The 57,671-nt window shown below is 51.3% G+C and carries 46 protein-coding genes and 1 tRNA gene (2 of these 47 only partly in view); 16 read left to right on the top strand and 31 right to left on the bottom strand.

Annotation, left to right across the window (positions count from 1 at the left end):
- Together ACSBQN_RS01325 and thiI are read right to left on the bottom strand one after the other, a co-directional pair.
- Window positions 1–714, bottom strand: partial view of a DUF7057 domain-containing protein gene (locus ACSBQN_RS01325; RefSeq protein WP_024474581.1) — the beginning only. It extends 1,062 nt beyond the left edge of the window; the window shows 714 of its 1,776 coding nt (coding positions 1–714); it begins with the start codon at window positions 712–714; the stop codon falls past the left edge of the window.
- 173 nt (window positions 715–887) lie between these two features.
- Window positions 888–2,336, bottom strand: coding sequence for a tRNA uracil 4-sulfurtransferase ThiI (thiI, locus tag ACSBQN_RS01320; protein ID WP_024474580.1), 1,449 nt, complete (start codon window positions 2,334–2,336; stop codon window positions 888–890).
- Window positions 2,337–2,548: 212 nt separating this feature from the next.
- On the opposite strand from thiI, the gene xseB reads away from it, so the two are divergent.
- From xseB to dxs, 3 genes are read left to right on the top strand one after another with little or no spacing between them, the layout of a single operon-like run.
- Window positions 2,549–2,803: an exodeoxyribonuclease VII small subunit gene (gene xseB, locus ACSBQN_RS01315; RefSeq protein WP_004236437.1), complete on the top strand. Its 255-nt coding sequence runs from the start codon at window positions 2,549–2,551 to the stop codon at window positions 2,801–2,803.
- A gap of 34 nt (window positions 2,804–2,837) precedes the next feature.
- On the top strand, window positions 2,838–3,761 hold the full coding sequence (gene ispA, locus ACSBQN_RS01310) for a (2E,6E)-farnesyl diphosphate synthase (RefSeq protein WP_004236435.1): 924 nt from the start codon (window positions 2,838–2,840) through the stop codon (window positions 3,759–3,761).
- Window positions 3,762–3,818: 57 nt separating this feature from the next.
- Complete coding sequence (gene dxs, locus ACSBQN_RS01305; protein WP_024474579.1) at window positions 3,819–5,687, top strand: 1-deoxy-D-xylulose-5-phosphate synthase; 1,869 nt, start codon at window positions 3,819–3,821, stop codon at window positions 5,685–5,687.
- A 63-nt stretch (window positions 5,688–5,750) separates the two neighbouring features.
- Here the strand turns inward: dxs and thiL are convergent, their stop codons facing one another.
- The 10 genes from thiL to queA all read right to left on the bottom strand — a co-directional run bounded on the left by thiL (window position 5,751) and on the right by queA (window position 15,144).
- A complete protein-coding gene (gene thiL, locus ACSBQN_RS01300; protein WP_024474578.1) occupies window positions 5,751–6,740 on the bottom strand; it encodes a thiamine-phosphate kinase in 990 nt (329 codons plus the stop codon).
- Between the two features lie 97 nt (window positions 6,741–6,837).
- The gene (nusB, locus tag ACSBQN_RS01295; protein ID WP_004240412.1) at window positions 6,838–7,251 is read right to left on the bottom strand and encodes a transcription antitermination factor NusB; all 414 of its coding nucleotides are present in this window, start codon (window positions 7,249–7,251) and stop codon (window positions 6,838–6,840) included.
- Window positions 7,252–7,277: 26 nt separating this feature from the next.
- A complete protein-coding gene (ribH, locus tag ACSBQN_RS01290; protein ID WP_004236430.1) occupies window positions 7,278–7,748 on the bottom strand; it encodes a 6,7-dimethyl-8-ribityllumazine synthase in 471 nt (156 codons plus the stop codon).
- Window positions 7,749–7,869: 121 nt separating this feature from the next.
- Window positions 7,870–8,979: a bifunctional diaminohydroxyphosphoribosylaminopyrimidine deaminase/5-amino-6-(5-phosphoribosylamino)uracil reductase RibD gene (ribD, locus tag ACSBQN_RS01285; protein WP_036410018.1), complete on the bottom strand. Its 1,110-nt coding sequence runs from the start codon at window positions 8,977–8,979 to the stop codon at window positions 7,870–7,872.
- Window positions 8,980–8,984: 5 nt separating this feature from the next.
- Window positions 8,985–9,434 (bottom strand): transcriptional regulator NrdR, encoded by a 450-nt coding sequence (gene nrdR, locus ACSBQN_RS01280; protein ID WP_004236428.1) that lies wholly within the window; start codon window positions 9,432–9,434, stop codon window positions 8,985–8,987.
- Window positions 9,435–9,545: 111 nt separating this feature from the next.
- Window positions 9,546–10,514, bottom strand: coding sequence for a protein translocase subunit SecF (gene secF, locus ACSBQN_RS01275; RefSeq protein WP_024474576.1), 969 nt, complete (start codon window positions 10,512–10,514; stop codon window positions 9,546–9,548).
- A 10-nt stretch (window positions 10,515–10,524) separates the two neighbouring features.
- Window positions 10,525–12,372, bottom strand: a complete 1,848-nt coding sequence (secD, locus tag ACSBQN_RS01270; protein WP_024474575.1) for a protein translocase subunit SecD — start codon at window positions 12,370–12,372, stop codon at window positions 10,525–10,527.
- Between the two features lie 35 nt (window positions 12,373–12,407).
- On the bottom strand, window positions 12,408–12,743 hold the full coding sequence (gene yajC, locus ACSBQN_RS01265; protein WP_004236424.1) for a preprotein translocase subunit YajC: 336 nt from the start codon (window positions 12,741–12,743) through the stop codon (window positions 12,408–12,410).
- A 101-nt stretch (window positions 12,744–12,844) separates the two neighbouring features.
- Complete coding sequence (gene tgt / locus ACSBQN_RS01260; protein WP_004240418.1) at window positions 12,845–13,969, bottom strand: tRNA guanosine(34) transglycosylase Tgt; 1,125 nt, start codon at window positions 13,967–13,969, stop codon at window positions 12,845–12,847.
- Between the two features lie 98 nt (window positions 13,970–14,067).
- A complete protein-coding gene (gene queA / locus ACSBQN_RS01255; RefSeq protein WP_024474574.1) occupies window positions 14,068–15,144 on the bottom strand; it encodes a tRNA preQ1(34) S-adenosylmethionine ribosyltransferase-isomerase QueA in 1,077 nt (358 codons plus the stop codon).
- A 110-nt stretch (window positions 15,145–15,254) separates the two neighbouring features.
- On the opposite strand from queA, the gene ACSBQN_RS01250 reads away from it, so the two are divergent.
- Entirely contained in the window at window positions 15,255–15,842 is a 588-nt protein-coding gene (locus tag ACSBQN_RS01250) for an ACP phosphodiesterase (RefSeq protein ID WP_024474573.1), read from the top strand.
- Between the two features lie 204 nt (window positions 15,843–16,046).
- On the top strand, window positions 16,047–16,649 hold the full coding sequence (locus ACSBQN_RS01245; RefSeq protein WP_004240420.1) for a peroxiredoxin C: 603 nt from the start codon (window positions 16,047–16,049) through the stop codon (window positions 16,647–16,649).
- A 112-nt stretch (window positions 16,650–16,761) separates the two neighbouring features.
- On the opposite strand, the gene brnQ is transcribed toward ACSBQN_RS01245, so the two are convergent.
- From brnQ to phoB, 3 genes are all read right to left on the bottom strand, one after another.
- The gene (brnQ, locus tag ACSBQN_RS01240) at window positions 16,762–18,093 is read right to left on the bottom strand and encodes a branched-chain amino acid transport system II carrier protein (protein ID WP_015422964.1); all 1,332 of its coding nucleotides are present in this window, start codon (window positions 18,091–18,093) and stop codon (window positions 16,762–16,764) included.
- A gap of 394 nt (window positions 18,094–18,487) precedes the next feature.
- Complete coding sequence (phoR, locus tag ACSBQN_RS01235; RefSeq protein ID WP_049240347.1) at window positions 18,488–19,783, bottom strand: phosphate regulon sensor histidine kinase PhoR; 1,296 nt, start codon at window positions 19,781–19,783, stop codon at window positions 18,488–18,490.
- Between the two features lie 30 nt (window positions 19,784–19,813).
- Complete coding sequence (gene phoB / locus ACSBQN_RS01230; RefSeq protein WP_024474571.1) at window positions 19,814–20,503, bottom strand: phosphate regulon transcriptional regulator PhoB; 690 nt, start codon at window positions 20,501–20,503, stop codon at window positions 19,814–19,816.
- 279 nt (window positions 20,504–20,782) lie between these two features.
- On the opposite strand from phoB, the gene sbcD reads away from it, so the two are divergent.
- The 3 genes from sbcD to ACSBQN_RS01215 all read left to right on the top strand — a co-directional run bounded on the left by sbcD (window position 20,783) and on the right by ACSBQN_RS01215 (window position 26,556).
- Window positions 20,783–22,075, top strand: coding sequence for an exonuclease subunit SbcD (gene sbcD / locus ACSBQN_RS01225; RefSeq protein WP_024474570.1), 1,293 nt, complete (start codon window positions 20,783–20,785; stop codon window positions 22,073–22,075).
- Window positions 22,072–25,758: an AAA family ATPase gene (locus ACSBQN_RS01220; protein ID WP_354633166.1), complete on the top strand. Its 3,687-nt coding sequence runs from the start codon at window positions 22,072–22,074 to the stop codon at window positions 25,756–25,758. The genes sbcD and ACSBQN_RS01220 overlap by 4 nt, the downstream gene beginning before the upstream one ends.
- 195 nt (window positions 25,759–25,953) lie before the next feature.
- Entirely contained in the window at window positions 25,954–26,556 is a 603-nt protein-coding gene (locus tag ACSBQN_RS01215) for a nitroreductase family protein (protein ID WP_024474568.1), read from the top strand.
- A gap of 136 nt (window positions 26,557–26,692) precedes the next feature.
- On the opposite strand, the gene mak is transcribed toward ACSBQN_RS01215, so the two are convergent.
- Window positions 26,693–27,601 (bottom strand): fructokinase, encoded by a 909-nt coding sequence (gene mak, locus ACSBQN_RS01210; RefSeq protein ID WP_036408405.1) that lies wholly within the window; start codon window positions 27,599–27,601, stop codon window positions 26,693–26,695.
- Window positions 27,602–27,780: 179 nt separating this feature from the next.
- Here mak and rdgC point away from each other — a divergent pair, with 179 nt between their 5' ends.
- Window positions 27,781–28,689, top strand: coding sequence for a recombination-associated protein RdgC (gene rdgC, locus ACSBQN_RS01205; protein ID WP_024474566.1), 909 nt, complete (start codon window positions 27,781–27,783; stop codon window positions 28,687–28,689).
- Window positions 28,690–28,739: 50 nt separating this feature from the next.
- On the opposite strand, the gene ACSBQN_RS01200 is transcribed toward rdgC, so the two are convergent.
- Window positions 28,740–29,444, bottom strand: coding sequence for a DAPG hydrolase family protein (locus ACSBQN_RS01200; protein WP_062771872.1), 705 nt, complete (start codon window positions 29,442–29,444; stop codon window positions 28,740–28,742).
- Between the two features lie 87 nt (window positions 29,445–29,531).
- Between ACSBQN_RS01200 and ACSBQN_RS01195 the strand changes: the two genes are divergently transcribed.
- On the top strand, window positions 29,532–30,161 hold the full coding sequence (locus ACSBQN_RS01195) for a TetR/AcrR family transcriptional regulator (RefSeq protein ID WP_024474564.1): 630 nt from the start codon (window positions 29,532–29,534) through the stop codon (window positions 30,159–30,161).
- A gap of 35 nt (window positions 30,162–30,196) precedes the next feature.
- Here the strand turns inward: ACSBQN_RS01195 and yedF are convergent, their stop codons facing one another.
- From yedF to folB, 7 genes are all read right to left on the bottom strand, one after another.
- Window positions 30,197–30,442 carry a sulfurtransferase-like selenium metabolism protein YedF gene (gene yedF, locus ACSBQN_RS01190; protein ID WP_004236405.1) on the bottom strand — a complete coding sequence of 82 codons (246 nt, stop codon included), beginning with the start codon at window positions 30,440–30,442 and terminating at the stop codon, window positions 30,197–30,199.
- 10 nt (window positions 30,443–30,452) lie between these two features.
- A complete protein-coding gene (yedE, locus tag ACSBQN_RS01185; RefSeq protein ID WP_024474563.1) occupies window positions 30,453–31,664 on the bottom strand; it encodes a selenium metabolism membrane protein YedE/FdhT in 1,212 nt (403 codons plus the stop codon).
- 529 nt (window positions 31,665–32,193) lie between these two features.
- Window positions 32,194–33,213, bottom strand: coding sequence for a hydrogenase expression/formation protein HypE (gene hypE / locus ACSBQN_RS01180; RefSeq protein WP_024474562.1), 1,020 nt, complete (start codon window positions 33,211–33,213; stop codon window positions 32,194–32,196).
- 1 nt (window position 33,214) lies between these two features.
- On the bottom strand, window positions 33,215–34,345 hold the full coding sequence (gene hypD, locus ACSBQN_RS01175; RefSeq protein WP_024474561.1) for a hydrogenase formation protein HypD: 1,131 nt from the start codon (window positions 34,343–34,345) through the stop codon (window positions 33,215–33,217).
- Between the two features lie 9 nt (window positions 34,346–34,354).
- Window positions 34,355–35,398, bottom strand: a complete 1,044-nt coding sequence (gene hypB / locus ACSBQN_RS01170) for a hydrogenase nickel incorporation protein HypB (protein WP_024474560.1) — start codon at window positions 35,396–35,398, stop codon at window positions 34,355–34,357.
- A 257-nt stretch (window positions 35,399–35,655) separates the two neighbouring features.
- Entirely contained in the window at window positions 35,656–36,477 is an 822-nt protein-coding gene (gene bacA / locus ACSBQN_RS01165; RefSeq protein WP_024474559.1) for an undecaprenyl-diphosphate phosphatase, read from the bottom strand.
- 144 nt (window positions 36,478–36,621) lie between these two features.
- Window positions 36,622–36,975, bottom strand: a complete 354-nt coding sequence (folB, locus tag ACSBQN_RS01160) for a dihydroneopterin aldolase (protein ID WP_024474558.1) — start codon at window positions 36,973–36,975, stop codon at window positions 36,622–36,624.
- Between the two features lie 108 nt (window positions 36,976–37,083).
- Between folB and plsY the strand changes: the two genes are divergently transcribed.
- Complete coding sequence (gene plsY, locus ACSBQN_RS01155) at window positions 37,084–37,740, top strand: glycerol-3-phosphate 1-O-acyltransferase PlsY (protein ID WP_004240442.1); 657 nt, start codon at window positions 37,084–37,086, stop codon at window positions 37,738–37,740.
- A gap of 36 nt (window positions 37,741–37,776) precedes the next feature.
- Here plsY and tsaD read toward each other — a convergent pair whose 3' ends face one another.
- Window positions 37,777–38,796: a tRNA (adenosine(37)-N6)-threonylcarbamoyltransferase complex transferase subunit TsaD gene (gene tsaD / locus ACSBQN_RS01150; RefSeq protein WP_024474557.1), complete on the bottom strand. Its 1,020-nt coding sequence runs from the start codon at window positions 38,794–38,796 to the stop codon at window positions 37,777–37,779.
- A gap of 449 nt (window positions 38,797–39,245) precedes the next feature.
- Here tsaD and rpsU point away from each other — a divergent pair, with 449 nt between their 5' ends.
- The 5 genes from rpsU (at window position 39,246) to ACSBQN_RS01125 (ending at window position 48,745) form a co-directional block, all read left to right on the top strand.
- Window positions 39,246–39,461 carry a 30S ribosomal protein S21 gene (gene rpsU / locus ACSBQN_RS01145; RefSeq protein ID WP_004240446.1) on the top strand — a complete coding sequence of 72 codons (216 nt, stop codon included), beginning with the start codon at window positions 39,246–39,248 and terminating at the stop codon, window positions 39,459–39,461.
- Between the two features lie 111 nt (window positions 39,462–39,572).
- The gene (gene dnaG, locus ACSBQN_RS01140; RefSeq protein WP_024474555.1) at window positions 39,573–41,309 is read left to right on the top strand and encodes a DNA primase; all 1,737 of its coding nucleotides are present in this window, start codon (window positions 39,573–39,575) and stop codon (window positions 41,307–41,309) included.
- Window positions 41,310–41,445: 136 nt separating this feature from the next.
- Window positions 41,446–43,344, top strand: a complete 1,899-nt coding sequence (rpoD, locus tag ACSBQN_RS01135) for an RNA polymerase sigma factor RpoD (protein WP_228001084.1) — start codon at window positions 41,446–41,448, stop codon at window positions 43,342–43,344.
- 204 nt (window positions 43,345–43,548) lie between these two features.
- Window positions 43,549–43,625 (top strand) — tRNA-Ile (locus ACSBQN_RS01130).
- A 437-nt stretch (window positions 43,626–44,062) separates the two neighbouring features.
- Window positions 44,063–48,745: a tetratricopeptide repeat protein gene (locus tag ACSBQN_RS01125; RefSeq protein WP_434991530.1), complete on the top strand. Its 4,683-nt coding sequence runs from the start codon at window positions 44,063–44,065 to the stop codon at window positions 48,743–48,745.
- A 56-nt stretch (window positions 48,746–48,801) separates the two neighbouring features.
- Here the strand turns inward: ACSBQN_RS01125 and ACSBQN_RS01120 are convergent, their stop codons facing one another.
- The 6 genes from ACSBQN_RS01120 to ACSBQN_RS01095 form a co-directional block, all read right to left on the bottom strand.
- Entirely contained in the window at window positions 48,802–49,677 is an 876-nt protein-coding gene (locus ACSBQN_RS01120) for a DMT family transporter (protein ID WP_354633164.1), read from the bottom strand.
- Window positions 49,670–50,341: a hypothetical protein gene (locus ACSBQN_RS01115; RefSeq protein WP_354633163.1), complete on the bottom strand. Its 672-nt coding sequence runs from the start codon at window positions 50,339–50,341 to the stop codon at window positions 49,670–49,672. Before ACSBQN_RS01115 ends, ACSBQN_RS01120 begins: the two co-directional genes overlap by 8 nt.
- Window positions 50,341–51,444 carry a HesA/MoeB/ThiF family protein gene (locus tag ACSBQN_RS01110; protein WP_354633162.1) on the bottom strand — a complete coding sequence of 368 codons (1,104 nt, stop codon included), beginning with the start codon at window positions 51,442–51,444 and terminating at the stop codon, window positions 50,341–50,343. The genes ACSBQN_RS01115 and ACSBQN_RS01110 overlap by 1 nt, the downstream gene beginning before the upstream one ends.
- Window positions 51,445–51,498: 54 nt before the next feature.
- Window positions 51,499–51,600, bottom strand: coding sequence for a pantocin A family RiPP (locus ACSBQN_RS01105; RefSeq protein WP_152696802.1), 102 nt, complete (start codon window positions 51,598–51,600; stop codon window positions 51,499–51,501).
- A gap of 307 nt (window positions 51,601–51,907) precedes the next feature.
- The gene (pbpC, locus tag ACSBQN_RS01100; protein ID WP_152696801.1) at window positions 51,908–54,268 is read right to left on the bottom strand and encodes a penicillin-binding protein 1C; all 2,361 of its coding nucleotides are present in this window, start codon (window positions 54,266–54,268) and stop codon (window positions 51,908–51,910) included.
- A 23-nt stretch (window positions 54,269–54,291) separates the two neighbouring features.
- Window positions 54,292–57,671 carry the 3' portion of an alpha-2-macroglobulin gene (locus tag ACSBQN_RS01095; protein ID WP_205501146.1) on the bottom strand. Its footprint extends 2,536 nt past the window's final position, so 3,380 of the gene's 5,916 nt are visible here — the last part of the coding sequence; its start codon lies off the right edge, out of view; the stop codon is at window positions 54,292–54,294.

Here is a 57,671-nt window from a genome sequence, read left to right as displayed (position 1 = left end):
CAGCAGGCCTGCAACAAAAATAACAGCAATAATATTGAGCACCGGTAATAAAGCACGGGCGGCACCGGCGGTAATTTTGTACACCGGGAATGTAAGCGTTCCCCGCATAAACACCAGGCTGATGTTCAGCCCGATACAAAACCCAAGCCAGTAAAACAGCTCATTATCCAGTAAGTGGCTGAGATACTCAAAATTGACGATAGAAAAAAGATAGACCGCAATTTTAATAATTCCGATGACTATCAGACCGATTACACAGGCAACAGCTCCCAGCACCGTATTTCTGACATAATGGCTCATCAGAAATGTATAGCCGGGATTATAGCGTCCGGTGGTGAGACAAAACTGCATCCAGGGCAGCAGTAAAAAAAACAGGGAGGTCACTATAACGCTGTTCATAAACTGCGCTGAACTGCTGGTTACTCCCGCATTCAGTAAATACCAGTAATACATCCAGCAAACCAGTAATGCAGCCAAAACCAGGCAAATATAAAAACGGGCTGATTTCAGCCCGGAGATAAGATAACTGCAGACAGAGGGAACGACAATAGCCAGCAATACAGGTAAATAAGCCGCTGGTGCAGACAGGCCGAACATATTACGGATACTGTAATCTGAACTCCCGTACAGAATTCCCCCCTGAAGAACAGCCATAATAATCACAAAAAGATAAGAGTAACGACTAACCGATTCGCGGGGCGTATCGTTTTTCATTGAATGTCCTTTATTAAAATAACGCCTTAATTATAAAAACAATAACATCTGAAAAATGAAATCAACACGCCGAATTCACTATATAACGGTATTTTAAAGGTGAATATGTTGTTAGTGGTAAAATAAAACCCTGCATCCGGAGAGGCAGGGTTCAGAACAGCAGCCGGTATTATTCAGGGACGATATACTTTCACATTGGTATAACCCTGCTCTGCCAGATAAAGTGCCTGAAGACGGCTCATCACCCCGCGATCGCAATAGAGCAGCCAGGTGGTCTCCGCCGGTAAATCACCGAACTGAGTGCTGAGCTTGTAGAACGGCAGTGTGCGCACTTCCGTTCCCTCAATTTTCAGCGGATGCGCTTCCTGTTCATCCGGCGAACGGATATCCAGAACCACATCCGTGGCAGACAGTTCAGACACCATCTCCACTTCAGTAACCTGCTGCTCACTCTGCTGCGCGATCACACGGATATCCATGTTCTGCGCGTTGAGCACCACATCATCCAGAATCGCAAAGTCGAATTTCTCTTCTTCGGCTTCGATTTTCTCTTTCACCGCTTTCACAGTCGGGTTTTTCGAGATCACGCCGCAGAATTCCGGCATGGTACGGGCAAAATCTTCAGTACCGATCTGACGGGCAAGATTGATAATGGTTTCTTTGTCGTGTGAGATCAGCGGACGCAGCACCAGGGTGTCTGTCGCGTTGTCGATCATGCGCAGGTTAGTCAGCGTCTGGCTGGAAACCTGTCCCAGTGCCTCGCCGGTCACAATCGCCTGTACGCCGTAACGTTCCGCGACGCGGGATGCCGCGCGGACCATCATCCGCTTGAGTACCACGCCCATCTGGCCGTCATCCACTTTTTCCAGAATTTCCGCTACCACCGGCTCAAAGTTCACCGCCACAAAGCGGACTTTGTGCGAGCTGCCGAAACGGTTCCACAGGTAATGCGCTACCTGTTTCACACCGATTTCATGTGCCGCACCGCCTAAATTAAAGAAGCAGTAGTGAACACGGCAACCACGGCGCATCAGCATATAGCTGGAGACACCGGAATCGAACCCGCCGGAGATCAGAGACAACACATCTTCCTGAGTCCCGATCGGGAAACCGCCGATCCCTTCCAGACGGCGTACCACAAGGATCAGTTTGTCATCTTCCACTTCCAGATTCACCGTCACATCCGGATGCGTCAGTTTTACCTTCGCGGACGGAATATGCTGATTCAGACCGCCGCCGACATAGCGCTCCAGCTCAATGGAGCTGAACGGATGCTTACCACGGCGCTTGGCACGGACACAAAAGGTTTTGTTTTCCAGTGATGCGGCATACATTTCGAAGGTCTGCTCATAGATATTATGCAGATCGGTAAATGCGCGCTCTTCCACCTGTAAAATATGGTGGATACCGGGAATGCGGGTCAGGCGATCAGCCACACCTTCGCCAAGCTCTTCTTTCTTCACGCGGACTTCAAGATAGTCCCAGTGACGGACAACCGCAACATCTTCGGCCAGATCTTTAAGCACATTGCGGATATTGCTGGTCAGAATTTTAATAAAGCGCAGGCGGACACTCTGGCTTTTGATGGTAATTTCAGGAAATAATTTAATGATAAACTTCATAACGGTTTACTGGCTATCGGCTTGATTTGCAAAGGACGGAGCAGCCGGTGTCAGGCAGCGGCAATCCCCGTTGATGAAATTGAAAGGCGGCAGTATATCACCATATCTCGATCTGCCCCGTAAAAATCGTAAATGAAAGGCACAATTTTCACTGAAAAGTGTAAACTAGGAATTATTTGCGACATAAATGCAACATCACTGAAAAACAGACCATGACCAAAAAAACATCCGCAACGAAAACCGATGCACTGAGCTTTGAAGCATCACTCGATGCCCTTGAAGGGATCGTCACCCGTCTGGAAGCGGGTAACCTGCCGCTGGAAGAAGCCCTGGCCGAGTTTGAACGCGGTATCGCACTGACCCGCACCAGCCAGAAAACCCTGATGGCAGCCGAACAGCGGGTTCAGATCCTGCTGAATGATGATGAAAACGCCCCGCTGAGCGATTTTACACCTGAAAACGACTGACCGCCCGGATCCGGCGGTTCCTGTGTGAACGAGAATGACCATGCCAGAACAAACTCCCGAAACATTCCGCAACCAACTGACACAGGCCAGAGAGCGTGTTGATCACGTTCTTGATGAGATCCTGACCACGCTGCCGTTTGCCGCCACCGACATGGGTAAAGCCATGCATTACGGCGCCCTGCTCGGCGGAAAACGTCTGCGCCCGTTCCTGGTGTACGCCACCGGTGAGATGTTTGGTGTGACGGCTGAAAACCTGGATGCCCCGGCGGCAGCGATTGAGTGTATTCACGCCTATTCCCTGATCCATGACGATTTACCGGCCATGGATGACGACACACTGCGCCGCGGCAAACCGACCTGCCACGTCGCCTTTGGTGAAGCGAATGCTATTCTGGCGGGGGATGCCCTGCAAACCCAGGCATTTGCAATTCTCGCCGCCCGGCCGATGCCGGATGTCCGCCCGCAGGACCGTCTGGCGATGATCGCCGAACTGGCGGATGCCGCCGGTCTTGGCGGAATGTGCGGCGGCCAGGCACTTGATCTGGCAGCAGAAGGAAAAAACATCGGTATTCATGCGCTGGAACAAATACATAACCATAAGACCGGTGCTTTAATCCGTGCTTCCGTCCGTATGGGCGCGATGAGTGCCGGTGAAGCAGGCTATGCCGTATTACCGGCTCTCGACACTTACGCACAGGCTATCGGCCTGGCGTTTCAGGTTCAGGATGACATTCTGGATGTTATCGGTCATACGGATGTGATCGGAAAAAGCCAGGGTAGTGATGCCGCTCACGGGAAGAGCACATATCCGTCACTGCTCGGGCTGAAAGCAGCTCAGGATAAAGCACAGGCGCTTTATCAGGAATCACTGGCTGCGCTTTCACAGCTTGAAGAACATCATTACAACACAGCAACCCTGCGTGAACTTGCTAATTTTGTGATTGAACGTAACAGCTAATCCGTCCGGCACATTCCGGTATTTTCAGAAACTTTAATAAGAATTAGTGAGCATTACATGAGTATTGATATCGCTAAATATCCGACTTTGGCACTCGTTGAGACGCCTGATGATTTGCGTCTGTTACCGAAAGAGAGTTTACCGAAACTCTGCGATGAACTGCGGCAATATCTGTTAAACAGCGTCAGCCGTTCCAGCGGGCATTTCGCCTCCGGTCTGGGCACGATTGAACTGACCGTGGCACTCCATTATGTCTATCAGACTCCGTTTGATAACCTGATCTGGGATGTCGGCCACCAGGCCTATCCGCATAAAATCCTGACCGGGCGCCGCGACCGCATTGACACTATCCGCCATAAAAACGGGCTGCACGCCTTCCCGTGGCGCGAAGAGAGTGAATATGATGTCCTCAGTGTCGGCCACTCCTCCACCTCCATCAGTGCCGGTGTCGGGATGGCGGTTGCCGCTGCCCGTGAGGGACGCAACCGTAAAACTGTCTGTGTGATCGGCGACGGCGCGATCACCGCCGGAATGGCCTTTGAGGCAATGAACCACGGCGGGGATATCAAATCCGACATGCTGGTGATCCTCAATGACAACGAGATGTCTATCTCCGAAAACGTCGGTGCCCTCAATAACCACCTGGCACAGCTGCTTTCCGGCAAGCTCTACACCACACTGCGTGAAGGCGGAAAGAAAGTGTTCTCCGGCCTGCCGCCTATCAAAGATCTGCTGAAGAAAACCGAAGAGCACATCAAAGGCATGGTGGTGCCGAGCACGTTCTTTGAAGAGCTGGGCTTCAATTACATCGGCCCGGTGGACGGACACGATGTGCTTGCGTTAATCCAGACCCTGAAAAATATGCGTGACCTGAAAGGTCCTCAGTTCCTGCATATTATGACGAAAAAAGGGCGCGGTTATGAACCGGCTGAAAAAGATCCGATCAGCTGGCACGCCGTCCCGCAGTTTGATCCGTCAACCGGCACACTGCCGAAAAGTAAATCGTCCAAACCGACCTTCTCAAAAATCTTCGGTGACTGGCTGTGTGAAGAAGCAGAGCACGATCCGAAACTGATGGCGATCACCCCTGCCATGCGCGAAGGTTCCGGTATGGTGCGCTTCTCCAAATCCTTCCCGGATCAGTATTTTGATGTCGCGATTGCTGAACAGCACTCCGTCACCTTTGCCGCCGGGCTGGCTATCGGCGGTTACAAGCCGGTTGTCGCAATTTACTCCAGCTTCCTGCAGCGCGCCTACGATCAGGTGATCCACGATGTCGCGATTCAGAAACTGCCGGTCCTGTTTGCTATCGACCGCGCCGGGATTGTCGGCAACGACGGTCCGACACACCAGGGCGCGTTTGACCTCTCCTTCCTGCGCATCCTGCCGAACATGGTGATCATGACCCCGAGTGATGAAAACGAGTGCCGCCAGATGCTGCACACCGGTTATCACTACGGCAAAGGCCCGGTTGCGGTGCGTTATCCGCGCGGCGGCGGCTGTGGTGCCACACTCCAGCCACTGACTCAGATTGAGATCGGTAAAGGTATTGTGCGCCGTGAAGGGGAAAAAACCGCAATTCTGGTCTTCGGTACCCTGCTGGAGGAAGTCCTGAAAGCGGCAGAGAATCTGAATGCCACTGTGGTGGATATGCGTTTTGTCAAACCGCTGGATGAAGCCCTGATCCTGGAGATGGCAGCGCGCCATGACACACTGGTGACTGTCGAGGAAAACGCCGTTATGGGCGGTGCAGGCAGTGGCGTGAATGAATTCCTGATGGCGCAGCGCAAGCCGGTGCCGGTGCTCAATATCGGTCTGCCGGACAGCTATGTGCCGCAGGGCGACCAGGAAGAGATCCGCAGCGATATGGGCCTGGATGCAGAGCATATTCAGAAATCCATCGAAGCGTATCTGACAAAAGCCTGATTATTCTTCCGGACATAAAAAACCCTGCTGCTGCAGGGTTTTTTATGTCATCAATAATGCCGCTTACTCCGCCGCCGCTTTCACCGCAAAGTGATCAAACCCGCTCAGGGCCGGTTTTACTTCCTCACCTTTGCTGAAATAGCGGATACCGTCACTCTCCGGTTTCATCTGCCCGATACAGCAGAAAGGTGCGCCGGTATGTGCCAGTGCCATTTCCAGTGCGCCACGGTTGATTTCCGGAACGGTAAAGCACAGTTCGTAATCCTCACCGCCCGCCAGTGCACGGGCAAGCGCCTGCTCCGGTGATGAACAGGCTTTCAGTGCCTCAGACATCGGTAAGTTATCCAGCTCAATCCTGGCACCGCAGCGGCTGGCTTTCAGGATATGGCCGAGATCGGAAATCAGACCGTCAGAGATATCTATTGCAGAGGATGCGAGATCGCGCAGTGCCTGTCCCTGCAAAATACGCGGTTGCGGCCGCAGATGGCGTTTCAGCAGATACTCTTTATGCGCAGGATCATCAGGCTGCAGTTCACCCAGCAAGATTGCCAGTCCGGCGGCGCTGTCACCCAGTGTGCCGGTGACGTAGATCCAGTCGCCGTTACGGGCACCAGCACGTTTCATCGCCCGCCCGGCCGGGACCAGACCATGAACCGTCAATGTCAGGCTCATCGGGCCGCGTGTGGTATCGCCGCCGATTAACTGCATGCCGTAATAATTCAGTTGCTCAAAGAAGCTGTCGCTGAACTCGCCCAGCCACGCTTCATCAATGGACGGCAGTGTCAGCGCCAGGGAAACCCAGGCCGGATCCGCGCCGATAGCAGCCAGATCACTTAAATTTACCGCAAGGGATTTCCACGCCAGATCACGGGCAGAAACGGAAGGCAGAAAATGAATACCGGACACCAGGGTATCCGTGCTGACAGCAACCTGCTGTTTTTCCGCTACGGTCATCAGAGCGCAATCATCCCCGATACCCAGTTCAACGTCCCGGCGGTAATAGTGCTGCCGGTCAAAAAAACGCCGGATGAGATCAAATTCACCACAAGCCATAATCAGAAATTCCGCAATCAGATAAAGACAAAAGGCCGGTTAAACCGGCCTCTTTTATATCATGTCATTTATGTCCGTGCATAAAAGTATCAGATGATTACTTTCTGCGGGCATTCGGCGCGGCTTTATCAAGCACGCCATTGACAAATTTGTGGCTCTCTTCCGCGCCGAACACTTTTGCCAGTTCAATCGCTTCGTTGATAACCACTTTGTAAGGGACATCCTCACGGTAGCTTAATTCATACATCGCCAGACGCAGAACTGCTTTTTCCACCTGACCTAACTCCTCCAGCTGGCGGGAGAGGTACGGAGCCATCAGTGCATCAAGGCGCACCGCATTCGTTGCCGCACCGAAGAACAGCTCACGAAAATAGGCGACATCAACGTCTTTGACATCCTGCTCTGACAGAAATTCTGATTCAACATCCGCAATATTATTGCCGGATAACTGCCACGAATAAAGCGCCTGAACGGCACATTCACGAGCACGACGACGAGCTGCAGGTTTCACACATATCCCCTTACTAAAATCCGGATTCAGCCTTTGATGGCTTTAATTACATTAATCATTTCCAGCGCGGTCATTGCGGCTTCCGCCCCTTTGTTACCGGCTTTGGTTCCCGCACGTTCAATGGCCTGTTCAATATTTTCGGTGGTCAGTACCCCGAAAGTAACCGGAATCGAGCTGTTCATCGCAACGGCAGATAACCCGGAGCTGCATTCACCGGACACATATTCAAAATGTGCGGTGCCGCCGCGGATAACAGTACCCAGCGCGATAATAGCGTCATATTTTCCGGTATCGGCCAGCGTTTTCACTGCCAGCGGCAGTTCATAAGCACCCGGCACCCAGACCGTTGTAATGTTCTCAGAGGAGACCTGGCCAATACGCTCAAGCGCATCAACCGCACCGTCTAACAGGCTGTCGTTGATGAAGTTGTTAAAGCGGGCAATTGCGATGGCGATACGCGCACCCGGCGCACTGACAACACCTTTAATGACGTTCATAGCCTTTCCTTCTTACGAGTTTCATACTGCGGGGCGCGGATTTTATCACATTCTTTCCGTCACCGCGCCTGTGTTTTTCAAACTCCGGAATAAAAATTAAATTCCGGCGTAAATTCAGAGGTTAATAAACCGGGATCAGCCGCAGGCGGAGATCCGGCCCGACCATCGTGCAGTCGTCGATCCGCAGCTGCGGCGCATCACGCAGATGCGCAAGCGGCGGCAGTGTAAAGAGATCCTGTGCATCACTGCCCAGAATCTTCGGTGCCAGATAAAGCACGATTTCATCCGCCAGTCCGGCTTTCAGCAGTGCGCCCGCCATATGTGAGCCGCACTCTGTCCAGATATGGTTAATATTGCGTTTGCCGAGCTGCATCATCAGCAGAACCAAATCGACACCACTGCCGTTCTCCGGCAGGATCATTTCCTCAACATCCCCCTGCCAGTTATCCGGCTGAGAAGCGGTCCGCGCCAGCCAGCAACTGCCCGGCAATTGTGTGACGCGGTGCTGAGCGGTCACCCGCTGACGGCTGTCTGTGATAATCCGTACCGGCTGACGGATATCCGCCTCCGGGTAGCTCTGCTGCAGCGATGCCGGGAAATCCGCATGGCGGACAGTCAGGCCCGGATCATCTGCCAGAACCGTGGCACTGGTGGATAAAATCGCCCCGGCCTGTGCCCGGAACTGCTGCACATCCTGCCGCGCGGCTTTTGAGGTGATCCACTGACTTTCACCATTGGCTAATGCGGTTTTTCCGTCGATCGAGGCCGCCATTTTCAGCTGAATATACGGGAAACCGGTGCGCATCCGTTTAAAGAAGCCTTTATTCAGCGCTTCGGCTTCCTGCATCAGTACGCCGTGGCTGACCTCAATACCGGCTTCGCGCAGTTTAAACAGTCCGCGTCCGGCCACCTGCGGATTCGGATCCTGCATGGCGGCCACCACCCGGCTGACGCCGGCATTTATCAGCGCTTCGGCACACGGCGGTGTACGGCCGTGGTGACTGCACGGCTCCAGTGTGACATACGCGGTGGCGCCACGGGCTTTATCACCGGCCATGCGCAGCGCATGCACTTCCGCATGCGGTTCACCGGCACGCTGATGGTAACCTTCACCAACGATTTCGCCGTCACGGACAATCACACAGCCGACATTCGGGTTCGGTGCGGTAGTAAAACGACCCAGCGCCGCCAGTTCAAGGGCGCGGGCCATATAAAATTCATCAGAATGCATCATGTTCAGTCCTGCAGGCGGGCAATTTCCTCGCCGAATTCACGGATATCCTCAAAACTGCGGTAAACCGAGGCAAAGCGGATATACGCGACTTTATCCAGCTTTTTCAGCTCGCTCATCACCAGTTCGCCGACAAACTTAGCAGAGACTTCCCGCTCGCCGGTAGCCCGTAACTGCGATTTGATGTGACTGAGGGAGGTTTCGATATCATCAGAGCTGACGGGGCGTTTTTCCAGCGCCTTCTGCATACCGCGGCGCAGTTTTTCTTCATCAAACGGTTCGCGGCTGTCATCACTTTTGACCACACGCGGCATCACCAGCTCGGCGACCTCAAACGTGGTAAAACGTTCGTGGCATTCCAGGCACTGGCGGCGGCGGCGGACCTGAGAACCATCACCCACCAGGCGTGAGTCGATGACTTTGGTATCAACGGCGGAGCAAAACGGGCAATGCATAAATTATCCTGCGGGTCAATGAACTGTTGCGGTAGTTTACCCTGTTTATACATAAAAAACACCCTGCATGCATGCACATACAGGGTGTTTTATGTTTTTTCGCGGCAGAAATTACGGCAGGATAGATTCCTGGTCCGCGCCTTCTTTTTCCACTTTCTGCACAATCAGGTGCTCACGCTTCATACCCAGTTTCAGGGCCAGCGCGGACGCCACGTAGATTGAGGAAATCGTACCGATAGACACACCAATCAGCATGACCAGCGAGAAGCCTTTCAGCATTGCACCACCGAAGATATAGAGCATCAGAACCACTAACAGGGTGGTTGCCGATGTCATAATGGTACGGCTTAACGTCTGAGTCAGGGAAACGTTCATGATCTCATACGAGGTACCACGGCGGATTTTGCGGAAGTTCTCACGGATACGGTCAGATACCACGATACTGTCGTTCAGTGAGTAACCGATAACCGACATCAGTGATGCCACAATGGTCAGGTCAATCTCAATATGGAACAGCGACAGTACGCCGAGGGTGATGATAACGTCGTGCGCCAGCGCGATAACCGCACCTAACGCCAGACGCCATTCAAAACGCATCGCCACATAGATCAGGATACAGATTAATGCCGCGATCAGCGCCATTGCGCCGGTCTGAGCCAGTTCCGCACCCACACTCGGGCCGACGAACTCGATACGCTTAACCACCGCACTCTCATCAATGTTTTTGTTGATCACATTGATAACGGTTTTACCCAGTTCCTGACCCGCAGTACCTTCTGCCGGCGGCAGACGTACCATGATGTCACGGCTGCTGCCGAAGTTCTGGATCAGCGGATCTTTAAACCCGGCATCCGAAACGGTATCACGGATTTTATCCAGGTCAGCCGGCTGACTGAAGTTAACTTCAATGACGGTACCGCCGGTGAAGTCCAGACCCCAGTTAAACCCTTTCACGCCGATGATTGCCACAGAGGCAATCAGCAGCAGTGCCGAGATGGTAAATGCCACGTTGTCCCAGCGCATAAAGTCATAGACTCTGCGGCCGTGGTTTAATTGTTCAACAGTATAATCCTGTGCCACAACGTGCTCCTTAAATAGACAGCTTATTAATACGTTTACCGCCATACAGCAGGTTCACGATGGCACGTGTACCGATAATCGCTGTAAACATGGAGGTTGCCACACCAATGGCTGTCGTAATCGCAAACCCTTTAATCGAACCGGTACCGACCGCGTAAAGAATGACAGCGGTAATCAGTGTGGTTAAGTTTGCGTCGATAATACTTGAGAAGGCGCCTTTGTACCCTTCATGGATTGCCTGCTGGACAGAACGCCCGTTGCGCAGTTCCTCTTTGATACGTTCGTTTATCAGAACGTTCGCATCAACCGCAACCGCAAGGGTCAGCACGATCCCCGCAATCCCCGGCATGGTCAGCGTAGCGCCCGGTAACAGCGACATCACCCCGACAATCAGGATAAGGTTCGCCAGTAACGCGCTGCTCGCGATCAGACCGAATTTACGGTAGTAGATCACCATGAACAGAATTGAGGCCATCAGCCCCCACAGACACGCTTCCAGGCCCTGCTCGATATTCTGCAGACCCAGAGTCGGCCCGATGGTCCGCTCTTCCACAATCTGGATTGGTGCAATCAGCGCACCGGCACGCAGCAGCAGTGATAACTGACGTGCTTCATTGGCATTATCAATCCCGGTGATACGGAAGTTCGATCCTAAACGGGACTGGATATTGGCAATGTTGATAACTTCTTCGTTTTTCTCAAGGATTGAGCGGCCTGCGGCATCTTTACGCCCGCTGTCTTTATATTCGACAAACAGGGTCGCCATCGGCTTATACAGGTTATCCTTGGTGAAATCGGACATGGTGTTACCACCGGCGCTGTCGAGCGAGATGCTGACCTGCGGCTGACCGTACTCATCACTCTGTGAAGTGGAGTCAGTAATGTGGTCACCGGTCAGAATCACACGCTTGTACAGGGCGACTTTGCGTCCATCACGGGTGTATTTCACTTCGGTGTCACCCGGGATACGGCCTGCTTCGATAGCGGCAGGGTCAACAGCACCGTTGACCAGGCGGAATTCCAGAGTGGCGGTTGCCCCGAGGATTTCTTTCGCCCGTGCGGTGTCCTGAATACCAGGTAATTCCACCACGATGCGGTCCGCACCCTGGCGCTGCACCAGCGGCTCGGCAACACCGAGCTGGTTAACACGGTTACGCAGGATAGTGATGTTCTGCATGACAGCATAGCTGCGCGCTTCACTTAAGCGCTGGTCGCTCATTACAGCGGTCAGAGTATTATCTGAACCGTCTTTGAAGACTAAATCGCGCAGGCGTTTTGATAACAGCGAGCTGGCTTCGGAACGTGATGCATCATCACGGAAGCGGACTTCCACGCCGTAATCCGCTGATTTGCGGACAGACGCAAACGGAATGCTGTTTTCACGCAGCAGCGAGCGGATACCGTCGAGGTTCTGCTCCTGCAGTTTACCCAGCGCGGTTTCCATATCCACTTCCATCAGGAAGTGAACACCACCACGCAGGTCGAGACCCAGTTTCATCGGCTCACCACCCACGGCAGTCAGCCATTTTGGTGTCGCCGGGGCAAGGTTCAGGGCAACAACATATTGCTCACCTAAGCCTTTCACCAGCTCTTCACGGGCACGTAACTGGATATCAGGATTTGAGAAACGGGCAAGTATCACACCGTTTTCCAGTGCGACCGACTTACTCGCGATCTGATCTTTTTCTAAAATGGTCCGGACCTGATCCAGGGTCTGTTCATTGGCGGCGGTTCCCCGCGCGCCAGTGATTTGAACAGCCGGATCCTCTCCATACAGGTTTGGAAGCGCATAAAGCAAACCGATGAGGATCGCAGCGATCAGCATCAGATACTTCCACAAAGGATAACGGTTTAACACGGCAGTCCCTTCGGGAAAATCATACTACAGGAAGATTACAGCGCCTTCAGTGTACCTTTCGGTAAAACTGCTGCGACGAAATCACGTTTGATGGTTACTTCAGTTGTTTCGTTCAGTTCCAGAACGATGTAGCCGGTGTCAGACACTTTAGCCACACGACCGATCAGACCACCGGTAGTTAACACTTCATCACCTTTGGTGATGGAGTCCATTAATTGCTTGTGTGATTTAGCACGTTTCTGTTGCGGGCGCAGGATCATGAAGTAGAAAATCAGCACGAAAACGACCAGCATAACAATCAGAGACATCGGGCTGCCCTGAGAAGCGGCCGCACCAGTTGATGCTACTGCGTCAGAAATGAAAAAACTCATCAAACTATCCTCTTGTTATTCACATAATTATCAGGCAGATAAACCTGCCGGTGATGTATCGCCTATGTTATACACCACCGGGTGATCCCGTTTCGGGGAAATCACTCACTTAACGGCGGAACGGGTTTCCCGATCCGCTGATAAAATTCAGCGGCAAATGCTTCCAGACGGCCTTCTTCAATTGCCTGCCGGATACCCGCCATCAGACGCTGATAGTAGCGCAGATTATGAATGGTATTTAAGCGCGCGCCAAGGATTTCATTACAGCGATCCAAATGATGCAGATACGCACGCGTATAATTGCGGCAGGTATAGCAGTCACATTCCGCATCCAGCGGCGATGTATCTGATTTATACTTCGCATTACGGATTTTTACCACGCCGTCCGTCACAAACAGATGACCGTTACGGGCATTACGGGTCGGCATCACGCAGTCGAACATATCAATACCGCGGCGCACACCTTCCACCAGATCTTCCGGTTTACCCACGCCCATTAAATAGCGCGGTTTATCTTCCGGGATCTGCGGACAGACATGCTCCAGAATCCGGTGCATATCTTCTTTCGGCTCGCCGACAGCCAGACCGCCAACAGCGTACCCATCAAATCCGATTTCCACCAGTCCTTTCACAGACACATCGCGTAAATCTTCGTAAACACTGCCCTGGATGATACCGAACAGCGCATTCGGGTTACCCAGCTCATCGAAACGGTCACGGCTGCGTTTAGCCCAGCGCAGAGACATTTCCATGGATTTCTTCGCGTAGTCCCAGTCCGCCGGATACGGTGTGCACTCGTCAAAAATCATCACGATATCAGACCCGAGATCGTACTGAATTTCCATCGATTTTTCAGGACTTAAGAAGATTTTTTCACCGTTGATCGGGTTACGGAAATGGACACCTTCTTCTTTGATTTTGCGCATTGCGCCCAGGCTGAACACCTGGAAACCGCCGGAGTCAGTCAGAATCGGGCCTTTCCACTGCATAAAGTCATGCAGATCGCCGTGCAGTTTCATAATTTCCTGACCGGGACGCAGCCACAGATGGAACGTGTTGCCTAATAAGATTTGCGCACCGGTCTCTTTCACTTCTTCCGGTGTCATTCCTTTCACTGTGCCATAAGTCCCCACCGGCATAAATGCAGGGGTTTCAACAACGCCACGATCAAAAATTAAGCGACCACGGCGCGCACGGCCGTCTGTCGTCTGCAGTTCATATTTCACAAAACCTCCGGCATCAGAAAAACAGTCTGATGATGTTTAATTAGCGGCAGTCAGTCAGCAGTCGCTGAAATCTGCCGGATCAATAATTCTGTAGTATATCAGTCGTCGTGACCAACTTTTTCAAATTTCGCCTGCGGGTTGCGGGTAATAAACATCGCATCCCCGTAGCTGAAGAAACGGTAACGTTCACGCACCGCCGCTTCATACGCCTGCATGGTGTGCTGATAACCGGCAAAAGCGGAAACCAGCATAATCAGCGTGGATTCCGGCAGATGGAAATTGGTGATCAGCGCATCCACCACCTGATACTCATATCCCGGATAAATAAAGATTTGGGTATCATCAAAAAATGGCGCTATCAGTGCATCCTGTGCCGCTTTCGCCGCACTTTCCAGGGAGCGCACGGATGTTGTGCCGACCGCAACCACTTTATTACCCCGTGCTTTACACGCCAGCACGGCATCAACCACATTCTGCGGCACTTCCGCATATTCGGAGTGCATGATGTGATCTTCGATGTTATCCACGCGCACCGGCTGGAAAGTCCCCGCCCCGACATGCAGGGTGACAAAGGCCATTTCCACGCCCTTTTCGCGCAGTGCCGCCAGCAGCGGCTCATCAAAGTGCAGCCCGGCAGTCGGTGCGGCCACCGCACCGGGGCGGTCATTATACACGGTCTGGTATAACTCGCGATCTGACTCTTCATCAGGGCGGTCAATATAAGGCGGCAGCGGCATATGACCAATCTGATTCAGAATGGTCAGCACATCGCGCTCATCATCAAAACGGATTTCAAACAGCGCATCGTGACGCGCCACCATGGTGGCTTTCACGCTCTCATCTTCGCCCAGCAGCAGCTCCGCACCCTCTTTCGGTGCTTTCGATGCGCGGACATGCGCCAGTACACGGTGCTCATCCAGCATCCGCTCCACCAGCACTTCAATCTTTCCGCCGGAGGCTTTGCGGCCGAACATTCTGGCGGGGATCACGCGGGTATCATTAAATACCAGCAAATCTCCGGGATTGAGTTTATTCAGCACATCGGTGAAGATACCGTGGTTCAGTTCACCACTGATACCATCAAGCGATAACAGACGACACTTGCTCCGCTCCGCCTGCGGGTAGCGGGCAATCAGTTCGTCCGGCAGTTCAAAAGTAAAATCGGCAACACGCATGAGATTCTCGGTTTCATCTCAAAAAGAAAAACAGGCGCAATAGTCTAGTGCCCCGGTAAGCAGGGCGCAAGAAATAACCCGCCGACGGCGGAATAAAAGGCTGCGGTATTATGAATTTTCTCGCACATCTCCACCTTGCCTCACTGGCAAACAGCAGTTTTCTCGGCAATCTGATGGCCGATTTTGTCCGCGGTGCTCCGGAACAACAGTACAGCGCACCGGTCGCGGCGGGGATCCGGCTGCACCGGCGTATTGATACACTGACCGATTCACACCCGCTGGTACGGGAAGCCCGTCAGCTGTTCCGCCCGGAATACCGCCGCTACGCGCCGATCACGCTGGATGTGGTCTGGGATCATTTTCTTTCCCTGCACTGGTCTCAGTTTGAACCGAAAACGTCGCTGACCGATTTCACACAACACGTCCGCACAGTGATTGAGCCACAACTGGCGTTTACACCGGTAAAATTTCAGGAACTGAATGAATTTATGTGGCCGCAGCGCTGGTTAATCCGTTATCAGGAGATCCCCTATATCGGACAGGTGCTGGCGGGAATGGCAAAACGACGTCCGAAACTTGCCGCACTCAGAGAGACAAATCAGGATTTTACCTATAATTATCAGTCTCTTGAAAATATCTTCTTCCGCTTCTATCCGCAGATGATGGACAGCGTGACAACGCCGTTTACAGGTCAGTAACGGTTTTTACGTTCATTCACACAATTAGCACTTGAACTTTACTCAAATAACTCTATCTTATTCGGGTAGCAGATAGAATAATGAACTATTGATAGGTAAAACCTATTATATTAATCGGTATTATGATCTTTAATACCATCCCCGGATTCTTTATTCTGTCTGTTGTGTATTGCCATACTCTATATAATCTTACAGGAGTAAATTATGGTTCTGGTAACCCGTCAAGCCCCCGATTTTACAGCTGCAGCCGTTATGGGTAACGGTGAAATTGTTGATAACTTCAATCTGAAAAAACACCTGAACGGCCGTCCGGCTGTTATCTTCTTCTGGCCGATGGACTTCACTTTCGTCTGCCCTTCTGAGCTGATCGCATTCGATCACCGCTATGAAGAATTCAAAAAACGCGGTGTGGAAGTGATTGGTGTGTCTATGGACTCTGAGTTTGTTCATAACGCATGGCGTAACACTGCTATCGACGATGGCGGTATCGGTCCGGTTCAGTATCCGATGATTGCGGATATCAAACATGACATCATGCGAGCTTACGGTGTTGAATTTCCGGAAGCCGGTGTTGCTCTGCGCGGTTCTTTCCTGGTGGACAAAAACGGTGTTGTTCGTCATCAGGTCGTCAACGACCTGCCGCTGGGCCGTAACGTAGACGAAATGCTGCGTATGGTTGACGCACTGCAATTCCACGAAGAGCACGGCGATGTATGCCCTGCACAGTGGGAAAAAGGTCAGGAAGGTATGAATGCATCTCCGAAAGGCGTTGCTGACTTCCTGAAAAAGAACTCCGGCAAACTGTAAGTTCCGGCAGTTAACAGATACAAAAACCAGCCTGCGGGCTGGTTTTTTTGTGCCTGAATCACGGACAAAAAAATACCCTGTACATGACAGGGTATTTTTATAATCCGGACTATCAGGCGTGTTTGTGATTCACTTCCGGCTCAGCGCCCATCAGGCGATCAACCACGATAGAAACCACCAGCACAGCCAGCGACGGCGCAAGCCATGCCAGGTCATATTTGAAGAACGGCAGTGACTCAATCCATGACGGCATATAAGGGCCGAACATTTTAGTGGCTTTCAGAGCACCCATCGTCCCGAGGATCAGGCTGACCAGCATTGCCGGCGCAACCACCCGTCCCGGTTTTTTCCAGAAACGCAGTGTGAAACTCAGCAGGATCAGCACAATACACGGCGGATAAATGGATACCAGCACCGGAATGGAGAATGCAATCAGCTTGCTCAGCCCCAGGTTGGAGATCACCATGGAGAACGCACCGAGGATCCACACCAGAGTACGGTAAGAAATCGGCAGATAACGGCTGAAGAATTCCGCACAGGCGCAGGTCAGGCCGATCGCCGTTACCATACAGGCAACAAAAATCAGTACCGCCAGGAAGAAGCTGCCGTAGTTACCGAAGGTATACTGGACATACTCATGCAGAATTTCCGCGCCATCAGCAGGGTTCGGGATAATCGACCCGCTGTTTTCCCCTAATTTGAACAGTGCCAGATAAACCAGTGTCAGCAGCACACCGGCAATCAGCCCGGCCCACATGGTATAGCGGGTCAGCAGTGAGGAGTTTTCCACTCCGCGCGAACGGGCGGCATTAACAATGACAATCCCGAAGACCATTGCACCAAGGGTATCCATGGTCAGATAACCATTAATAAACCCGTTGGAGAATGCCATTTCTTTATACTCCGGCGTTGCCATAATAGCATCACCGGCCGGCCACATTACCGCAGCCACCCCGAGGATAGCCAGAGCCAGCATTTTAACCGGTGCCAGCACATGGCCGACGCTGTCCAGCAATTTCCCCGGATACAGGGAAATACCGATCACACAGGCAAAGTAGATCACGCTGTAAATCAGCAGAGAAATATCAGATTCCCCGCCAACCAGCGGCGCAATCCCGATTTTATAAGAAACGGTGGCTGTACGCGGCGTGGCAAACAGCGGCCCGACGGACAGATAGGCCACAACAGCCAGCAGCAGCCCGGCGTATTTACCGACTGGTGTACTGAGTGCCTCAATACCGCCGCCGACTTTTGCCAGTGCGATCACGGTCAGAACCGGTAAACCAACGCCGGTGATCAGGAACCCGGCTGCCGCCGTCCAGACCATTTCGCCGGCCTGAAGGCCGACCATTGGGGGAAATATAATATTTCCCGCCCCGACAAACAGCGCGAAGGTCATAAAACCTAAGGCTAAAATATCTCGTGAAGTTAAACGATGCGCCATATTATTTTTGTCTGTTACTGTTAATTTAATGTGAAATATTCAATAAAAATATCGGAAATAAAAATCCAACTCCCTGATCTGTCACCGACGCTATCTCCTGCTGTTTTAACAATCTGTTAGCACTACGTTATTCATATTAAGTTAATAACTATAGTGATTATATTTAAAAAACAGTGATATTTGCCAATAACTCACTACAAGTAAAACTTTTATAGCGCAGAAAGGCAATAGTCAAAGCAAAAACCAGAACTATATACCGAAGTCTATTTCCAAAGCAGCGATTGCTGTTATGTAAGCTTCAATAAACACTATATGATTTGTTTATATTTTAATCAGGCATTTTAAATCTGCTGAAATTAGCAGCGATTAAATAAAGAAAGCGGCAAAAGCCGCTTTAATGAGAAGATTTAGCGATAAGCCGCGCAGGAATGGTAAAACTGAACTCCGTTCCCTGCCCGGGTTTGCTGGTAATATCCAGATGGGTGTGGTGATGCTGTAAAGCGTGTTTCACTATCGCCAGCCCCAGACCGGAGCCGCCGGTCTGCCGCGAGCGGGATTTATCCACACGGTAAAAACGCTCCGTCAGGCGGGACAGATGTTCCGCCGGAATGCCCGGACCGTTATCTTTCACACTGAACACCGCGTTACCGTTACGCAGCGCCCAGCTGACCTCAATCAGGGTGTTTTCCGGCGTGTGATTCACTGCGTTATACACCAGGTTCGACATGGCGCTGCGCAGTTCTTCCTCATCCCCGAAAATCTTCAGTTTGTCATCCACCGCAAAGCGGATGTCATGGTTGCCCCGGCTGAGCGTCACGGCTTCCTGCTGAAGCATTATCAGCATCCCCGGCACATCCACGACCTGATCCAGCCCGCTTTTAACAGCCACTTCAATTTTTGAGAGCTGCAAAAGCTGTTTAACCATGCCGTCCATACGGCGGGTCTGCTCCTGCATGGTCAGAATCGCTTTTTTATTCATCGGATTATCAAAATCCTGATCCGCGAGCATTTCCAGATAGCCCTGCAAAACCGTCAGCGGCGTGCGCAGTTCATGACTGACATTGGCAAAGAAATCACGCCGCGAGTTTTCAAGACGGCGCTTTTCCGTCACATCGCGGGCAACCATCAGTAATTGCCCTTCTGAATACGGCATGATGCGCAATTCCATCATGCTGCCGTTATTCAGTTCCAGCGTCAGCGGCAGGGTATAATCGCCTGCGGTCAGATAACGGCTGAAATCCGGGTAACGCAGAAGGTTAAAGATATGCTGCCCGTTATCATCCGGCCAGCGAAAACCAAGAAGGTGCTGGGCATGTTTGTTACACCAGAAAATATTGCCGTCTTCTGTCATCATCACCACCGCATCCGGCAGGGATTCTGCCCCGCTGCGAAAGCGTTTGATCAGGGTGGCGAGTTCGCGGCGGCGCTTGCGGTTACGCTGCTGAAGCTGGTAGATACCGTAAAAAATCGGCTCCCAGCTGCTGCGGCCCGGCGGCGGCAGCATACTGCGGTCCAGCCACAGCCAGTCAGACAGTTTCAGTAAGTTATAGCTGTGCCAGACAGCAGCGGCAAACAGGGCACCGGCAAGAAACCAGCCGGTATAGCCGAAAAAAAGTGACAAAAAGAGTGCCGGCAGGCAGAAAACCAGTAATTCCAGTACAATTTTTTTCCACGAAAGACGCTCAAGCACGCGCGATCCTCTTGCGGTTTAACATTATTATCAGTAACGGACAGAGAAGCGGTAACCCGTTCCCCGGACTGTCTGTATCATTTTATCGTGTCCGTCCGCTTCCAGCGCTTTGCGCAGGCGGCGGATATGCACATCCACCGTACGGTCCTCAACATAGACGTTCTCGCCCCAGACATAGTTGAGCAGCTGTTCACGGCTGTAAACCCGCTCCGGATGAGTCATAAAGAAGTGCAGCAGTTTGAATTCGGTCGGCCCCATTTCCAGCGGATTCTCATTACTGGTTACGCGGTGGGATGCCGGGTCGAGTGTCAGGCCGTTCATGGCGATAAGATCATCTGCCACCATCGGGGAGATGCGCCGCAGAATCGCTTTAACACGGGCCACTAACTCTTTCGGTGAGAAGGGTTTGGTCAGATAATCATCCGCGCCGGTTTCCAGACCTTTGACACGGTCTTCCTCTTCACCGCGCGCCGTCAGCATCATCACCGGAATTTCCCGCAGCTGACTGTCCCGTTTCATATGTTTGATAACCTGAATACCGGAACCGCCCGGGATCATCCAGTCCAGCAGGACAAGATCAGGGAAAGGCTCCACCAGCCGGGCAATGGCCGCATCATAATCATCGGCCTCGATAGGCTGATAGCCATTCTGCTCCAGTACAAAACAGACCATTTCACGGATAGGTGCTTCATCTTCAACGACTAAAATTCGTCTTGCCATGGCGTTCCCTGTTTACCGTTAATTTCATTTCATCAGACAGTGCCGCGATTATGCGTCACTTTTGTGACAGATTTATGAATATCAGCCGATACCTCAGCCTGCACCGCAAAGATAATGTCATTAAACTGACATACTACACACAAAATGCGTGTCAGATCGTAATATACTGGATATTCATCCAATATTTATTTTTACCGCCTGATTTCCGTTATACTCTGTTTTCAGTAAACCGCCTAACGCAATGCGCATTCAGTTCGCCCGGCAGGAATAACCGTATATATGAAAATCATTCACACATCAGACTGGCATCTCGGACAATATTTTTACACTAAAAACCGGTTACAGGAACATCTGCAGTTTTCAGACTGGCTGATAAACCTGATAAAAGAACAGCAGGCAGATGCCCTGATTGTCGCCGGAGATGTGTTTGATACCGCCTCCCCGCCGAGTTACGCCCGTGAGTTGTATAACCGTTTTGTTGCACAACTGCAACAGACCGGCTGTCATCTGATTGTGCTTGCCGGTAATCATGATGCCGTTGCCACACTGAATGAATCCCGCGAACTGATGGCCTGCCTGAATGCGGATGTGATTGCCCGGCCGGATCCGGCGCGGGATCTGATCGTGCTTTATAATAAGCAGAATAAGCCCGGCGCGATTGTCTGTGCTGTGCCGTTTCTGCGGCCGCGCGATATTCTGGAAAGTCAGGCCGGACAATCCGAAGCAGAGAAACAACTGGCGCTGCTGACCGCCATACAGACACATTATCAGTCCCTTTATGACAGAGCGGTGGCAAAACGGAGTGAACTGGGCGCGGAAGTTCCGATCATTATGACAGGTCACCTGACAACAGTCGGAGCCAAAACCTCAGAATCTGTCCGTGATATTTATATCGGCACACTGGATGCCTTCCCGGCCGGTGCGTTTCCGCCTGCGGACTACATTGCCCTCGGGCATATTCACCGCGCACAGTCCATCGGTGACAGCGGCACCATCCGTTACAGCGGTTCCCCCGTCCCGCTCAGTTTTGATGAATCCGGCCAGGAAAAAAGTGTTTTTCTGCTCACACTGGATAACAACAGCATTACGGCGATTGATACGGTGCCGGTTCCCTGTTTTCAGCCGATGGTCTGCCTGAAAGGCGATCTGGATGCCATCAGTCAGGCGCTTGAACAGTTTTCGCCCCGTGATGAACATACACAGCCGGTCTGGCTGGACATCGAAATCGCCGGGCGGGATTACCTGCCGGATATTCAGAAACGCATTCAGGCACTGACAGAGCCGCTGGCCGCAGAAGTGATCCTGCTGCGGCGTGAGCGCAGGCAGATAACCGCAGACAACAGCGAAGCCCTGCGTGAAACCCTGAATGAGCTGACTCCGGACGATGTTTTTGCCCGGCGTCTGGCACTCAGTGATACCGAAGAAGAGGATATTCCGCGTCTCACCACCCTTTTCCGCCGCGTTTGTGAGCAAATTCGTGACCGGACAGAGAGTGACAGCAGTGAAACCAGTACCGGTATCAGCAGAAAAAACAATACCCGTACAGACAGCCGGAAAGGAAAAAGTGAATGAAGATCCTGACATTACGGTTTAAAAATATCAATTCACTGCAGGGCGAATGGAAAATTGATTTTACGGCAGAACCCTTTGCCGGAAACGGACTGTTTGCCATCACCGGCCCGACCGGCGCCGGAAAAACCACGTTACTCGATGCCATCTGTCTCGCGCTCTACCATGAAACTCCGCGCGTAAAAACATCCGCATCCCAGAATGATGTGATGACCCGCCATACAGCGGAATGTCTGGCCGAAGTGGAATTTTCCGTCAAAGGAAAAGCATACCGCGCGTTCTGGAGCCAGCGGCGCGCCAGAGATAAAGCCGACGGTAATCTTCAGCCGCCGAAAGCCGAACTGGCTGAGTGCGCCACCGGAAAAATCCTCTCTGACAAACTGACTCAGGTCAGGGAGAGCATTATTGAGATCACAGGCCTGGATTTTGCCCGTTTTACCCGTTCTGTGCTGTTATCACAGGGGAATTTTGCTGCCTTTCTGAATGCCGATGATAATGAACGGGCAGATTTGCTGGAAGAACTGACCGGCACGGAAATTTACCGGCTGATTTCCCGCCAGGTTTATGAAGACTACAAAGCCGCGCAACAGGCGTTGTCTCTGCTGGAAGCGCAGACCGGCGCTATCCGGCTGATGACAGATGATGAACGGCTCGTGTGCCAGGCTGAACTGACCACACTGCAGACAGACGAGCAGGCTCAGCTTATCCGCCAGACACAGTTACAGACCGCACTGCAATGGTGGCAGCACCGCGACACACTGAATACAGAAACAGAACAGCGGCAACAGCAGCATGCCGCTGTTATGCAGCAGATACAGGATGCCCGGCCGCAAATTGACCGCCTTGCCCGCGCCAAACCTGCGGAAAAACTGCGTCCGGCCAGAGAGGCGGAGCAGAACAGTGTCGCCTTAAGTACACAGCTGACCGCCCGCATGCAGGAACTGGCACAAACAACAGAGAGTACCACCCGCTCGCTGCAGCCGCTGAGCAGTCAGTGTGAGGAGCAGCAACAGTTACTCACCGGGCTGAAACAGCAGTATCAGCAACTGGAAACACTGGCAGAGAACGAAATCAGGCCGCTGGATAACCGGCTGCAGTTGCTCAACAGCCAGTCTGATGCACTGAAACAGCAATATCAGGCACAGTTGCAGGAACAACAGGCACTGCAAAACCAGTCAGCACAACTTCAGCAACAACTGGCGCAAACCCGTGACAGTTATGCGCGCAGCACACAATTCAGACAGGAAAATGTGCAGAAAGCACAACTTCCGTCAGCAATTGCTCAGTGGCGGCATGAGCTGCACACCCGGCAGGAATACCGGACTCAGATTTTTGCACTGACAGAACAGCAGCAGGCGGGGGAGGTTCAGCAACAGTCACTGACCGCAGCACACACAGAAATGACAGATAAACTGGCTGTCCGCAATCAGTCTGTTCTGCCGCTGAAAACAGAACTGACCGCCTTACAGACCACATTACAGCAGGCACGGCAGACTAAACCGGATCCGCAGTTAACCACACAACTGCAACAGACCGGTGAAAAGCTCGGATTACTGCAAAAGCTGGCATCTCTGGCACCGGAAATCACCCTGCTGACCCGTAACAGGGAAAATCTTCTGCAACAACAGCATGCCTCTCAGGAAGAAATTAAAACGCTGACAGACTGGATTGCACATCAGGAACCGGTTCTGACCGACCAGCAGACACATCTGCGTGACCTGACAGCCCGTTATCAGCTGGAGCAAACCATTGTCCGGCTGGAGTCGGAGCGTCAGCGTTTACAGGCCGGAGAGCCCTGTCCTTTGTGCGGTAGTACCGATCATCCGTCGGTCACAGACTATCAGCAGGTAGCACCGGATGAAACCGCACAGCGTCTGGAAGCACTGACACACACTATCAGAGAGGCGGAAAAAACACTGGCAGCGAAACAATCTCAGCTGACTTTCACCCGCACACAATACGAAAAACTGAGCAGTACGCTGCAGGAAACCGGAGAGACCCTCGCGGCCCATACCGCACAATGGCAGAAAATCTGTCTTGAGGGTGAATTTGACTCCCTGACAGATTCCCCGGCATCACTGAATGACATCACTCAGCACTATGACGGGATGTATCAGCAGCAACAGCAGGCTCAGGAAGCCCGCCGCGCCCTGGAAACTCAGGTATTAACACTGCAAAACCGGTTACAGACGGAAGAGGCGGAGTGTGAACGGCTGTCACAGGCATTACAGCGCAACAGTCAGGAACAGCAGTTCCTGACACAGCAGCAGAGTGAACGGGCAGCCCGGCTGACACAGCTTCACCAGCAACAACAAACACTGGAAACCTCGCTGACACAAACAGTAACCGCCTTTGGTTACACTATTCCTTCACCGGCAGAAACCACTGAGTGGCTGGCGCAGCGTCAGCAGGAAAGTGATCAGTTCGCCGCAAATGAACAACTGATACAGCAAAATGCACAGCAACTCGCGGAACTGACCACACAGCAGCAAAATCTGGAGGCTCAGCAGGCAAAACTGACCACACAACTGGCAGAACAGTCCGCCGCACTGGCTGCACTGCAACAACAGCACAAAGCCGTCACGGAACAACGCCGGGCGCTGTTCGGTGATAAAAATATCAGCACAGAATTACAGAAACTGCTTCATCAGCAGCAGGAAACGGAAAGCCGCCTGAAAACTCTGACACAGCAGCGCGACAGCCTGCAACAAAACCTCGCCGGACTCCGGGGGGAAGAAAAACGGCTGCAGCAGCAGATTCTGGATGTGCAGGAACAACACAGCCGAAATCAGCAGATTTTTCAGCAGCAACTGGCAGAAAGCCCGTTTACCGGTGAGGCTGATTTCCTCGCCGCCCTGCTCAGTGAAGAGGAACATCAGCAGCTACAGACGCTGGAAACCGCACTTAACCAGGCTCAGCTGAAAGCCGCCACCAGTCTCGGGGATGCCAAAGCCGCGCTGGATCAGCATCTTTCGGCACAACCGGAGCCGTTCCGTGAACAGTCCCGGCAACAGCTGACAGAATTACATACCGCCGCCGCACAGCAACTGCGGGAACTGAGCAGCCGTCAGGGGGAACTGCGCGGACGGCTGACGGCGGATGACAATCTGCGGGTACAGCAGCGTGATTTACTGGATCAGATCACCCGGCATCAGCAGGATGTCACCGACCGCAGCCGCCTCAACATGCTGATAGGCTCTGCCGATGGTGCCAAATTCAGCCGCTTTGCTCAGGGACTGACGCTGGATTATCTGATCCACCTGGCGAACCGGCGGCTGGAGAAACTGCATGGCCGCTATGTGTTGCAGCGCAAAACGGCAGACAGCCTGGAGCTGCAAATCACCGATACCTGGCAGGCAGACACTCAGCGTGATACCAAAACCCTCTCCGGCGGGGAAACGTTCCTGGTCAGTCTGGCGCTCGCACTGGCCTTATCTGATCTCGTCAGTCATAAGACACAGATTGAATCTCTGTTCCTCGATGAAGGCTTCGGCACGCTGGATCAGGAGACTCTCGATATCGCGCTGGATGCACTCGATAACCTGAATGCCACCGGGAAAACTATCGGCGTTATCAGCCATATTGAAGCCATGAAAGAACGTATCGCGGTACAGATCTCTGTCAGAAAAATGAACGGACTCGGGATCAGTAAATTGTCGCCGGAATATCGTGTTACAGCGGCGTGATATTTTCACGCCGTCAGCACACAATGATTAATTCAATGATATTTATTGAAAATTTTTCTGTTGGCCGAATTTTTTGAAACATAAGGTTAAATATTTTCGGTATGTTTTTTGATTCATTGCTTATATGCTGTTCATCATGAACTGAAGAGAGCGCGGAAACCGGTTTTTCCGACAAAAAATTTAACGGAGAGTAACATGTCTAATTCATTTATCGAGTTAATTAAAAAACGCAGAACAATTTACAGCCTTGGTAATAATCTGCCTGTTTCTCAGGATCGTATCGCCGCGCTCATCAAAGAAGCCGTGAAACACAGCCCGACTGCGTTTAACTCACAATCATCCCGCGTCGTGGTACTGTTTGGTGAGAACCACAAAAAACTGTGGAATATCGTGAAAGATACACTGCGCGCCATTGTTCCGGCAGACGCATTTGCCGCGACCGAAGGTAAAATTGATAATGCCTTCCTGTCCGGTGCCGGTACTGTGCTGTTCTTTGAAGACCAGTCCGTTGTCAAAGGCTTACAGGAACAATTCGCACTGTATGCGGATAACTTCCCGATCTGGTCTGAACAGGCCAGCGGTATCGCACAGTTTGCCGTCTGGACTGCACTGTCCGAAGAGAATATCGGCGCATCCCTGCAGCACTACAACCCGGTGATTGATGAGCAGGTCAGCAAAGCCTGGAATATCCCGGCTGACTGGAAACTGCGCGCACAGTTAGTGTTCGGTTCCATTGAACAGGAAGCCGGCGAAAAAGCCTTTATGGATGATGAAAGCCGCTTCAGAATCTTCAACTAATCTTCCGGACTCCGCCGCGTATTAAACGCAACTGTTCCCGGACGCATCAGGCGCTTTACCTGTCATAAAGCGCCGCAATTACCTTCTGTTATCGTGTTAAAATATGCCTTTGCCCGCCCTGTGCGGGCTTTTTTTATCAGGCTTTCGGCCACAACCAGGCCGCACCACGGACACCACTGGAGTCGCCGTGCACCGCTTTGCGGATCGGTGTATCGCACTCACCGCCGAAAACACGGGAGCGCATCAATGCCGGTACTGTCTGATACAGGCGATCGACGTTACTCATCCCGCCGCCCAGCACAATCACATCCGGGTCCAGCATATTCACGACCTGGCCGAGCGCTTTTGCCAGCCGCTGCTCATAATTTACCATCACCTGTTCAGCCGGTAAGTCACCCTGTGACAAACGACGTATGATCTCCGCACCTTTGCAGACCTCACCGGTCAGCGCGGTATAATCAGCCATGAAACCAGTGCCGGAGATAAACAATTCGGTACAGCCCTGTTTGCCGCAATAGCAATCCGCCATTCCTTTAAACAGCCGGTCGGCTTCATCCTGCCACGGCAGCGGGTTATGTCCCCACTCCCCGGCCACACCGTTACCACCGCTGTGAACCTGTCCGTTCAGGGCAATTCCCGCACCGCAGCCGGTACCGATAATCACTGCGAAAACGACCGGAAACCCGGCGCCTGCACCATCAACCGCTTCGGAGACCGCCAGGCAATTGGCATCATTTGCCACCCGCACTTCCCGTTGCAGTAATGCACTGAGATCCGTATCAAACGGCTGACCGTTAAGCCAGACCGAGTTGGCATTTTTTACCCGTCCGGTGACAGGCGACAGTGTTCCCGGGATCCCCACTCCGACAGTGCCGGTCTCTCCGGTGGCGGTTTCCGCATCGTGAACCAGCCCGGCAATCGCCTGTAATGTTTGCTGATAGTCAAAACGCGGCGTATCCGTCCGTTTACGGAATAATTCCTGCCCCTCATTACTGAGTGCGATCACTTCAATTTTGGTGCCGCCCAAATCAATACCGATCCGCATACTGTCCCCTTCTGCTGTGGATTTACGCTCTGTCTTTCATGCTTCTGATAATGCAGGGCAGCGGCCTGACAATCAAGTTTCCGCGCGAAGGCATTAGAGCAACGCGGTAAGATCCGCTATCATAGCGGAATGAAATTCTCACCGCGCAATGACCGCGCATCATAAAACAGGACTGTCCGATGTGGTTTAAAAATATACTCGTTTACCGCCTTAGCTCGCCGTTTCCGCTGTCTGCCGATGAGCTGGAAAAACAGCTGGAACACATGGCATTCACGCCGTGCGGCAGTCAGGATATGATGAAAACCGGCTGGGTTTCGCCGATGGGCTCCCGGGGTGATGCGCTGACTCACGCTGCCGGTAAACAGATCCTTATCTGTGCCAAAAAAGAAGAAAAAATGCTGCCATCGCCGGTGATTAAACAGGAATTACAGGCGAAAATTGAAAAGCTGGAACATGAGCAGCACCGCAAACTGAAGAAAACGGAAAAAGATTCCCTGAAAGATGAAGTGGTTCACGCACTGCTGCCGCGTGCTTTCAGCCGTTTCAGCCAGACCGCCATCTGGATTGATGCGGAACGCGGCCTGATTATCGTCGATGCGGCCAGCGCCAAACGGGCGGAAGATAACCTCGCCCTGCTGCGTAAAACACTCGGCTCTCTGCCGGTGATCCCGCTGACCACCAAAGATCCGATTGAACTGACGCTGACCGAATGGGTGCGCTCCGGTGATTTACCAGCCGGTTTTGCCCTGATGGATGAAGCTGAACTGAAAGCCATTCTGGAAGACGGTGGCGTGATCCGCTGTAAGAAACAGGATCTGGTATCAGACGAAATCGCCACCTGCATTGAAGCCGGAAAATGTGTCACTAAACTGGCACTGGACTGGGAAGAACGTATTCAGTTCCTGATGTCTGATGACGGCTCCTTTAAACGCCTGAAATACAGTGATGATTTAAAAGACAAAAATGAAGATATCGACCGCGAGGATTTTGCTCAGCGGTTTGATGCTGATTTTGTCCTGATGACCGGCGAACTGAGTGCGCTGATCAGCAATACCATTGCCGCCCTCGGCGGTGAAGCGGAACACTGAAAACAAGATCTGCGGGAAGCCCGGTAACAGGCTCCCGCGGATACCCGCTGTTATGCCCACGGCAGCGGCGCTTTTTCATCATTACCGTGCTCGCCGTAATAGAGCGACGGCAGAAAACGGGACAAGTAAGTAAACTCGTTATAGCAGTGCTTCATCAGCCCGAAACCAATCTCATCCGGCAGTTCCGTCAGCGGATCCGCCAGTGACGCTCCGAGTAAAAACCGGCTGCGCAGCACACATCCGAACTCTGTATCATAAGTTATATGCAGCATTTTTCCGTCGATCGGGTAACCCAGCGTATCGGTTTTCACATCATCCCCGAACCCGATATGGGCGCAAACAGCACCGGAAATCTGATGAGTCTGCCGCGCGGCGGCCAGTTTATCCGCATCAAAGAAATCCTGTGCATCGTTGAATTTCAGTGTCGCGCCGACCGGCGGGATCGACCCGAGAGACTCAACCGCGCGGATTGTCGCCCCGATATAATTTTCCCCTTTTTTCCAGACGGAATCCCAGCCGTGATGTGCCACATGATCATGCGGGTGCCACCAGCGGATATGCTGCGTGGTTTCAAAAAACGTGAACCACCACTCCAGCATCCGCCCTTTACAACCGTGCAGGTCGGTTCTGACAGACACCGTCAGCAGCCCTTCTTCGCTGCGTTCCAGGCCCATTTCCATCCACAGTGGTTCAGGAGATAATAACTGGTTAATATCATCCGGTGCCCGGGGTAAATTTTGTTTTTTCGCTGACATGACGTATACTCCATAATTAGGAAACGAAATTCATTTCCTAATTAATATTGTCCCGTAACGGGCATTTGTCAATTGAGGATCGCACGTATGGCTAATAATGAACCAGCCACAGAATCCCGCGGACGTGGCCGTCCGGTTGTTCCGGAAGAAGAACTGATTGCAAAAATCCGCGAGGCATCACTTAGCCTTTTGTTATCACAGGGATATTCCTCGATGACGATGGATGCAGTGGCAAAACAGGCGGGTGTCTCCAAAAAGACGTTGTACCGGTTTGCTGATAACCGGGAAGATCTGGCGGAGCAGATAGTGCGCGGCTGGACGGATTCCTTTGTGCCGCTGTTTATGCAGGATGCAAAGACTAAAGATGAATTTTATCAGCTGCTTGAAAACAACCTGACCATCATGAGCCACAAGGTGCTCAGTGCTGAGGCGGCGGGATTATTTTGTCTGCTGAGCAGTGAGTTTCCCGGCCGGGAGTTATTGCTGATCCGCTATCAGGCCGGCGGTATTGAGCGCGGACGTGCGCTGCTGACAGAATGGTTGTCCCGTCATCAGGGGTTTCTGTCTCTGCCGGATACAGCACAAACCAGTGATTTGCTGTTATCGATGGTAATGGCAGAACCACTGCGCCAGATTGCTCTGAAACTGGCACCACCGGCACCGGATTACCCGGTACAGGCACGGATCCGTGCTGCAGTGGCATTACTGAAACGATGACGGACACCGGCGGATAACCGGTGCCCGGAACCGCATTATTTCTGTATCAGATAGCGGATTGTCGGCCCGTCCTGCTGGATGGATAACACGGTATATCCGTGGTTTTTGGCATCCAGCGGGATATTGTTGATGGATTGCGGGCAGTCACTCACCACTTCCAGGATCTCCCCGGGTTTCAGTGACGGCATGGCTTCAAGGGTCGCCACTGCCGGATACGGGCATGGCTCACCAACCATATCCAGCCGGTAATCCGGCACAATTGCAGTATTTTCGGTATTCATGGTGTGCTCCTCAGTGTGCGGCAGCGGCGACAGCGTCAGCCTGGTTTTTCCGGCGGAAGAAGCGTTTCTCCCACATCAGTAACAGGATAAAGGCAAAGGCGAGTAATCCGTAAGTAACCAGCAGACCACCGGCCGGGCCGAAGGTATCCAGCAGGTTGACTTTGTCGTAGTCAGTCGCCAGCCACGGTGCCACGGAATCCCAGTAATAGGCCAGGATCGTCGCGCCGATAATATTGCCCAGACCGACCCACCAGAAATGCACCTGACCTTCCACGGCACGGTACATCCAGCCGGTTTCACAACCACCTGCCAGCACAATACCGAAGCCGAACAACAACCCGCCAATCACAGCGTTAGGACCGGCCCAGAAGATTTTCGGCTCTGCGCCCAGTTGCACATAGCTGTAGATGCCGATGGCACTGACCGCCATACCAAGGATAATCGCTTTCGCCATCTGGGTACGCCCGGTGATCCAGACATCACGGAATGCGGAGGTAAAGCAGATTTGCGCCCGCTCAATCAGCAGACCAAACCCGATACCAAACAGCATCGCCATGCCGAGTTTCGGGGATTTGAACAGCGTGAACAGAGACCAGGTGACACACAGCAGGAAGATCAGCATACCGAGACGAAAACGGCGTTTCGCCCGCTGCAAATCCTGTGTCAGCGGTGAGGCTTTGCTGACTTTTTGCAGTTTGACCGGAATGCGGAACATCGGCAGCAGTGTGAATTTCGCGCCGAAGTAAGAGCCTGCGGCGGTTGCCAGTGCAAAGAACCAGGCATGCAGAGAGAATTGCGGGATACCGGTAAAGAAGGCCGCCAGGTTACACCCCATTGCAAGACGTGCCCCGAAACCGGCGATAATGCCGCCGATAACGGCCTGCCAGATACGGATTTTGTGTTGCGGAAGGCGGATTTTGACGTTGTTAGCCCATAAGGCAGCGGCGATACAACCGGCAAACATGCCGATAATCATCATGCCGTCGATACGATCCAGGGGCGAGCCCTGCAAACCGATCACCTTAAAATACCCCCAGTTTTCCGGATGAGCGCCGAACAGTTGCAGAATGTGTCCGCCCCAGCGCGTAAACTCTCCGGTGACCGCCCAGAATGTGCCTGTTAATCCGAAGTAGTATGCGGATAAGATGCCGGCGGCGATCACTGCGGGCAACGGCTGCCAGAACCTGACAAGATACGTTGATTTAAATGTAGACCAGTTCATTTTTTTACCAAAAAAATCCCGACAGCGTCGGGAATCGATGTCGGAGTACGTGTGTACCAGTAGGATCTTTATATGTGATCCACCGGAGAATCATACTCCTGTATAAGATAATTCGCTTATTAATATTTTTAAAAATACTGGCATGTCCCCGGCGCTTTATGCTTTCTTTTTTTTACCGGTCAGGTCTTCTGAATACTCACTGTGTGCCGAAAAGAATAAAACATCAAACCATCTTCTTTCAGATTCGGGCAGCGGGATAACCGGCAAAGCGGAAAGACGCTGACACATCCTTGTTCGCTCGGATCGCGCCATCCCTGGCGCTTGACGCTTTCCTTTTTTTGCCGGTTAACCCCTCATGTACTTCAACTCTGTTAAAAACAGAAAACAGAAAAATCAATCTGCTAAATCATCCGGTTTGTGGCAAGGCGGCGAAGTGAGGATATCCCCGGGAGCATACACCAGTATGTGACCGGGGTAGCCGAACGAAGCCAACACAGCCACAGGCCGGAGGATGACGCAGATTCGCAGATCAGCAGATGCGGGGCAGCGGCTCGTTATACGGAAGATCCAGCAGCCTGGTCGCGCCGAAAATCCCCTGCACTTTCACCTGTTTTGCCTCTGTTACCTGCCCGATAGTACAGGCGTCCTGTCCCAGCGGGCTGTTACGGAGGGCCGCCAGCACGGCGTCTTCGGCTTCCGGAGCTGTAACAATCACGACCTTACCTTCATTGGCAAAATTGAGTGCCTCCAGTCCCAGCAGCTCGCACACACCACGTACTGCGGTTTTCAGCGGCAGTTTCTGTTCTTCGATATTCATACCGCACTGCGAAGCATCGGCAAATTCATGCAGGATAGCGGTGACACCGCCGCGGGTGGCATCACGGACAGCTCTGATGCCGTCAATCGCCCGCAAAGGTGCAAGCATCGGCTCAAGAACCGCACAGTCACTGCGCAGATCAGCATCCAGCCCGAGGTTCTCGCGCAGATTGAGGATCGCCGCACCGTGATCACCCAGTGTGCCGCTGACAATAATTTTATCCCCCGGACGGCATTGTGCTGCTGCCCAATTCAGCTGATGCGGGATCACGCCGATTCCGGCGGTATTGATAAACACTTTGTCTGCCGCACCGCGCGGCACCACTTTGGTGTCACCGGTCACAATCTGAATACCATTGGCTTTTGCGGCTTCCGCCATGCTGCTGACCAGCTGAGAGAGAATGTCAAACGACAACCCCTCCTCAAGGATAAATCCGCAGGAGAGGTAGCGCGGGATTGCGCCACCGACAGACAGATCATTCGCTGTGCCGCACACGGCCAGTTTGCCGATATTGCCGCCGGGAAAAATAATCGGATCAATGACATAGCTGTCGGTGCTGAACGCCAGACGATCACCGGCGGCCTGTAATTCCGCCAGTGGTATTCGTGCCTGATCTTCTTTTTCATTCAGATACGGATTGGAAAATGCCTGCAAAAACAGGGAGTCAATCAGTTGCTGCATCCCCTGTCCGCCGTTGCCCTGGGCCAGGGTGATTTCAGTAATAGGTTTCATGTTATTCTCCGCGCCGGTACTGATAATAAGCTGCGCATGCCCCTTCAGAGGAGACCATCAGTGCACCGAGCGCCGTTTCCGGAGTGCATGCGTTGCCGAACAGCGGACAGTCCGCCGGTTTGCAGCGGCCTGTTAATACATCCCCGCAACGCGCCTGCGGGTTATCGGCAACAGACTGCGGCTGTGGCCGGAAGCGGCGTTCAGCATCAAATTCATGGTAAGCCGGTGTCAGCTGAATACCGGAGTCCGCGATATTGCCGAGCCCGCGCCATTCACTGCTGGCTTTCAGTTCAAAGACTTCCGCCAGCGCTTTCTGTGCCAGCAGGTTGCCCTGCTCCGGTACAATGCGGCTGTACTGATTTTCCACCACCATCGGCGCATGTTTGTCCTGCGCCTGTTTTTTCAGCTGGCGGACAACCATCAGAATAGCCGTCAGCAGATCCAGCGGCTCAAAGCCGGTCACCACAAACGGTTTGGAAAATTCATCACACAGCGGCTGATACGGCGTGCAGCCAATCACCATACTGACGTGCCCCGGTGCGATAAAGCCGTCGATAAACACATCTTTTTGTTCCAGGAGTGTGCGCAGGGTCGGGATAATGGTGATGTGCTGACAAAAAACGGTGAAGTTTTTCAGTCCGGTTTTTTTCGCCAGTTGTAAGGTGGCCGCCGTGCCCGGCATGGTGGTTTCAAAACCGAGCCCGAAGAAAACAACCTCTTTATCCGGATTATCACGGGCAATAGTCAGCGCATCCAGCGGGGAATAGACAATGCGGATGTCGCTGCCGTGACGGCGGGCATCCAGCAGTGAGCCGCCGCGTCCGGGTACGCGCATGGCATCCCCGAAAGTGCAGAAAATCACGCCCGGACGGGCCGCGATTTCCAGACAGGCATCAATACGCCCCATCGGCAGCACACAGACCGGGCAACCCGGTCCGTGAACAAATTCCACTGAATCAGGCAGCAGTTTATCCAGCCCGAATTTAAAGATGGCGTGAGTATGGCCGCCGCACACTTCCATAATCTGCAAAGGCTGTTTCAGCGGATGCGGCCACGACACCATCTCTTCCCGGATCTGTGCCAGCAGTTTTTCTGCCAGAGCAGGATCACGGAACTCATCAACAAAACGCATAAAAATCCCTTATTCCGCCGCACCACGCTGCTGATTCACCTTGCTCAGGCGCTCCTGTAACCAGGCAACCCATTCATCCATTCCTTCACCGGTAGTGGCTGACAGAACAATGACATCGATGTCAGGATTCACACGGCGTGCCGCATTCACACAGGCTTCAATATTGACATTCACATACGGCAGCAGGTCGATTTTGTTAATCAGCATCAGGTCTGCGGCAGCAAACATATGCGGATATTTCAGTGGTTTATCTTCCCCTTCTGTCACTGACAGAATGGCCACCTTATGCTGTTCACCCAGATCAAAGCCGGCCGGGCAGACCAGGTTACCGACGTTTTCGATAAATAACAGGCTGTTATCTTTCAGTCCGAGGTGATGCATAGCGTCATGCACCATCTGCGCATCCAGGTGACACCCTTTGCCGGTATTGACCTGAATCGCCGGTACGCCGGTTGCGCGGATCCGTTCAGCATCATTGGTGGTTTGCTGATCGCCTTCAATCACGGCACAAGGGACTTTGTCTTTCAGGTAATTGAGTGTGCGGGTCAGTAATGTGGTTTTGCCGGAGCCGGGACTGGATACCAGGTTCAGCGCCAGAATGCCCTGCTCCTGTAAATGTTCGCGGTTATGGACGGCGATTTGGTTGTTTTTATCCAGCACCCCCATCTCAATCTGTACCATCCGTTTCTGGGTCAGGCCCGGCGCGTGTGTGCCCGCTTCGCCCATCCCGTAATGCATATTGTCTTTATCAATTACCGGTTCAAAGGCCGCTGCGTGGTCATGGTCGTGTTCATGATCATGTGAATGATGATGTTCGTGCTCATGAGAATGGCTGTGCTCATGACTGTGTCCGTGAGCATGCTCTTCACCGGCTTCACGTCCGTCATAATAATAATGATTCACATCGCCGTTATGATGATAGTGGTGGTGATGAATGATGACGGGGCGGGAATGGTTGTCATGTTCATGATGATGGTGATCATGGCCGTGGTGGTCGTGGCTGTGACCTTCAATCTGCACGTTTCCTTCGCTGCAACCGCATGTGCTGCACATAATCCTGACTCCTGCTCGATTTATTGGCTCCGGCGCGGCATTGTGGTCAGACTCGTGACAGGTGCGGAGCATCTGATCACGCTGTGTCGGGCAGTCAACATAAATAAAATATTACACATAAAAGCCGGTAAACCATTACCGGCTTTTATGTATCCGTTATTAATTATATTAGTAGCAAATCTGCGGAGTGCCCGCTTTGACTTTGCGCAGGTCAGATGGATTTTCCCTGCGCAAAGAGTGATGTGTTTACGCGAAACTCAGTGGACAAACACCACGTAAACGGCAGCAGCCACAATAAAGCGGTAGATAGCAAACGGGATAAAGGAGATACGTTTAATCAGTGACAGAAAGGTTTTCATGGCAATCAGCGCCACAATAAACGCCGCCAGGAAACCGACCGCAAACATCGGAATATCCGAGCTGCTCAGGAAATGCCAGCTTTTGTATAAATCCAGTGCTGTCGCGCCCATCATCATCGGTACGGCCAGAATAAAGGAAAACTCTGACGCGGTGTAACGGTTAATCCCCATCAGCATACCACCGGAGATGGTGGCACCCGAGCGGGAGAATCCCGGCCACAGTGCCAGGCACTGGAAACAGCCGATGGCAAACGCCTGACGGTAGCTGATGTCATCAAGACCAGTGGCCTGCACCTTCTTCGGCTTAAAGACTTCCGCCACAATCAGCAGGATACCGCCCGCAACCAGTGCGTACATCACATTCACCGGATTAAACAGAGACTTAATCTGATCCCGCAGCAGCAAACCGAGAACCACCGCCGGTAACATCGCAATAATAATGTGGAGTAAATTCAGTTTTCCCTGAGTCTGTCCTTCATGAGGAACCCGGCCGAAGTGAATGCCGATAAGGGCAAACATCCGCCGCCAGAACAGGAAAACCACTGCCAGAATGGAACCGAGCTGGATAACCACTTCAAACGTTTTTGCTTTATCGCCGGTAAAGCCGATAAGCTCAGCAACAATAATCATATGACCGGTTGATGACACCGGCAGAAATTCGGTTAATCCTTCAACAACCCCGAGAATCAATGCATGCAGTAAACTTGTGATATCGCCCATATAACGCCCTGTATGGCAGATAAAATAAGGCACTCCCGGACGTGGGAATGCCGGATACGGAGAACAGCATATGACGCAAGTGTGACAATTTCATGACACCCTCAGTGCTTTTATGACAGTTCCGCTGACGGCATTATGACAACATCAGGCCGCACTTCGTTCAATCATGACACCCACTTCTTCGGCCTGTGCCACCGCACCCGGTTTGGCCACGCGGATACGAACCCGGGGGGTGGCAAACTCAGTCAGCAGTAATGACGCCACTTCTTCCGCCACACGTTCCACCAGAGCGAACTGTCTTGTCTGCACATAATCCAGAATCGCAGTGCTGACGCTGGCATAATCGAGACAATGTTCCACATCGTCACTCTCAGATGCGCGTTTGTTATCCCAGTGCATTTCGATATCGAGCACTAATTTCTGCGTAATATTCTTTTCCCAGTCGTAAGCACCAATCGTTGTAAAAACAACAAGTTTCTTAATAAAAACAACATCCATCCGCAATTACCCCGTTTTTTTATGCTCATCGGATATCACTTCCCATGAAATATGCGTATTATCCATGGAGGCCAATAACTGTAATTTACCGTCTGTCAGGAGAGAAGCATGAGTGGAATCGCGCTTGGTATGATCATCTTCGCTTATCTGCTGGGATCAATTTCCAGTGCGATCCTGATCTGCCGTCTTGCGGGACTGCCGGATCCGCGGCATCACGGCTCCGGAAACCCGGGGGCAACCAACGTGCTGCGAATCGGCGGCAAACTGGCGGCTGCCGGTGTCCTTATCTGCGACGTTCTCAAGGGTATGCTGCCGGTCTGGCTCGCCTACCTCCTGCAAATACCGTATTTTTACCTCGGCATTATCGCCATTGCCGCCTGTTTAGGCCATATTTATCCGGTATTTTTCCACTTTAAAGGCGGAAAAGGCGTGGCAACGGCATTTGGTTCGATTGCCGCCATCGGCTGGGATCTGACCGGACTGGTCGCCGGAACCTGGCTGCTGACCGTGCTGCTGAGTGGTTACTCATCATTAGGCGCGATTGTCAGTGCGCTGGTGGCACCGTTTTATGTCTGGTGGTTCAAACCGGAGTTTACCTTCCCGGTTGCCATGCTCTCCTGTCTGGTGCTGATCCGCCATCATGACAATATTCAGCGGTTGTGGCGCGGACAGGAAAGCCGCATCTGGCAGAAGCTGAAGAAAAAGCGGGCCAAAACGGATAAAGAGATAATCCAGGAAGCGAAAGAGCAGGAAAAAGAAGATTAAAAAAAGGCGCTGAAGCGCCTTTTTTGTGTCAGGAAATTATTTGCCCAGCGGCGGTAACTCAGCCAGCGGCCAGCGCGGACGGACGGTCACACCTAATTCACTGCGCATACCGCCTTTGAAGCGGATCATCCCGGCCAGCGCAATCATCGCGCCATTATCCGTGCACAGTTCAGGGCGGGCATAGAACGCTTCTCCGCCCAGTTTTTGCAGTGTCTGCGCCATGCGTTCGCGCAGCGTGCGGTTTGCACTCACGCCGCCTGCCATCACCAGCCGTTTAAAGCCGGTCTGCTCCAGCGCGCGTTTGCATTTGATCACCAGCGTATCCACGACCGCATCTTCAAAAGCACGGGCGATATCCGCTTTGGTCTGGTCTGAATCATCATTCTGATGAATGGTATTGGCGGCAAAGGTTTTCAGCCCGGAGAAGCTGAAATCCAGCCCCGGCCGGTCAGTCATCGGACGCGGGAAGGTAAAACGTCCCGGCGTGCCCTGTGCTGCCATGCGTGACAGTGCAGGCCCGCCGGGATAATCCAGACCCAGTAATTTGGCTGTTTTATCAAAGGCTTCCCCGGCTGCATCATCGATAGATTCACCCAGCAGCGTGTATTCACCGATACCGGTTACACTGATTAACTGCGTGTGGCCGCCGGAGACCAGCAGCGCGACAAACGGAAATTCCGGCTGATGTTCTTCCAGCATGGGAGCCAGCAGATGGCCTTCCATATGGTGAACCGGCACCGCCGGGACTCCCCATGAAAACGCCAGTGCACGGCCGACTGTTGCCCCGACCATCAGCGCCCCGACCAGCCCCGGTCCTGCGGTATAGGCCACCGCATCAATATCCTGTGCCGTCAGACCGGCTTCTTTCAGTGCGGCCTGAATCAGCGGCACCGTTTTCCGGATATGGTCACGGGATGCCAGTTCCGGCACCACACCGCCGTAATCCGCGTGGACTTTGATCTGACTGTATAACTGATTAGCCAGCAAACCGGCTTCATCATCATAAATTGCGATTCCGGTTTCATCGCAGGACGTTTCAATGCCTAACACTCGCATGGGACTTAACTCGCTGGAACAAAAACTGACGGGACTGGCGGCGGACAGCAGGAAGCAAATCCGTCTCCGCAAAGAGTGCAGTGTATCACCATAATGGCTTGCTGACAGGTATTAAGGTGAAATACGGGGCTTTTCTGTCGTATTTTTATTCAGCAAAAACCGCTTATTCACAGGATGAACACAGTTATCCACACACTTTTCCCCTGCATAGCGGATTTCTGTTGCTGACAAATCGCCGCATATCCGCTATAATCTGCACCCTCTGTAAAACCCCTGTCGGGTGTGCGGATCCGGTCCCGGCGGTAACACCGGACCAAATCCGGGGTATTTCTCTGTCTGATTATCCACAGCACTTTACAACGTGGGTCACATTGAAGTAAAATTCCGCACCATTTTAAAGACAACTGGCATAACGCCAGTACAGACCTATTTATTGAGGTGAGAGGCACATGCCGGTAATTAAAGTACGTGAAAACGAGCCATTTGACGTTGCACTGCGTCGTTTCAAACGTTCCTGCGAAAAAGCAGGCGTATTAGCTGAAGTACGTCGTCGTGAGTTTTATGAAAAACCAACGACTGTACGTAAACGCGCTAAAGCATCTGCTGTTAAGCGTCACGCTAAGAAACTGGCTCGCGAAAACGCACGTCGCACTCGTCTGTACTAATCGCTGCGGCCGCGCCGCAACTTAGTCAGACCGCAGTAGTTGCAGTTAATGGCCGTGTTTCCGGAAGGAAGCGCGGCTTATTATCGTTATCAGACAGGCGAAAAAGGGGTTATGGCCGGGCGCATTCCACGCACATTTATCAACGACTTATTAGCGAGAACCGATATCATCGATCTGATCGATGTCAGGGTGCCGCTGAAAAAACACGGTAAAAATCACCAGGCGTGTTGTCCTTTCCACAACGAAAAAACTCCCTCTTTTACAGTCAGCAGCGATAAACAGTTTTACCACTGCTTCGGCTGTGGTGCCCACGGCAATGCTATTGATTTTTTAATTAATTATGACCGGCTCGAGTTTGTCGAGGCGATCGAAGAATTAGCAGCAATGCACGGGCTGGATGTTCCTTATGAAACCGGAAGCGGCAGCAGCCAGATAGAAAAACATCAGCGTCAGAACCTGTATCAGCTGATGGAAAAACTGGACAGTTTTTACCGCCACGCATTACAGGCCGATAACGCCGGTCATGCCCGTGAGTACCTGAACCGCCGGGGTCTGAGTCAGGAAATTATCAGCCGGTTTGCAATCGGCTATGCCCCCGCCGGATGGGACAACGTCCTCAAACGCTTTGCCCGCAGTGAGGATGATCGTCAGCAGTTGCTGGATGCCGGCATGTTAGTGGTCAATGATAACGGCCGCTGCTATGACCGCTTCCGGGAACGTGTGATGTTTCCTATCCGTGACCGGCGCGGCCGGGTAATTGCTTTCGGCGGACGTGTTCTTGATGACGCACTGCCGAAATACCTGAACTCACCGGAAACCGATATTTTTCATAAGGGCCGCCAGTTATTCGGGCTGTATGAAGCCCAGCAGAATAACCGCGAACTGTCCCGCATCCTTGTGGTGGAAGGTTATATGGATGTGGTTGCCCTGGCACAGTTCGGTATTGATTATGCGGTGGCCTCACTCGGGACATCGACAACGGCAGAGCACATACAGTTGCTCTATCGGACATCTGATACCATAATTTGTTGTTATGACGGAGACCGCGCCGGACGTGAAGCCGCCTGGCGGGCACTCGAAACTGCTCTTCCCCATCTTAATGACGGGCGGCAGCTTCGTTTTATGTTTTTACCGGACGGCGACGATCCGGATTCACTGGTGCGCCGCGAAGGCCGTGAAGCCTTCGAGCAGCGGCAGAATGAGGCACACAGTCTGTCTCAGTTTCTGTTCGATACCCTGCTGCGCCAGGTGGATATGAGCACCCCGGAGGGGCGCAGCAAGCTGAATGCCCTGGCGATGCCTCTGATAAGCCGCGTGCCGGGTGAAGCGCAACAGGCGTTTTTATTGCAGGATCTGGGCAATTTACTCGGACTACCGGATATTACACAGCTCAAACAGGCGGTCCGCCAGAGTGAGAACAGTCCCGGTTATCAGGCACCGAAACTGAAACCGACCACCATGCGGATCCTGATTGCCCTGCTGGTGCAGAATCCGCAGTTTGCACAATTAGTGCCGCCGCTGGAATCCATTGATACCAGCCGTATTGCCGGTTTTTCATTATTCAGGGAGCTGATTGATACCTGTTTATCACAGCCCGGGCTGACCACCGGTCAGTTACTGGAACACTACCGTGATAATAAATTAGCGCCACAGCTTGAAAAACTGGCCGGATGGAACGATATAGAGATAGATGAGATAGCAGAAAAAACCTTCAAAGATGCCTTAAATCATCTGGTGGTATCTGCTCTCAATGACAGATTTAACTTCCTGATCGCCAAAGAGCGGACAGAAGGTCTGACCCCTGAAGAGCGCAATGAAGTGAGTCTTCTCGTGCGGGTCCGGCAATAAGTATTATTATTAAACTATGATGAATATAACGGCTTAAGTGCCGCAGACAGCAGGAACAGCCCTGCATGCCATGTCACCAAGGTTCATGGCCGAAGAAAAGAAATCCTTGATTGTTATTGTTGCTGGCTAAGTTGTTTTGCCGACCAACACAAACCTAAATACTCAGAAGTGTGGATACCGTCTTATGGAGCAAAACCCGCAGTCACAGCTGAAACTTCTTGTCACCCGTGGTAAGGAGCAAGGCTATCTGACCTATGCTGAAGTCAATGACCATCTGCCTGAAGATATCGTCGATTCTGATCAGATCGAAGATATTATCCAGATGATCAATGACATGGGCATTCAGGTAATGGAAGAAGCACCTGATGCTGATGATCTGATGCTGGCAGAGAATTCAACAGACACCGATGATGATGCAGCCGAAGCTGCAGCACAAGTCCTCTCAAGTGTAGAATCGGAAATTGGCCGGACCACTGACCCTGTACGTATGTATATGCGTGAAATGGGGACGGTAGAACTGTTGACCCGCGAAGGCGAAATTGACATTGCCAAGCGCATCGAAGATGGCATCAATCAGGTTCAGTGTTCCGTTGCTGAATATCCTGAGGCAATCACGTATTTACTCGATCAGTACGACCGCGTTGAAGCAGGCGAAGTCCGTCTTTCTGACCTGATTACCGGCTTTGTTGACCCGAACGCGGAAGAAGATCTGGCACCAACCGCAACCAACATCGGTTCTGAGCTGCCGGCCGAAGAATTAAACAAAGATGACGACGACGAAGACGAAGACGAAGAAGAAGACAGTGACAGCGATGACGATAACAGCATCGATCCTGAACTGGCTCGTCAGAAATTCGAAGCGCTGCGTGTGCAGCATGAAAAAGCGCGTCAGCAGATTAAAATTCACGGCCGCGACCACCCGAATACCAATGCGGAAATTCAGCAGCTCTCTGAAGTTTTCAAAGAGTTCCGTTTAGTTCCGAAGCAGTTTGACCATCTGGTCAACAACATGCGTGAAATGATGGATCGTGTCCGTCAGCAGGAACGCTATATCATGAAACTCTGCGTTGAGCAGAGCAAAATGCCGAAGAAAAACTTCATTACCCTGTTCACCGGCAATGAAACCAGTGATTCCTGGTTTACTGCTGCTGTCGCGATGAACAAACCGTGGTCTGAAAAACTGCAGGATGTCGCGGAAGAAATTGAACGCAGCCTGCAACGTCTGCGTCAGATTGAAGAAGAAACCGGCCTGACCATTGAACAGGTCAAAGATATTAACCGCCGCATGTCTATCGGTGAAGCGAAAGCCCGCCGTGCGAAAAAAGAGATGGTTGAGGCGAACTTACGTCTGGTTATCTCTATCGCGAAAAAATACACCAACCGTGGCCTGCAGTTCCTGGATCTGATTCAGGAAGGTAACATCGGTCTGATGAAAGCGGTTGATAAATTTGAATACCGTCGCGGTTATAAGTTCTCGACCTATGCCACCTGGTGGATCCGTCAGGCGATTACCCGCTCTATCGCGGACCAGGCACGTACTATCCGTATCCCGGTGCATATGATTGAGACTATCAACAAACTCAACCGTATCTCCCGTCAGATGCTTCAGGAGATGGGCCGTGAGCCGTCACCGGAAGAACTGGCAGAGCGGATGCTGATGCCGGAAGATAAGATCCGCAAAGTGCTGAAAATCGCCAAAGAGCCAATCTCAATGGAAACGCCGATTGGTGATGATGAAGATTCGCACTTAGGGGATTTCATCGAGGATACCACCCTCGAGCTGCCGCTGGATTCAGCCACCTCAGAGAGCCTGCGTTCCGCGACTCACGAAGTGCTGGCCGGCCTGACCCCGCGTGAAGCGAAAGTTCTGCGTATGCGTTTCGGTATTGATATGAATACTGACCACACGCTGGAAGAAGTGGGTAAACAGTTTGACGTTACCCGCGAACGTATCCGTCAGATTGAAGCGAAGGCACTGCGCAAACTGCGCCACCCGAGCCGTTCTGAAGTGTTACGCAGCTTCCTGGACGAATAATCCGCTTCAGGGTCAGAGCATTATCAGGCGCCGTTTAACGGCGCCTTTTTTTATGCTTATTCATTACCGGACAAGCAATAATTCATTTACACAATTGATGTTCAGAAATCATTTTTGACAGGCAATATTCCGCTCATAAAACAGTCAGATAGACAAGAAACGCTAGACCCCGCAGGCAACTGGCAGTATAATCTCACCCACTTCGGCCCCTTAGCTCAGTTGGTTAGAGCACGCGACTCATAATCGCTTGGTCACTGGTTCAAGTCCAGTAGGGGCCACCAAATTTTTACTGATTTATCAGTGTATTAAGCCACTCTTTACAGGGTGGCTTTTTTACATCTGGTGCTGAGTGTCGCAAAAGTGTCCCACCAGATTTTTTGATTTGTGTACCAATATCTGGCAGATAATGTAAGTATCTCTGTAAATATTACTATTCCGAATATTTCCCGGAAATGAATGACAAATATTAAATCTTCTTTCACAGATTAATTTCCGCCCTAATTTTGCCTCTTTTTATTATATGAGAATCGTTATTTAAATAACGATTCTCATACCCCAAAAATAGATTTCCCCGGATATCATCAGAAAATAACATAATGTTTTTATTTGCTTTTTTCTGTCCGTTCACATTGAATTACTTCTTCATTCCGTTACACTAAGTCAAATTTTTATTTTCTGTCTTCCTGTTTATTTAAGATTAATCCGTATAAGGACTGATATGACAAAGCAACGTAAACCGGGGCTTGCTCTGCTTATTGCTATTGCACTGTCCGGCGGGGCCTGGCTGACGTATTCTGTGACGTCCGGCAGCACGCCAGCAGATAAAGGCTATGAGCTGTATTTATCCGGGGATACTGACGGGGCATTCCGTTATTTTTCCACAGAAGCGGAAAAGGATCCGCAGGCAGCCTATGCATTGTCTGTGATGTATCTCAATAGCTACGATGCACCGGCCAATGCGTTGCTGGGTTATCAGTGGCTGGAACGGGCCGCGAACGCCGGTAATAAAAGTGCCTTATACAACCTCGGTTATTACCGCTATCACGGTATAACACAGGGTACCGCACAGGATCAGTACGGTATTACCTCCCTGAAAGCCGCGTCACAGGCAGGAGTCCGTGAGGCCCAGGAATTACTGGGCACTATTTATCTTCTCGATAAATACGGCAATATTCCGTCAGATGCAGAACAGGCGCGTAAATATATGACTGCGGCCGCAGATCAGGGATCGTTTTTTGCAAAATTCGCGCTGGGCTATATCGCGTATGAATATGATAAAGATTATAAAAAAGCGGCCGGTATTCTGACACCGTTGCTCAGCGAGCAATTTACCCTGCCTGCTATGCTGCTTTCCGGAATATATGAAAAAGGCGGTCACGGAATAGAAGCCGATCCGGGACAGGCAAAAAAATACCGCTATATGGCATTTTCACAAATCAGCTCACTCAGTGAAGATGATTTGATGCCGAAAGCATTATCCCTTTTCGGCTCAGAAACGGCAGATGAAATAACCGCCCGGCTGGCAAAACTGGAGAAAATGGCGGAGAACGGCAATCAGCATGCCCGTTATGCCCTCTATGATACTTATATGCAGGGAACGGGTGTTATCGCAGATAAAGAAAAAGCCCTCCGCTATTTACTGCCGCTGATTAATCAAAAAGATCCGAAAGCCCTTTATACCTGGTATCTTGATACCAAAACAAACCCTGAATATCTGACAGCCGCAGCTGATGCCGGATATCCCGATGCCCTTTATCTGCTTTATCAAATCCACCGTAATATCCGTTTTGATGATGCCTTCGGCTATGACCGGGAGCGTGCGGAGAAATACCTGAAACAGGCTGCGAATACCGGACATCACGATGCATTAATCGATATTATTGAGGATATTGTCAGCAGCTATCAGTTTCCGGATAACGACACCAACGCACAGGTATCTGCCTATTTAGCCAAATTACTGGAAAAATATCCGGATGACCCGGAGGCGCTGATGCTGGCTTCCGCACGTTACGGTGATCAGGAAGGGAATATTTATGATCCGGTCCGGGCCTTTGAACTGAATAAAAAATCGGCTGAATTATCTCCCCTGCCGGATTCACAGGATCAACTGGCCTATAAATACGCCAGAGGTACCGGTGTTGAGCAGGATATGAAAAAAGCGGTCGGGATCTATAAATCTCTGCTGAGAGATCCCTATTTTCAGGATAAGGCTTACCGGCGTTTAACGGATCTGTATTTTTCCTTTGATACCGGCGGTGAAATTGATAAAAAAGAGATTATCGCGTTCCTGAAAAAAGATATCGAAGAAAATGATAACTACCGCCAGGCGTATTTTTATGCCGATTATCTGTTGCAGGAAGATCCGGTAAAAAACCGTAAACAGGCTATGGAACTGTATCTGAAAGCCGGCGAATACACCCCCAGTGCTGATGTTCACCTGGCAAAATCGCTTATTTCTCTCAATACCGGCAATAATGAACGGGCTTTAAAGCTGGCACTGGAAATAATGAAAAGCGGATATGCCCGTTCTCTGCTGACGGAAAAAGAATGGCATGATGTCACGCAGATTGTATTCTCCGAAGGCAAAAACAACCTCCTTGCCAGACAATTCTGGGTCCTGCTTGCCCTGCGGGATAATAACGCTGAAGCGCAGAAACTGATTGAACCGCTGCTGGGTCAGGCTCCGGTTGTCACGTATTACTATGCGAAGCTGAAACTGGAAGATGCGGAAGATAAACCGGATATGACCGATGAGATCCTGCGTCCGGATATTGAACTGATGATGAAAGCGGCAGCGCTGGGCAACCCGGATGCCGGTGAATACATGGTGAATCGTCTGAAGAGCGCGACCCGCTCCGGTACACAAAGTAACCTGAATCAGGCGTTTCTGCGGGTAACCGGACTGACGGAACGCGATATTGTGCCCCGGCTGACACAGTGTGCCGATGCCGGAGGATGGGCCTGTATGTATGAATTGGGCGAGATCTATTATGAGGGTAAATACGGTGTAAAAGCTGACCTGAATACCTCCGTCGCCTGGTACGAAAAAATTCCTGATCGCGATTACCGTTTCACAGAATCACGCCTGAGCAAAGTCAAAAAGAGCCGTGACACCCTGGCAGACCTGAATGCCCGTGTACAGAAAGGGGATGCTGAAGCCGCCTATGAATTATCTTATGCATGGAGAAACGGCAACCACGGCCTGATTCAGGATCCGGAAAAATCACGGTATTACCTGAAAATGGCAGCGAAAGGCGGTAATGAAGATGCCATCACCACACTGATTGATGACTACAAAAGCGCAGACACACTCAGCCCGGAGGATAAAAAACTGCTGCTGTCGCTGTACGACAAACTCCCGGGAACCGGCAATAACAGCTATCTGCGTGATCTGGGTACACAGTACCTGCAGGGCAGCAATCTTGTCAGCGCAGATCGTCAGAAAGCCCGTTATTATTTCAGCAAAGCCGGTGATTACGGTGCTCACGAGCTGAAAGCAATGGATCAGTTTGAAATAAATGTAAAACTGGCGGATGAAAGCCCGAATGCTGCTTATGAAACCGGTTATGCTTATTTTCTCGGACGCGGCACACAAAAAGATCTGCAGCAAGCCCTGCCATACCTGCAAAAGGCAGCAGATGCCGGTCATAACTATGCCACAATCCTGCTGGCAGATACCTATGAAAAGGGAGAGTACGATAAAGAGACACAGCGCCGGATTATCACACCGGACTGGGAAAAAGCCATTGTCCTGATACGTGCCTACAAAGGGCCGCGTGATGTATCAGAAAATATTGCATTCTATGAGAGTACGATAAAACCGGCACTGGCCGGAGACAGCAGCGCCATGAACGCCGCCGGGGAACACTATAAGAGCAGCGGCTATTATGATACCGCCCGCTACTGGTTTGAAAAAAGCGCGGAAAGCGGTTATCTGCCTGCATTCTGCGCTCTGGCCGGGGCGACTGAAACCAATGACGGTAAAATGGCGGTATTACGCCGCGGTGCGGAGAAAGGTGACAGTTGCTCCGATACCATGCTGGCCATCATGCAACTCAGAGAGAACAGCATTACACAGGATTCACCGGAGTGGACCGGTATTATCACCCGGGTGGAAAACGGTCTGAAAAACAGTGATGAAGAGGTGTCAAAAGCCGCGTTTGAAGCACTGACTCAGCTGTATCGCGGCACTCTCAGCGATGACAACGGCAGCTCTCTGTATAAGGCAGACAACAAAAAATATCTCACACTGCTGGAATCGGAGGCAGATAAACGGGCCGATGCACAAATCGACCTGTTCTATTATTACCGGCAGAATAATGACATGGATAAAGCGCTGTCTTATCTGCAAAAAGGCCATGATAGCGGCGATATCGCTGCGACAGAAACACTCTACGAATACTATATGTCGCCGGAATATTGCCGCCGTGACGATGCCGATCCCGCTAAAGCGGAGCAGTATCTGACGGAATGGCTGAAAAAATCGGACTATCCGGAAAATACTGATAACCATATGCTGATGCCGCCGGAAGACCGGACCAAAGCCATGGGTGATGCATGGCTTGAAGGCTTCTGTCACCGGGCACCGGATCCTGACAAAGCTATCGCGTGGTATACCCGCTCACTGACGTATAATAACACACATGCCCTGAAAGGTATGTATGACGCGCAGATAACAAAGAAGAATGCTCCGGAAGCCTATTACTACGGTTCACTCGCCGGTGTCAGCTCCCGGAAGGGGGACGACCTTATCGCCACACTGACGGATGCAGAACGCGAAACCGTGCTGCAGCGTATTAAGAAAAAACAGGTGTATGAGCAATACGGTCGTTATGAACAGGAAATTGAAGCGAAGCGGCAAAAAGCAGAAAGCGGTGACGGCCCGGCGGCATTCTCGCTGGGGGTAAACTATGCCCGTGGCGAACGCGTTCCGGAAGATACGGAAAAAATGATCTATTACTATGAGCTGGCCGGTAAAAACGGGTACGCCCGTGCTTACAACGTGCTGGGTAATATCTACCGTAAACCGAATGAGCGCGGGATCCCGGTCGACGGTAAAAAAGCCCTCGCGTATTTTGATGCGGGAGCAAAACTGGGTGACAGCAATACCGCACACCTCGCCGGGGATATGCTCTATTTCGGTCAGGCCGGACTGGAAAAAGATTATCCGCAGGCTGCCCGCTATTATGAAATGACCTCTCTTGAACAGGGCAATCATCATGAAATGGCGAAATACAAAGTCGCGTGGATGTACTATCACAAAATGGCCGGTACCGGCAGCGATGATGATCAGCGAAAAGCACGGGATAACCTGATATTGTCGGCAAAATACGGCAATAAAGATGCCGCAGAAGCTTTAAAAGAGTGGGATTTCTCACGTATCAGCGATAAAAATAAATAAGCGGTTTTATTATCAGCGCTCTCCCGGATGTGACCTGTTCCGGGAGGGTGATTTTATTACCTGCCGGATGATTTTTTCCCCCGAAATGCAATAAAAAGACCAGAAATAATAAACAACATGCCAACCAGCATATTCAAAGTGACTGATTCCCGCGGAAAAAACAGTGAAATAAGAACACTGATAACCGGTGATAATAAAATGGCACAGGATGTCAGTTCCGCCCCGCCCTTTTCGATCATATAAAACCATAGAATATAGACAAAAACACCGCTGGTTATTCCTGTATACAATACCGGCAATAACACACGAGGCTGACCTATCACAGATAATGGTAGCTGGATATCATCAGACATAAATGGCATCGTCAGTACGATCAGCAGCAATGAAATACCGTTCTGATAGAAAACTTTGAGCAATAGATTCGATTTAACAGGTATTTTTTCTGACAGAACCGTTCCTGTAGCCCAGCAAAATGCACTGATTAATATAATTAACTCCCCAGTTCCGATTTTATCCACGGCAATGAAAATCAGTACTCCTGTAACACCCAGGATCGCTGTCATTACATATTTTATATTTATACTCCTGTAGATAACTATATAAATTAATGACGTAAAAGCCGGCATGGTATAAATCAGCACCGATGCTTTTACCGCATCGGTATAAAACAGAGAAATATTATTCAATAATGGCACCAAAAATAGATTAAACACCCCCAAAGGAATACACAGAAGAACATCTTTGAACACTATTTTCTTCCGGAATAATAATAAAACAACAATGAGCAAAATAGCAACAGAAATAATATTACAATAAAAGCGGAATGGCCATGCTCCGACTTGTTCAATTGCTATTTTAGATACAGGGAAATTACTCCCCCATATCAGAGCAATAATTAATGCTATACCTGGCAGCAACTTTTTTTCAGTCATAGCGGGCAACTAAGGCAATGCGTTTATTCTGTGTTTTTGCTGTTACCATTGAAACAAAATGTGGAATATTTTTTTTACCTGTATCAAATATTAAAGCTGTCATATTATCCGGTATCAAAGTATCAATGATTTTTTTACCTGACTGATCTAATATCATCGTAAGACCACCATGAGTCATATTCCAGTTTAGTGTAAAATTAATTACCAATCCGATACTTTGCCCCGGGTCACTGTGCACTGTTAAAAAATCACCACAATCAAATTTGTTGAGATAAATCACCGTATTTTTCTTTAATTCTCTTCCTGTAATATGTTCCAAAAATTTTAAAAAGCGCATACTATTAACAATAGACTTTATTTGATGAAAGCAAGCTACCGACTTACCAATATCATTGTCAATTATCCTTCTGAATGAAAATGAAAACAGCCCTGATTCATAATCAGATAATGCAGATGTCTTTTCATTCTCAATCAATAATTGATCGTGTTTTTTCAAATAAAAATCATGCTCACCATTCTTGTTCTTAATAATCCATGACCAATATTCCTCGTCAATATTATGAAATTCTTCAGAGAATATATTAAGTTTAGGAAAAAATTTTTCTATATTAAATGATACATAACCTTGCTTCTGAAATATTATAGATAGTTTATCAGATTTCATTATATAGTTTCCTCTCTGACACTAAAATCACGAAGGTTCAAATGCCATTTTTTACCTTCCAGGGCCGGAGCATCATAGCCTGTAAGAATTTTTACAACCTGATCGGTAATCAGTCCTGACATTGCTGCTAATGATGGAGCACTTTGCCAGGCATTTACCACCCTGTTGCCATTGAGAAATTGCTGTTTCATACGTGCTTTACGAAATTTTTTGATATCAGCATTGTTACCATAGAAATGCTGACTGGCTTGTTTTTTCACCTCAGAATAATTAAGGCCATTACCATTATTCAGATAAACAGGCCCGACAGAAATATCAAATGGATCACCACCAAGCTCAACGACCGGAATGTTATTTATGCGAGCTAAACGGTGAATGCTTTCTTCCACTGTATTTTTTCTGTAATAACCAAGACTAGCCCAAGCCAATAAAACAAGATTAATGCCATCTAATAATTCTGAAAGCTGATTTTCATCAGTTGTGGCAAAAACAGGATACTTCTCAACTATCACGTATTTATTATGCTGCTTCAATGAATCTGATGCTGCATCTGTCTTTTTTCTGCCGATATCATCTGATTTGTATAATATCTGGCGGTTTAAGTTAGATAACTCAACATCATCTCCGTCAACAATTCTCAGTATCCCGACACCGGATACAGCTAACTGAAGAGAACACCACGTTCCCCAACCTCCCATACCCAATACTAATACACGACTTTTTTTAAGTTTTTCCTGATATTTAATTGCATTATTATTTTTATCTACAACAGAAAATTGGAGTAACTGACGATCATATAATTCTATTTCTTCAGATGTTAAAATATCGGAATAGCAGGAATTCTCATCAATAAGACCATAATTATCAAGCTTATTAATCAACCAAATAGCATCATTATCGTTAATTTTATATCCTTTCATGGATACTTCTTTAATAATTCTTGGAATAGTATGTAACCCATCAAGTTTTGACAATACAACCTTAACCCATTCCGGAGGTTTTTTTATTATCTTAGATCCTCCCGGAATTTCACCAATGCAAATATCACCGTCATCTGATAAAACAACATTATGAGAACGTTTAATAAGTGGTTTTGTTATCATTGCACTAATCCTTATTGTTATAATAAAAGCCACCATATGGTGGCTTTTAATTTATTACTCTAACTCAATAATTTGATCTTCTGTATACATAGCGATCTCTTCACTAATTGATGAAACACGCTCTTCAAGATCGGTAAAAATGATTTCATTTTCCATGTAATACCTCATTAAGTGGCTATTTCAATCTTATTAATACATCAGCGAATTAAAGTCATGACTTCATGACATTAACAATTACCAGTATTTTAAATTTATCTGTATTGTCAACATCAAGATATAAAAATAATCAGAAATGGGATTAAAATAACATTCACACATATCAAGGTGAAATGTAAAAAAAAGAAAAATAACTAAAATAAATATATGGTGAGTGTATATAATAAAAGTGAAAATAATAAAATTAAAAAACAAAATATTTATTATTACTCTTTTATTAAATAAAGTAAAACTGAAGTTTAATATATCACCTGTCCCTCACCCCCAGAATATCCACCTGAATCATCCGTGAATCTGCACGACCGTGGTCATCCACGGCGCGGATACGGTAGCGTCCGACGGCTTCCGGTTTCCATTCCAGCGGGCGGCGGCTGGTGCTGTTACCGAGGTATGCATCACCGGCAAACCAGTAAATCACACTGCTGTCATTATCGGCGGTGGCTGTAAAAAACAGGGAGGATGGCTGGTTTGCTGTTCGCCGCAGTGTGTAAGTGGTGTTGCGCAGCGGTGAGGTAATTTGTGGCGGAGTACCGCCGATCAGGCTGTTGCCGCCTTTGCAGTGAGCGACAGACGGCGGGGTTTTCTTCGGCAGACCGGCCATGGCAAACACCCGCGCCAGGTCAGACGGCCAGTATTCATAGACATCAATATTCACCTGCGCAGGATCATAAGGCGGGCAGACCACGTCGCCGGTGATTTTATCCGTCGCCACCGGGCGGTAGATGGTATCAACCGCAATGGGCGATTTACCCGGGATAAACCAGGTTTTGCCCCGCCGCTGACACCACTGCGTCGGCAGGTTGCCGCTGGCCAGACAAACCTCCACCTGACGGAGATTTTCCGGCAGCGGAAAGTCCGGCTCCCGCAGTGCCGGGTACTCCGCCATAATGTTGTCGATAATATTGAAAAACAACGGTGCGGCCGCTTCTGCGCCAATCAGCGCACTGTTTCCGGTGCCGTCAAAGTTCCCGAGCCAGACCACCAGCACATATGGGCCGGTGATGCCGCTGCTCCAGGCATCACGGAATCCCCAGGAAGTCCCGGTTTTCCAGTACACCGGCAGTGTCATCGGTTTTTGTGCGAGGGTGTTACCGGGACGCCGGTGCTGCCCCAGCATATCCAGTGTGATAAATGCGGCTTCCTCACTCAGCAGACGGACCGGCGCAGCCGGCTGTTCGGATTCGGTCATCCGCAGCGGGCGCAGAACGCCCCGGTTTGCGAGGATCGCATAGAGTTTTGCCAGCTCCTGCGCGGTCACTTCACCGCCGCCCAGGACCAGCGACAGCCCATAGTGTTTTTCTCCCGCCATCCCGGAGAGCCCGGCCAGACGGAGAAACTGATAGAGATTCGGTTTGCTGAGTTTTGCCGCGATATCCACCGCCGGAATATTACGGCTGTAGTTCAGTGCCTGTGTTGCCGGCAGCGGCCCCATAAAGCGCAGATCAAAGTTCTCCGGCGCGTAGCTGCCGAAAGTGGACGGCACATCTTTAAGAATGGTCAGCGGATGCAGTACGCCCTGCTCGAGCCCGAGGGCGTAAATAAAGGGTTTCAGTGCCGAGCCGGGGGAACGCTTGGCGTTGGTGCCGTTCACCTGGCCGTGGATCTCCGTGTTGTAATAATCCGCCGATCCCACCAGCGCCCGCACGCCCATATCACGGGTATCAATAAGAAGTACCGCCGCGTTGTGCAATCCCGCCTGCTGACGGCGGGCGATAAAAGCAGCCACCTGTTTTTCGGCGATACGCTGAAGATTCACATCCAGCGTGGTAACCACCGTCTGCGGTTTTTCTGCACTGAACCGGTTTTGCCGGGCTATCTGCTCAATCAGATGCGGGGCGATGTAAGGCATCTGTTCCGGCTGGCGCAGCATCAGCGGCAGTTCAAACAGTGCCGCCATGTTTTCATCGTCCGGATGCTCTTCCCGCCAGTGCTGCCAGAGCCGGTTACGTGCCTGCATCAGCGGCTGGCTGATATCCGTGCCTCCCGGAGTGACACGATATCCCGGCGACTGCGGCAGTACCGCCAGCGTCAGGGCTTCCGGCAGCGTTAAATCCGCCGGTTTTTTATTGAAATAGACCAGTGAGGCCGCCCCGGCGCTCTCAATATTACGGCCATAAGGGGCATAGTTAAGATAGGCTTCCAGAATGTCGTGTTTGGAATAGCTCAGTTCCAGCTGCACAGCCCGCAGGATCTGTTCAGTTTTCCCCCGCAGGGTGCGGGTGTTGAGATGCCAGCGCATCCGTGCCAGCTGCATGGTGATGGTTGAACCGCCCTGAAGCCGCTCCCCGCTGATATAACTGACAAAAAAACCGCGCGTGAGGCTGTATGGGTTAAAACCGGGGTGGAGATAAAACCAGCGATCCTCATAACGCAGCGTCCCCTGTGTCAGCAGCGGGGACATATCTTCCAGCGGTGTCCACAGCCGGTAGCGGTCATCGTTTGCCAGCGTCAGGCGCAGCAGTGTGCCGTTGCGGTCATAATAGGCAACCGACAGAGGCACACCTTCTGACAACGGCGGATGCGGCCAGAGGCGGAATCCGGTCAGAAACAGCGCCAGCAGGATAATCACTGCCGCCAGGTTCTGTACTACGCGCCGGATGCCGCTCATTCTGACCGATACCGCCCGTGCATTCAGGGTTTATCTGCGGCAGGCGGCAGAACCGTAAATACCCCGGCTGCCGCAGACTGCGCCTGAATCTCCCGGTCATACATGGCTTCGCCAAACGCCGGCGGAATGATAAAGCGCCCTGTATTCACCGGTTTTATCTGATAGATAAACTCCTGACTATCCGCCGCGGCACTGCCGTAGATAAGCACTCTGTCCTCACGGGCATCACTGAAGTCCGGTACCCAGCGGCGGCCGCTGCTGAACGGGAGCTGTGACAGTTGCAGGCTGTCCGCTGCTTCCGGATCCTGACGCACCACCTCAAACCCGCCCGGCAGCAGATCCGCCACTACAATATTATTCAGCCCCTGTTTGGCATTGGCACGGATATGCAGACGGACATAGACTTTTTCGCCCTGCGCCGCACTGGTTATCACTTCACCTTTTTCATTCAGGTAATTACGGCTGATTTCCAGCCCTTTCGCCACCGCAGCCTGTGGCGGTGTGCGGTCAAAACCGGATTCGGTCACCACATACCAGGCCGGGTTATCCGACGGATTATCAAAGCGGATTTCACTGACACCGTCGCTGAATTTTCCGGTCGCGGAGGCATTTTTCATCACTGAAATCACTTCAGGCGCTTCTGTGCCTTTCAGAACGCTGATAGTGAGTTCACCGGCCTGTGCCCCGCTCTGCTGCATATGACGGCTGTAGTATTCCATTGCCAGAATGCTCATGGCTGCCGAATAGGTGGTGTAACGCTCCTCTTTAAAGCGCAGCACCATATTTTCCAGCAGTTGCGGCGGGATAGCAGACACTTTTTCCGGGAAGTGACGGACAATCAGGTAGAGCCGTGTGCTGTCCTGCACCAGCGGATCGAGGTAGCTCCGTGTCCACCATGCTTTGCTGTAAGCCGAGTTCAGAGCTTTCCAGGTCGGCGCCAGCATCATATCCGCCTGTTTATCCATCTTCAGCATTTTGTAGGATGCCGCGAGATACAGTGCGCCCGGGTCATCCTGCCAGGACTCCGGATAACTGCTCTGCATCTGTGTCTGAACTTCAGCCAGCAGTCCGGTGGTGACTTCACCCTGACGGGTCAGCAGGTAGACAGCAAAGGCACGCATCCGCAGATCATCCTGCGTATTGAGCATCGGGTTCGCCGCCACTTTCTTCAGGTAAATATTAGCAGAGCCGAGCAGAGATTCCTGTACCGGATAATCCGCATCCTGTGCTTCCAGCAGGAACTGCACCACATACAGCGTGACAAACGGATCGGTTTCCGGCATCGCCTGCCATTCGCCGATACCACCCTGGCCGTTCTGCCGTGTCAGCAGTGTGGTCATGGTCTGTTGCAGCTGTTTGCGGATCTCCGTCTGTGACTGCAGTGTGCTGATTTCCGGATTACGCTGACTGAACAGCAGCGGAATGGCGCGGCTGGTGATCTGCTCCGAACAGTTATACGGATAGTTATCCAGATACTGCGACAGCGCCTCACTCATCACCATCGGCGAGTATGACACCCGCGCATCCCGTTTGGCATAGTTGTCAAACATCTGCCGCAGCGCCGTCACCCGTTGCTGTTTACCGTCCATCCGTCCGAGAGACGAGCGGGTGCGGTAAGCCGAGGCCGGGCGGACTGACAGATTCTGCGTGCGGACCGCCGATTTATCCCCGGAAGTGACACGGAAGGTGATATCCGCCGTGCCCGGCAGCGCATTGGCTTTCAGGCGGAACGACAATACCGTTTCTTTCTTCTCACCGAGCGTGATCTGCTCATGGCTGCTGCCGGTGATTTCCAGTGCCGGGTCAGCGCTGACGGTGACATCCAGCGGCACCGCTTCGCCGTTCAGGCCGGTCAGGTTATTGGCGATGCCGAGGGAGACATCAAACTCATCTCCCGGGGAGACCATGGCCGGAATATTCGGTGTCAGCACAAAATCATCCCGTACCGTGGTGCTGCTCTGTGTATGGCCGATGCGGTCAGGTGAAACCGATACTGCCATCACGCGGATCTTACCGTTGAAATAATCCGGCACCTGATAATTAAAGACCGCGTCGCCATCAACGGCGGTGATCCCCGACCAGTACGCCACCGGTTCATCCCGCTTGCGTTTGAACGGATTAAGATGCAGATCGATGCCCTCTCCGGCATCCCCGCCCGGTGCTGCGGTCAGCGCTATCATTTTGCTGAATTCCGGCAGGATCAGATCAAGGATTTGGGTGCTTTTCACTTCCAGCGCCCGTTTGCGGAAGAAATAGTCGAGCGGATCTTTCAGGCGGTAACGCGCCACCTGCAATATGCCCTCATCAATGGCAAAGACCACCACATTCTGCGGCGAGGTGGTTTTCACATGAACCGCCAGGTTTTCACCCGGTTTTATCACGTCCGGCGATATCAGTGTGATCCCCGCGTTAAACGCCTCATGGCTGACGCGGAACGGCTGCACGCCGAAGCTCAGCGGGCTCATAAAGATTTCGTCGGAGTTAATATCACGGACAAACTGCACGTTAACATAGCCGTTGCCGGTCAGTTCTGCCGGGACGCGGATTTTCTGCACCGAGTTGGTGGTGTCCGCACGGAACCACACCCACTGATACACTTTGTCGCGCTCAATAGTGATAATGCCGCTGCCGGTATACGGCGCATTGACGGCAATTTCAATCTCTTCGCCCGGTTTGTATTCCTCTTTATTCAGCGTCAGCTGCAGTTCCGCATTGCGATCCAGCGAGCGGGTGATATTCGCGTTACCGGCGACGGTGTAATCGGTTCTGTTCAGCACATTACCGTCCGCATCTTCCGCCTGTAAGATAAAGTGACCCGGTTTCGAGGTGTTCAGTGTGATATCAGTGCCGGCACTGCTGATAGTCAGCGGTTGCTCATCAATCCGGGTTTCTTTCAGTCTGGACTGATATTTGAAGACCCCGGACGGCTGACGCATCAGCACGGAAATGTATTTCTGCTCCAGAAGCACCAGCTTCAGGTTGCTCTTTTCAATACGGGTCAGTGATGGATCCACCGCAATCAGATTCAGCTTCCGCACTGCATCCTTACTGATGTAATCCGTGTCGCCGTCCGCTTTGATACCCACCAGCGAATCATGCGGGGAGACCAGTACCCGTGCCGCTGCCGTGACTGAACGACCGCTGCCCGGCTCAAACGCTTCGGTGAACAGCTGTAGCTGATAGGTCGCTTCCGCGTAGTTTTCCAGTCCTAACGCCAGCGGTGCGGCACCGTTTTCATCGGTGGTGCGCTCTTCAAGCTGCGTTTCAAAGTTATCCGTACTGCGGCTGTTTTCATAGAAACGATAATCCGGATACTGCGTGAATGACGGATAAACCGGCCGCATGGTCATTTTTGTCGCGATACGACGATTCTGCGCCGGGGTGCCGAACAGGTTCTGCACAT

It is taken from the genome of Morganella sp. B601 (assembly GCF_051172335.1).
Taxonomy (GTDB): domain Bacteria; phylum Pseudomonadota; class Gammaproteobacteria; order Enterobacterales; family Enterobacteriaceae; genus Morganella; species Morganella morganii.
The sequence above is the reverse complement of the archived record's forward strand: the minus strand, read 5'-3'. Positions and strand labels throughout refer to the sequence as shown.

Coding starts and splice junctions, on each gene's coding strand:
- thiI (WP_024474580.1), bottom strand. CDS start 2,336: ATGAAGTTTATCATTAAATTATTTCCTGAAATTACCATCAAAAGCCAG.
- yajC (WP_004236424.1), bottom strand. CDS start 12,743: ATGAGTTTTTTCATTTCTGACGCAGTAGCATCAACTGGTGCGGCCGCT.
- brnQ (WP_015422964.1), bottom strand. CDS start 18,093: ATGGCGCATCGTTTAACTTCACGAGATATTTTAGCCTTAGGTTTTATG.
- rdgC (WP_024474566.1), top strand. CDS start 27,781: ATGTGGTTTAAAAATATACTCGTTTACCGCCTTAGCTCGCCGTTTCCG.
- ACSBQN_RS01250 (WP_024474573.1), top strand. CDS start 15,255: ATGAATTTTCTCGCACATCTCCACCTTGCCTCACTGGCAAACAGCAGT.
- ribD (WP_036410018.1), bottom strand. CDS start 8,979: ATGCATTCTGATGAATTTTATATGGCCCGCGCCCTTGAACTGGCGGCG.
- phoB (WP_024474571.1), bottom strand. CDS start 20,503: ATGGCAAGACGAATTTTAGTCGTTGAAGATGAAGCACCTATCCGTGAA.
- yedF (WP_004236405.1), bottom strand. CDS start 30,442: ATGAATACCGAAAATACTGCAATTGTGCCGGATTACCGGCTGGATATG.
- dxs (WP_024474579.1), top strand. CDS start 3,819: ATGAGTATTGATATCGCTAAATATCCGACTTTGGCACTCGTTGAGACG.
- nrdR (WP_004236428.1), bottom strand. CDS start 9,434: ATGCATTGCCCGTTTTGCTCCGCCGTTGATACCAAAGTCATCGACTCA.
- ACSBQN_RS01245 (WP_004240420.1), top strand. CDS start 16,047: ATGGTTCTGGTAACCCGTCAAGCCCCCGATTTTACAGCTGCAGCCGTT.
- yedE (WP_024474563.1), bottom strand. CDS start 31,664: ATGAACTGGTCTACATTTAAATCAACGTATCTTGTCAGGTTCTGGCAG.
- ACSBQN_RS01110 (WP_354633162.1), bottom strand. CDS start 51,444: ATGATAACAAAACCACTTATTAAACGTTCTCATAATGTTGTTTTATCA.
- hypB (WP_024474560.1), bottom strand. CDS start 35,398: ATGTGCAGCACATGCGGTTGCAGCGAAGGAAACGTGCAGATTGAAGGT.
- xseB (WP_004236437.1), top strand. CDS start 2,549: ATGACCAAAAAAACATCCGCAACGAAAACCGATGCACTGAGCTTTGAA.
- pbpC (WP_152696801.1), bottom strand. CDS start 54,268: ATGAGCGGCATCCGGCGCGTAGTACAGAACCTGGCGGCAGTGATTATC.
- ACSBQN_RS01200 (WP_062771872.1), bottom strand. CDS start 29,444: ATGTCAGCGAAAAAACAAAATTTACCCCGGGCACCGGATGATATTAAC.
- thiL (WP_024474578.1), bottom strand. CDS start 6,740: ATGGCTTGTGGTGAATTTGATCTCATCCGGCGTTTTTTTGACCGGCAG.
- ribH (WP_004236430.1), bottom strand. CDS start 7,748: ATGAACGTCATTAAAGGTGTTGTCAGTGCGCCGGGTGCGCGTATCGCC.
- ACSBQN_RS01120 (WP_354633164.1), bottom strand. CDS start 49,677: ATGACTGAAAAAAAGTTGCTGCCAGGTATAGCATTAATTATTGCTCTG.
- bacA (WP_024474559.1), bottom strand. CDS start 36,477: ATGGGCGATATCACAAGTTTACTGCATGCATTGATTCTCGGGGTTGTT.
- ACSBQN_RS01105 (WP_152696802.1), bottom strand. CDS start 51,600: ATGGAAAATGAAATCATTTTTACCGATCTTGAAGAGCGTGTTTCATCA.
- ACSBQN_RS01195 (WP_024474564.1), top strand. CDS start 29,532: ATGGCTAATAATGAACCAGCCACAGAATCCCGCGGACGTGGCCGTCCG.
- sbcD (WP_024474570.1), top strand. CDS start 20,783: ATGAAAATCATTCACACATCAGACTGGCATCTCGGACAATATTTTTAC.
- mak (WP_036408405.1), bottom strand. CDS start 27,601: ATGCGGATCGGTATTGATTTGGGCGGCACCAAAATTGAAGTGATCGCA.
- ACSBQN_RS01125 (WP_434991530.1), top strand. CDS start 44,063: ATGACAAAGCAACGTAAACCGGGGCTTGCTCTGCTTATTGCTATTGCA.
- plsY (WP_004240442.1), top strand. CDS start 37,084: ATGAGTGGAATCGCGCTTGGTATGATCATCTTCGCTTATCTGCTGGGA.
- ACSBQN_RS01215 (WP_024474568.1), top strand. CDS start 25,954: ATGTCTAATTCATTTATCGAGTTAATTAAAAAACGCAGAACAATTTAC.
- ispA (WP_004236435.1), top strand. CDS start 2,838: ATGACCATGCCAGAACAAACTCCCGAAACATTCCGCAACCAACTGACA.
- hypD (WP_024474561.1), bottom strand. CDS start 34,345: ATGCGTTTTGTTGATGAGTTCCGTGATCCTGCTCTGGCAGAAAAACTG.
- rpsU (WP_004240446.1), top strand. CDS start 39,246: ATGCCGGTAATTAAAGTACGTGAAAACGAGCCATTTGACGTTGCACTG.
- hypE (WP_024474562.1), bottom strand. CDS start 33,213: ATGAAACCTATTACTGAAATCACCCTGGCCCAGGGCAACGGCGGACAG.
- dnaG (WP_024474555.1), top strand. CDS start 39,573: ATGGCCGGGCGCATTCCACGCACATTTATCAACGACTTATTAGCGAGA.
- tsaD (WP_024474557.1), bottom strand. CDS start 38,796: ATGCGAGTGTTAGGCATTGAAACGTCCTGCGATGAAACCGGAATCGCA.
- folB (WP_024474558.1), bottom strand. CDS start 36,975: ATGGATGTTGTTTTTATTAAGAAACTTGTTGTTTTTACAACGATTGGT.
- ACSBQN_RS01115 (WP_354633163.1), bottom strand. CDS start 50,341: ATGAAATCTGATAAACTATCTATAATATTTCAGAAGCAAGGTTATGTA.
- queA (WP_024474574.1), bottom strand. CDS start 15,144: ATGCGTGTTGCCGATTTTACTTTTGAACTGCCGGACGAACTGATTGCC.
- ACSBQN_RS01220 (WP_354633166.1), top strand. CDS start 22,072: ATGAAGATCCTGACATTACGGTTTAAAAATATCAATTCACTGCAGGGC.